Below are 57,671 nucleotides of genomic sequence, written 5' to 3'. Positions count from 1 at the left end.
TAGTAGCAATTCCAATGATTATTCTTTCTTATGTAATACTATCTATAGTAAATAATTCAGACAAAAAGCTTTCTTTAAAATAGAATTAGTTACCCTTTTAAATAAAACAAAAAAGCACGTTATAAATCAACGTGCTTTTTTGTTTTTGAAAGTTGTTTTAGGTGTCTTTTTAAGTTTTAAAAATATTACTTATAAAATGGTAATTGTCTAAAGATATTTTATCTTCAACAAAGACTTTACTTATAAGTTTGTTTTTTGATAACTCTCCTTTTTTATACACATCCCAGCTTTCGTTATTTCTATTGGTTAATATAATTTTATCAGCGTTTATTTCAAAGTTGCACCAATCATTATAATTAGCTATTTTTTTATAGCCATGATCAGAAACTTTAATGTTTCCTTTCACCTCTAAGCCTTTTATATCAATTGAAAGATTACAGAAATCAACAAAGCTCATATTATCGGCAGGTACTACAAGAAATGAATTAACATTTCCTTTTTTTCTATATAGTTTAAAACCTTCTTTTAAATTATGAGTGCGGTATGCTTCTGAGAAAGAAGAGAAGATATCTTCTTCTTTTGCGTTTTCAATTATAAAATGATTTTGTGTTACAGCTTGATTATCAAATTTCTTCTTTTTAAGCTCAAAATCCTTTCCAAGATATACTCTACGAACAGTTTCGTCTTCAGCCAGTTCTTCAGGAGTTCCTTCTTTTAAAATACCTCCATTATACATTAAGTAAGTTCTATCTGTGATTGCCAATGTTGCTTGTACATCATGATCGGTAATTAAAATACCAATATTTTTATTTTTCAGCTGTGCTACAATTCCTTGAATATCTTCCACCGCAATAGGATCTACACCAGCAAAAGGCTCATCTAATAAAATGAATTTAGGGTCAGAAGCTAAACAACGTGCTATTTCTGTTCTACGACGCTCGCCACCAGATAACAAATCACCACGGTTTTTACGTACATGTCCTAAACTAAATTCATCAATTAGCTCTTCTAAACGTTGTTTTCTTTCAGCTTTAGTTCTGTCAGTAAATTCAAGAACTGACATAATATTATCTTCCACTGAAAGTTTTCTAAAAACAGAAGCTTCTTGTGCTAAATAACCAATTCCTTTTTGAGAACGTTTGTACATAGCATCGGTAGTAATTTCTTCATCATCTAAAAAAATATGACCATCATTAGGTTTAATCATTCCTACTATCATATAAAAAGAGGTTGTTTTACCAGCTCCGTTAGGACCTAATAATCCAATAATTTCACCTTGCTCAACCTCTAAAGAAATTCCTTTAACTACTTTTCTACTACCGTATACCTTTTGTATGTTGTCTGCTCTTAACTTCATTTATTTTTGTTGAAAATAGAATTGATTAAAGAATAAAAGTAACAAAACTGTTTCTTAAAAACTTCTTAAATCAATTTATACATAAATTAAGCTTCGTTTTCTAAAGCTTCCCAAAACTCTACAGCTCTTCTTAAATGAGGAATAACAATAGTACCGCCTACTAATGTAGCAATGCTCATGGTTTCCATCATTTCCTCTCTTGTTACACCATTTTTATATGCTGTTTCTAAATGGTAAGCAATACAGTCATCACAACGTAATACAGCAGAAGCTACTAAGCCTAAAAGTTCTTTTGTTTTTACGGGAAGATGTCCTTCTGTGTATGCGTTAGTATCTAAATTAAAAATACGTTTGATTACTTTATTGTCTGAAGCTAAAATCTTTTCGTTCATTTTAGCACGATAGTCGTTAAACTCTTGGATTTTTTGTGACATTTTTTTGTTGTTTTTTTATGGCAAATTTTGATACATATATACTCATCTCATATAAGATCATAATAGGAACTGATACTATTATTTGGCTAGCCACATCTGGAGGTGTAATAATTGCAGATAATACCAACACCACTACTAAGGCGTGCTTACGATATTTTCTTAAAAAATCTGGTGTAATCAATCCTATCTTAGAAAGAAAGAAAATAACTACAGGAAGTTCAAAAAATATAGCTACGCCTAATAATGTGTTAGTAATAAGACCAATATAGGCTTCTAATTTAAAATTATTTTGTATGGCGTCTGATATTTCAAAATTATAAAAGAAGTATACAGACATAGGTAAAATAACATAATAGCTAAACAAAATACCTAGAAAGAATAGAAAAGAAGAAGTAAAAATAAATCCTTTTGATTTTTTCTTTTCACTTTCGTGTAAACCAGGAGCTATAAATCGCCAAAATTCCCATAAAATATAAGGAAAAGCAACTACAAAACCTAAAATTAGAGAAGACCAAATCCCTGTCATTAATTGTTGAGTAGGATTTAAAGCTTGTAGTGTTTGTTTGAATTTTATTGTACAAAAGCTACTGTCAATTCCAATAGAAGAAAATACTTTACAAAAGAATTGATAGGTTGCAAAATCGGGTTTTAGATGAGCTAAAAGTATCTCGTTAAAAACAAAATTAATGTTTGCAAAAATTACAATTGCAACAATAAAAATAGCTACAAAACTTCTTACTAAATGCCATCTTAGCTCTTCAAGATGGTCTAAAAAAGACATTTCTTTTTCTGCCATCTTAAAATATTCCTTCTTTAATTAAATCGTGTAAGTGAACTACACCTACATAATTGTTATTAATGTCAGTAACTAAAATTTGAGTGATATTATTGTTTTCTAACGTGTCTAGAGCTTCAACAGCCATAGCATCTGCATCAATTGTTTTTGGTGATGTACTCATAATATCAGCAGCGGTAAGTTCATCTATCTTTGTCGTTTTACTTAACATTCTACGAATATCTCCATCAGTAATAATTCCTGTAATTTTATTATTAGTATCAACAACAGCAGTCACACCTAGACGTTTTTCAGAAATTTCTACAATTACTTGGGTAACTTTGTCGATACTTTTCACCTTAGGTAATTCGTTATTTTTAATAAGGTCAGAAACTCTTAAGTATAACCGCTTGCCTAAAGCACCTCCAGGATGATATTTTGCAAAATCACTACTTGAAAAACCTCTTAATTCTAATAAGCATACAGCTAAAGCATCTCCTAAAACTAACTGAGCTGTTGTGCTAGTTGTTGGAGCTAAGTTATTAGGACAAGCTTCTTTTTCAACAAAAGAATTTAAAAGGAAGTCAGCATTTTTTCCTAAGAAAGAGTCAGGATTCCCTGTTATAGCGATAATTTTGTTGTTATAGTTTTTAATTAAAGGTACTAAGACTTTTATCTCAGGAGTATTTCCACTTTTAGAAATACAAATAACTACATCGTTATCCTGTACGTTACCTAAATCACCATGTATAGCATCAGCAGCGTGCATAAAAACAGCAGGTGTACCTGTTGAGTTAAAAGTAGCGACCATTTTAGTTGCAATATTGGCACTTTTTCCAATACCAGTTACAATAACACGACCTTTTGAATTAAATATAAAATTAACAGCGTCCGTAAACGAGCTATTTAATAAATTTGCTAAATTAGCAATAGCATTACTTTCTAAAAGGATAGTTTCTTTTGCGGTTGAGAGAATAGCGTTTGCGTCTTTCAAGTTAAAAAAGTTTTAAATATATTTTAAAGTGTAAAAATAGGAATAATTTGAGAAGAAAATCTTTTTTAATAAAAAGAAAGTTTACGTTATGTATTGTTGGGAATTTTTGTAAATTAGTTCTCGTTTTTAATTTTTGATATTAGAAGATGAATAAAGAGCAGACGGATTTATATGGATCATTAAAAAAAATCTTCGGATTTAACCAGTTTAAAGGGCTACAAGAAGATGTAGTTAACAGTGTGTTAGAGAATAAAAACACATTTGTTATTATGCCAACTGGGGGTGGTAAGTCGCTATGTTATCAATTACCTGCCTTAATGAAGGAAGGTACAGCAATTGTGGTATCGCCATTAATTGCTTTAATGAAAAACCAAGTAGATGCCATTAGGGGTATTTCTGAAAATCATGGAATAGCCCATGTGTTAAATTCTTCGTTGAACAAATCGGAGATTGCACAAGTAAAATCAGATATTGAATCGGGAATTACCAAGTTATTGTACGTAGCTCCTGAATCTTTAATTAAAGAAGAGTACGCTGAGTTTTTAAGAAGACAAAAAATATCATTTGTAGCTATTGATGAAGCGCACTGTATATCTGAATGGGGACATGACTTTAGACCTGAGTATAGAAATCTGAGAAATATTATTAAACAGATTGATAATGTACCAATTATTGGTTTAACTGCAACTGCAACAGAGAAAGTACAAGAAGACATTCTTAAAACTCTTGGAATGTCAGATGCAAATGTGTTTAAAGCATCTTTCAACAGATCAAATTTATTCTACGAAGTTAGACCTAAGACTAAAGATGTAGAAAAAGACATTATTCGCTTTATAAAACAACGACTAGGAAAATCAGGTATTATTTACTGTTTGAGTCGTAAAAAAGTGGAAGAAATAGCGCAAATTTTACAAGTTAACGGAATTAATGCTGTTCCTTACCATGCAGGTTTAGACGCAAAAACACGTGTAAAGCATCAAGACATGTTCTTAATGGAAGATTGTGATGTTGTAGTAGCTACGATTGCTTTTGGTATGGGAATTGACAAACCAGATGTTCGTTTTGTAATACACCACGACATTCCTAAAAGTTTAGAGAGTTATTATCAAGAAACTGGTAGAGCAGGACGTGATGGAGGAGAAGGTTATTGTTTAACTTTTTATTCGTACAAGGATATCGAAAAGCTTGAGAAGTTTATGGCGAACAAGCCTGTTGCCGAACAAGAAGTTGGACATGCTCTATTACAAGAAGTTGTAGGGTACGCTGAAACATCAATGAACAGACGTAAGTATTTACTGCATTATTTTGGAGAAGAATTTGATGAAGTAAATGGAGAAGGCGCTGATATGGATGATAATATGCGAAATCCTAAGAAGAAGCACGAAGCTAAAGATGAAGTAGTAACTTTATTATCTGTTATTAGAGATACTAGTGAAATGTATAAACCAAAAGAAATTGTAAACACAATTATTGGTAAAGAAAATGCATTGTTAAAATCTCATAAAACAAACGATCAATCTTTTTTTGGTATTGGTAAAGCTAAAGATAATCATTACTGGATGGCTTTAATTCGTCAAGTTCTAGTTGCAGATTTAATCAAGAAAGAAATAGAACAGTATGGAGTTCTAAAATTAACAAAAGAAGGTAAAGAGTTTATAAAAAATCCATCATCATTTATGATGACAGAAAATCACGTTTATAAAACAGCAGATGATGGGACTATTATAACCAATGAAAAATCAGCAGGAGGAGTAGATGATAAATTGGTAGTAATGCTAAAAGATTTAAGAAAGAAAGTAGGAAAACGTTTAGGAGTTCCTCCTTTTGCGGTTTTTCAAGACCCATCTTTAGATGATATGGCATTAAAATACCCTGTAACATTAGATGAACTTGCAAAGGTTCATGGTGTTGGTGAGGGGAAAGCTAAAAAATATGGTAAAGATTTCGTTGCGCTTATTTCAAAATATGTGGAAGACAACGATATTATGCGTCCTGATGATTTAATAGTTAAAAGTACTGGAGTTAATTCTGGATTAAAGTTATACATCATTCAAAATACAGATAGAAAATTGCCTTTAGAAGATATTGCTAAGTCTAAAGGTTTAGAAATGTCTGAATTAATAAAGGAGATGGAAGCTATTGTGTTTTCGGGAACTAAACTTAATATTGATTATGCAGTAGATGACTTACTTGATGAGGATCAGCAGGAAGAAATTCATGATTATTTTATGGAAGCTGAGACAGATAAAATTCAAGAAGCCTTGGATGAGTTTGATGGAGATTATGATGATGATGAATTACGATTAATGCGTATTAAATTTACCAGTGAAATAGCTAACTAAAAAACTTAACAATATGCAAGCAAGTACTTACTTACATTTTAACGGAAACTGCAAAGAAGCAATGACTTTTTATGCGGATGTTTTAGGTGGTGAAATGACAATGTTGATGCAATTTAAAGATGCTCCAGAAGAAGTTTGTAAAAACATTCCTGAAGAAGCAATGGAATTAACAATGCATTGTACTGTAGAAGCAGGAGGTTTCTCTATTATGGGGTCTGATTTTTTAAATGAAAAAGAAGCGTTTACAAAAGGAAATAACTTTGCAGTAAGTATAAATACTGAAGACGAAGATGAAGCAGTTGCTGTTTTTAATGGACTTTCTTCTGATGGGGCTTTTGTTATGATGCCTTTTGAAGAAGCTTTTTGGGGAGGTAAGTTTGGAATGTTAAAAGATAAGTATGGTGTAAATTGGATGGTGTCTTTAGAAGAACAAATAGCGTAATGAACCCTAAAGTAACACAATATATATTAGATAAAAATAATTGGACGCAAGAGTTAAATCTCTTGCGTTCTGTTTTTATGGATCTTCCTGTTGAAGAAACTATTAAATGGGGAGCACCTGTTTATGTGCATAAAGGAAAAAATATAGTAGGATTATCTGCTTTTAAAAACTATTGTGGATTATGGTTTTTTCAGGGGAGTTTTTTAGTTGATAAAGAAAAAGTATTGGTAAATGTTCAAGAAGGAAAAACACAAGCAATGCGTCAATGGCGATTTAATGAATTGGGTGAGATTGATACCATACTTATTAAAAAATATGTATTAGAAGCTATTAAAAACTCTGAAGAAGGAAGAGAATTAAAAGCTAAAAAGAATACTAAACCCATAATTATCCCTAAAGAATTACAGTTAGAATTGGATAAAAACGATAGGTTAAAGGAAACTTTTAACGAGTTTACTTTGAGTAAGCAAAGAGAGTTTACCAATTATATTTCTGAAGCAAAAAGAGTAGCGACCAAAGAAAAACGGCTTGAAAAAATAATTCCGATGATACTAAAAGGTATAGGACTGTATGATAAGTATAGAAATTGTTAGTTAATTGTAATCTTATCAATTGTAGCAGTTGAATCACAACGTATAACATATAAGTCAATGTGACTTAAGCTATCTTTTCCAGTTATAAAGTACTCTGCACAAGGTTTTAAACGAGGTTTACTTTTTCCAAAATCTACATCTCCATTATTTAAAATAGTAAAAATGGTAGTAGTATCAATCTTTGAAGTAGCTAATATTTGCTGAGCGTTATCAGAAAACAAACGCTTTTTTATTCTAATAGTCTTTAAAGTACGAGCATCCATTCCATAATCGAAAGAAACATCTTTACCTTTCCAAATAAAAAGAACGACTAAACTACCTAAGGCAATCCCTATTAAATAATAACCAACACGTTTTAACCACTGCATAATTTAAAAATTGAAGTGCAAAAGTAAGTAAAATTGAACTATAAAATCAATAAATTAATATCTCTATAAGGAAGGTCAAACCAGTCAGCTACAGTTTTATTAGTTAAGATTCCATGGTAAAAATACATGCCATTACGTAAACTTTTATCAAAGCGAGCCGCATTTTCAAAACCTCCTTCTTCAGCTATTTCTAGGAGGTAAGGAGTGAAAATATTACTAATAGATACAGAAGCTGTTCTAGAATATCTAGAAGGAATATTAGGCACACAATAATGTATTACCCCATGGTTAGAAAAAGTAGGTTTACTATGTGTGGTAACTTGAGAAGTTTCAAAACAGCCACCTCTATCAATGCTAACATCAACAATAACAGCACCATCTTTCATTTGTTCAATCATTTCTTCAGTAACAACCACAGGAGAGCGGTCTTTTCCTCTAATAGCTCCTATAGCTACATCACAGCGCATTAAAGCTTTTTGTAGGGTTTTAGGCTGAATTGTTGACGTATAAATAGGTGCTTGTACACATGATTGTAAATTGCGAAGTTTTGTTATTGAGTTGTCAAAAACTTTAACTCTTGCACCCAGTCCAATTGCTGTTTTGGCTGCAAATTCTCCAACAGTTCCTGCACCTAAAATAACTACATCAGTTGGAGGAACTCCTCCTATATTTCCTAGTAATAAACCATTTCCTCCATTAGAAGCAGTCATAAGCTCAGCTGCAATGTGCATAGAGGCAATTCCGGCAATTTCACTTAGTGATTTTACTATAGGAAATACACCGTGTTCATCTTTAATATAGTCAAAAGCAATTGCTGTTACTCTTTTTTTAGCAAGAGCTTCAAAGTATTTTTTGTTTTGTGTTTTTAATTGTAGAGCAGAAATTAAAACCGTTTGAGGGTTTAACATCTGAATTTCTTCTAAAGACGGTGGTTCTACTTTTAGTACAATATTACAAGCAAAAGCTTCTTTGATATCGTAGGATATTTTTGCACCAGCATCAGAATATTCTTGGTCACTATAATTAGCTCCTTCACCAGCACCAGTTTCAATTACAATTCTATGTCCGTGAGCTACTAATGCAGCAACAGCATCAGGAGATAAACTAATTCTTTTTTCTTCAAAATGAGTTTCTTTTGGTAACCCTATAAATAAATCTCCTTTCTGCTTTTTAATTTCAAGCATTTCGGTTTGTGGCATTAACTGCTCTTTGGTAAAAGGTGAAATAGAACCCATCTAAATTTAGTTAGTTTTTAATTGAATGTTTCGTTGCCCGTTTTCTAGCAAGCTAATTGATATTGAAACAGTATCTAAAGGTAGTAAATTTTTAACATTTTCAGGCCATTCAACTAAACACCAGTTATTGCTGTATAAATAGTCTTCAACCCCCATATCATAAGCTTCTTCTTCGTATTCAATACGGTAAAAATCAAAATGATATACTGTTTCGTTTGAGTTTGTTTTATACTCGTTGACCAAAGAAAAAGTAGGAGAATGGGCAATGTCTTCTACACCCAAAACTTTACATATTTCTTTAATTAATGTCGTTTTACCAACTCCCATTTCTCCATAAAAAAGTAATATTTTATGTTGGGAAGTAGCAATGATTTCTTTAGCTACAGCTGTCAACTCGCTAAGTGAATAATTTCTGTTCATAAGTAGCAAAAATAATGAAGTAATGTTTGTTAATAAAATTTACTTTTTCACTATTTTGGATTATAAACAGCACAAGGAATAATCATTTCTTCGAGTGAAACTCCTCCATGTTGATAAGTATTTTTATAATACTTTACAAAGTGATTATAATTGTTTGGATAAGCAAAAAACAAATCTTCTTTTGTAAATATAAAAGGGCTATTAATAGCTATTGAGGGTAAGAAAATATCTTTTGGGTTTTTAACCGCATATACATCTTTATCTTCATAGCTCAAACTTCTACCAGTTTTATATCGTAAGTTAGAACTGATGTTTTTATCACCAATAACTTTGGTAGGATGTTTACAATTTATAGTACCATGATCGGTTGTAATTATTAACTTTTGTCCTAATTTTTGTGCTTTTTGAATAATCTCATAAAGAGGCGAGTTTTTAAACCAGCTCACTGTTAAAGAACGATACGCTTTATCATCACCAGCAAGTTCTTTAATAACTTCCATTTCAGTTTTGGCATGCGAAAGCATATCAACAAAGTTATAAACTACAGTAGTAAGATCATTTTGTCGTGTTCCATTGTAGCTGTCAGCTAAGTCCTTCCCACTTTTTAAAGAAACTATTTTGTAATATTCATGTGTAATATTTAGACCCAAACGTTTTATTTGTTCATCTAAAAAATTAGCCTCAAATAAATTTTTACCCCCTTCATCAATATCGTTTTTCCAATAGTCTGGATGTCTTTTTTCCATTTCAGAAGGCATGAGCCCAGAAAATATCGCATTACGAGCATACTGTGTGGCAGTAGGTAATATACTATAATAAGAGTATTCTTCTTCTTTCTTGAAATAATTATTAATAAAAGGTTCTAAAACTCTGTATTGGTCATAACGGAGGTTATCAATCACTACCCATAAAACTCCCTGGCTTTTGGATAAATTAGGAACTATATAATCTTTAAATAAAGTGTGCGAAAATGTGGGTTTATCATCTCCTGTTAACCAATGTTGGTAATGCTTTTTAATGAACTTAAAAAATTGTGAGTTAGCTTCAGATTTCTGAGATTCTAAAATCTCTAACATCCCCGTGTCGTTGATGTTTTCTAGCTCAAGTTCCCAATGAACTAATTTTTTATAAAGTTCAGCCCATTCCTCATAAGAATTAACCATAGCTAAATCCATCGAAATTTTTCTAAACTCTTGTTGGTAACTAGATGTTGTTTTTTCTGAAACTAAGCGAGAGTGGTCTAAATTCTTTTTTAAACTCAATAGTATTTGATTTGGGTTTACTGGCTTGATTAAGTAATCAGCAATTTTTGAACCAATAGCTTCTTCCATAAGATACTCTTCTTCACTTTTAGTAATCATAACAATAGGAAGGTTTGTATTCTTCTGTTTGATTTCTGAAAGTGCTTCTAATCCAGTAATACCTGGCATGTTTTCATCTAAAAAAACAATATCAAAATTATTTTCACTAACCAAGTCAATAGCGTCTGTACCATTGGTGCAGGTTGTAACTTTGTAATCTTTTTTTTCTAAAAAAAGTATATGTGGTTTTAATAAATCTATTTCATCATCTACCCAAAGAATATGTATGTTTCTCATCATAATTTTCAATTTATTTACTACCTAAATAACGCCTAAAAGCTGTTTTGTTGTGTTTTTAAAAGCTAAAAATACGTTAATTAAACGCTGGTTAATTTGGTTTTGTAGATAAATTATGATTTTTTTGTTTAAAATTCAAGGATTTATACATTTTGAAGAAATCAAAAACCAACAAACTAAAGATAATTAACGATCCTATTTATGGATTTATCTCCATACCAAATTCTCTAATATTTGATATTATCGAGCACAAATATTTTCAAAGGCTACGTAGAGTTACACAAATGGGCTTGTCAAACTTGGTTTATCCTGGAGCTAACCACACACGTTTTCATCACGCAATAGGCTGTATGCATTTAATGCAAAAAGCGGTACATGTATTGCGAATGAAGAACGTTGAAATTTCAGAAGAAGAAGCAAATGCTTTATATATAGCTATTTTGTTACATGATATAGGTCATGGAGCATACTCACATGCCTTAGAGCATAGCATTGTGAATGGAATAACTCACGAAGAAATTTCATTAAAATTTATGAAAGTCTTGAATGATGAGTTTGATGGGAAGTTAAGTTTAGCTATTCAAGTATTTGAAGGGAAACACCCACGTAAGTTTTTATACCAATTAATATCAAGTCAATTAGATATTGACCGATTGGATTATTTAAAAAGAGATAGTTTTTTTACCGGAGTAGCAGAAGGAAACATTTCATCAGATCGTTTAATAGCAATGATGAATGTGGTGGATAATGAATTGGTTATTGAACAAAAAGGAATTTATTCGGTAGAAAAATTTGTTATTGCGCGACGCCTAATGTATTGGCAAGTTTATTTACATAAAACAGGTTTAGTAGCTGAAAACCTTTTGGTAAGCATATTAAAGAGAGCAAAGGAGTTAGCAACAAAAGGAGTAGAGTTACCTTCTAGTAGAGCACTCAAGTACTTCTTGTATAATCCGATAAATAAAGAAAATTTCTCAAATGCAACATTAGAAATATTTTCAGAGTTAGACGATTATGATGTTTTATCAGCAATAAAAGAATGGAAGAATCATGAAGACTTTATATTATCTACATTAGCAACAAAAATTATAGACAGAAGTTTGTTAAAGATTGAAATTCAGGAAAAACCATTTACTGAGGAGTATATTGAAAAGAGGCGTAGAAAGCTCAGAAAATTTGTAGACTTAAGTGAACAAGAGCTCGAATATTTTGTTTTTTCAAATGAAATAAAACATCAAGCATATAATACAAAGAAACCAATTAAAATTTATACAAAAAAAGGGAAGTTAAAAGACATAGCAAAGGCTTCTGATCAGCTAAATCTTAAAGCATTAACAAAACCTGTAGTAAAATATTACCTGTGCTATCCTAAGAAAATAAAGTAGGTGAATACATAGAAACAAACTCTAATCAAGAAGTATTTGAACAAAAATAATTACTTTTGCAGATAATGAAATTTACAGCAAAACAAATAGCCGATATTTTAGAAGGAGAGATTGATGGAAATCCAGGAGCTGAAGTATCCACACTTTCTAAGATAGAAGAAGGCAAGCAAGGTTCTTTAACCTTTTTATCAAACCCAAAATATAACTCATACATATATACAACCAAAGCATCGGTAGCTATTGTAAATAAAAGTTTTATTCCTGAAAAGGAAATAGAAACTACTTTGATTAAAGTAGAAGATGCGTATAAAGCATTTTCAAAACTTTTGGAGTTTTACAATGAGGTAAAGAATAATAAGCAAGGAAGAGAAAATCCTCATTTTATTGCTGAATCAGCTACTATTGGAGATAACGAGTACATTGGAGCTTATGCTTATGTTGGAGAAAATGTGGTTTTAGGTAATAATGTTAAAATTTATCCTAATTCTTATATAGGCGATAATGTTACTATTGGCGATAATACAGTTGTTTTTGCAGGAGTAAAAATTTACTCTGAAACCGTTGTAGGTGATAATTGTAAGATACATTCAGGAACAGTTATTGGAGCAGATGGTTTTGGATTTGTACCAGATGAAAATGGAGAATATAAAGCAATTCCACAAATAGGAAACGTTATTATAGAAGATAATGTAGACGTGGGGTCCAATTCAACTATTGATAGAGCTACTCTTGGATCTACAATAATTAGAAAAGGAGTAAAATTAGATAACCAAATTCAGATAGCTCATAATGTAGAGATTGGTAAAAATACCGTGATAGCTTCTCAAACAGGGATTGCAGGATCAACTAAAATAGGAGAAAACTGTATGATTGGAGGTCAAGTAGGTATTGTTGGTCATATCACTATTGGAAACAATGTGAAGATCCAAGCCCAATCAGGGATAGGAAAAAGTTTAAAAGATGAAGAAGTAGTACAAGGTTCTCCAGCATTTGGATATTCAGACTACAGTAAGTCATATGTACACTTTAAAAACTTACCAAAATTAGCAACTACAATACATAAAATAGAAAAAGAGTTGAATGCTCAAAAAATAAAAAATGAGTAAGAAACAAAAAACAATACAAAACGAAGTTACGTTATCAGGTGTTGGATTGCACACTGGTAATGAAGTTACAATGGTTTTTAAACCAGCTCCAGAAAATCATGGATTTGCTTTTAAGCGAGTAGATTTAGAAGGGGAACCCGTGATAGAAGCAAAAGCTGATTATGTAACAAATACGCAAAGAGGAACAAACCTTGAAAAAAATGGCGTTCAAATACAAACATCTGAACACGTTTTAGCTGCTGCTGTTGGTTTAGACATCGATAATTTGCTTATTGAAATTAATGCTTCTGAACCTCCAATAATGGACGGATCGTCTAAATTTTTTATAGAAGCTCTAGAAGAAGCTGGAATTGTTGAGCAAGAAGCAGAAATTGAAGAGTATGTGGTAAAAGAAGTTATTTCATATAAAGATGAAGTAACAGGAAGTGAAATTATTTTAATGCCTTCAGATGAATACCAAGTAACTACTATGGTAGATTTTGGAACTAAGATTTTAGGTACTCAAAATGCCACATTAAATACAATTTCAGACTTTAAAGAAGAAATTTCAGCGGCAAGAACATTTAGTTTCTTACACGAAATTGAAATGTTGTTAGAAAATGATTTAATTAAAGGTGGAGATTTGAATAACGCTATTGTCTATGTTGACAAAGAGTTGTCTGACAGTACAATGGAAAAGTTAAAAAAAGCCTTTAATAAAGACAACATAACAGTAAAGCCTAACGGAGTTTTAGACAACTTAACATTACATTGGGCTAATGAAGCTGCACGTCATAAATTGTTAGACGTTATTGGTGATTTAGCTTTAACAGGTACTCGAATTAAAGGTAAAGTAATTGCTAACAAACCAGGACATTCCGTAAACACTGCTTTTGCTAAGAAATTAGCTAAAATCATTAAAAAGGAAAAAAGAAACAATGTTCCTTCTTATGATTTAAACCAACCACCATTAATGGATATCCATAAAATAATGGATATTTTACCTCACAGACCACCATTTTTATTGATTGATAGAATTATTGAATTATCAGACAAGCATGTGGTAGGTATGAAAAATGTAACAATGAATGAAAATTTTTTTGTTGGACATTTCCCTGGAGCACCAGTTATGCCAGGAGTTCTTCAAGTGGAGGCTATGGCACAATGTGGAGGAGTTTTAGTATTAAATACAGTTCCTGACCCAGAAAACTATTTAACATACTTCATGAAAATGGATAATGTTAAATTCAAGCAAAAAGTATTACCAGGAGATACATTAATATTTAAAAGTGAATTAATAACTCCAATAAGAAGAGGTATTGCTCATATGCAAGCTTATGCATACGCTAATGGAAAATTAGTATGTGAAGCAGAGCTTATGGCACAAATTTCAAAAGTAAAATAATATGAATCAACCACTTGCGTACGTTCACCCTCAAGCAAAAATAGCTAGGAATGTAGTTATTGAACCTTTTACAACTATTCATGCAAATGTAGAAATTGGATCAGGAACATGGATAGGTTCTAATGTAACTATCATGGAAGGTGCACGCATCGGTAAAAATTGTCGAATTTTTCCAGGAGCTGTAATTTCAGCAATCCCTCAAGATTTAAAGTATAATGATGAGGATACGACTGTAGAAATAGGAGATAATGTAACCATAAGAGAGTGTGTAACCATTAATAGAGGAACACTTGATAGAATGAGAACAGTTATTGGTGATAACTGTTTAATAATGGCTTACTGTCATATTGCGCACGATTGTAAAGTGGGAGATAATTGTATCTTTTCAAATAATTCAACATTAGCAGGACATGTAACTGTTGGTGATAATGTAGTGTTAGCAGGTATGGTGGCAGTACATCAATTTGCTTCTGTAGGTAATCATGCCTTTGTAACAGGTGGATCCTTGGTACGTAAAGATGTTCCTCCTTATGTAAAAGCAGCAAGAGAACCTTTATCATACGTGGGGATCAATTCTGTAGGATTAAGAAGAAGAGGATTTAGCACTGAAAAAATAAGAGAAATTCAAGACGTTTACCGTATATTGTTTCAAAAAAATTATAATAATACTCAGGCTATAGATATTATAGAGGCTGAAATGGAAGCAACTTCAGAAAGAGATGAGATTATTCAGTTTATCAAAGATTCGCATCGTGGAATCATGAAAGGATATTTTAAAGCAAATTAATTATTAAAATTGCACTTAAAGAGCAATACTATAAAGATCAAAATAAATGGCATCAACATCAGATATTAAAAAAGGTTTATGTATAAAGTATAATCACGACATATTCAAAATTATTGAGTTTTTACATGTAAAGCCAGGAAAAGGACCTGCTTTTGTTCGTACGAAACTTAAAAGCGTTACCTCCGGAAAAGTAATTGATAATACCTTTTCTGCAGGACATAAAATTGATGACGTTCGTGTAGAAACACATAAGTTTCAGTATTTATACCCTGAAGGAGATCTATATCACTTCATGAATACGGAAGATTATAACCAAATTACACTTCAAAAATCAGTATTAGATGCTCCAGATTTAATGAAAGAAGGAGAAGTTGTTACTGTTTTGATTAATACTGAAGATGGAATGCCGTTATCAGTAGAAATGCCTTCTCATGTTATTTTAGAGGTAACTCATACTGAACCAGGTGTAAAAGGTAATACTGCAACAAATGCAACTAAACCAGCAACTGTTGAAACAGGAGCAAGAATTAATGTTCCTTTATTTATAAATGAAGGAGATAAAATAAAAATAGATACAGAAAAAGGAGCTTACACAGAGCGTATCAAAGAATAAATATACTATTATTATTCCCGCTTTGGCGGGAATTTCTTTTTAAAGATGAAATTTAAACAGCCTCAAACCTTAGAGCAGATTGCTACTTTACTAAATGTAAAGTTTGTAGGAAAAAATAGTTTTCCTATAACAGGAATTAATGAAATTCATGTAGTAGAAAAAGGAGATATAGTCTTTGTAGATCATCCAAAATACTACGATAAAGCATTAAATTCAGCTGCTACAACAATACTAATAAATAAAAAAGTAGATTGCCCTGAAGGTAAATCATTATTAATCTCTGAAGATCCTTTTAGAGATTTTAATAAAATAACAAAATATTTCAACCCTTTTATAGCTTCAAAAAGTAGTATTGCTGAATCTGCTATTATAGGAGAAAAAACTGTTATACAACCAAACGTTTTCATAGGAGAAAACGTAAAAATTGGAAAAAATTGTTTAATACATGCAAATGTGTCAATTAACAATAACTGTATAATAGGAGATAATGTAACAATCCATGCCAATACAGTTTTAGGAGCAGATGCATTCTATTATAAAAACAGACCAGAAGGTTTTGATAAACTAATTTCTGGAGGTAGAGTAGTACTTGAAGATAATGTAGATTTAGGAGCTTCTTGTACAATTGATAGAGGTGTAACCGGAGATACTTTAATAGGTGCTGGATCAAAAATAGATAATCAAGTTCATATAGGTCATGATACAGTAATAGGTAAAAAGTGTTTAATAGCAGCTCAAACAGGTATTGCAGGATGTACTGTTATTGAAGATGAAGTAACTATTTGGGGACAAGTAGGAATTGTTAGTGGCTTAACTATAGAAAAAGGAACCGTTTTAATGGCACAAACAGGTGTGATGAAATCTTTAAAAAAGGGAGTCTATTTTGGTACACCTCAAAAAGAATACCGTCAAAAAATGCGTGAAGTAATTTATTTAAAAAACGAAACTAATAAACAAAAAAAGTAACGTAAAATTAATTGTGAAAACACAATTAAAAAGTTATTTTTGTCTGTCTTAAAAAAATAATAAAAAGCAAACCAATGAGTGTTTTAGTAAATAAAGATTCAAAAATTATAGTTCAAGGTTTTACAGGTAGCGAAGGAACTTTCCACGCTGGCCAAATGATCGATTACGGAACAAACGTAGTTGGAGGTGTAACACCAGGTAAAGGAGGTCAAGAGCATTTAGGAAAGCCAGTTTTTAATACAGTTGATGAGGCTGTACAAAAAGCAGGAGCTGATACCTCTATTATTTTTGTACCACCAGCATTTGCTGCTGATGCTATTATGGAAGCTGCTGAAGCAGGAATTAAAGTAATTATTTGTATTACTGAAGGAATTCCTACTGCTGACATGGTAAAAGTAAAAGCTTACATTGATAAGTTAGATTGTACTTTAGTAGGACCTAACTGTCCAGGAGTAATTACTCCAGAAGAAGCTAAAGTAGGAATTATGCCAGGATTTATCTTCAAAAAAGGTAAAGTAGGTATTGTTTCTAAATCAGGAACTTTAACGTATGAAGCTGCTGATCAAGTTGTAAAACAAGGTTACGGAATTACTACAGCTATTGGTATTGGTGGAGATCCAATTATTGGAACTACTACTAAAGAAGCTGTTGAGTTATTAATGAATGATGATGAAACTGAAGCAATCGTAATGATTGGTGAGATTGGAGGTAATTTAGAAGCGGAAGCTGCTAGATGGATTAAGGCTGATGGAAATCGTAAACCAGTTGTTGGTTTCATCGCAGGTCAAACTGCTCCAGCTGGTAGAACAATGGGACATGCAGGTGCTATTGTTGGTGGTGCAGATGATACAGCACAAGCTAAAATGAAGATTTTAGCTGAAAATGGAGTACACGTTGTAGAGTCTCCTGCTAAAATTGGAGAAATGGTAGCTAAGGTTTTAGCTTAATAAACATATACATATTAGAATAGATTCCCGTTTATAACGGGAATTTATTTTTATATTTGACCCTATTAAAACAACTAATAAATGAAACTTTTAGAAAATAAAACAGCAATTATTACAGGAGCTACTAGAGGAATTGGTAGAGGAATTGCATTAGAGTTTGCAAACCAAGGATGTAATGTTGCATTTACTTATAATTCTTCTGTGGAAGCAGCAACTGCTTTAGAAAATGAATTAAAAGAATTAGGGGTAAACGCTAAAGGATATCAATCTAATGCGGCAGAGTTTGATGCAGCTCAAGAGTTGGCAAAAAATGTTTTAGCAGAATTCGGAACTATTGATGTATTAGTAAACAACGCAGGTATTACAAAAGATAATTTATTAATGCGTATTTCTGAAGAAGATTTTGATAAAGTAATCGAAGTAAATTTAAAATCAGTTTTCAATTTAACCAAAGCAGTGATTCGTCCGATGATGAAGCAACGTGCAGGCTCAATTATTAATATGAGTTCTGTAGTTGGATTAAAAGGAAATGCAGGTCAAGCAAATTATGCAGCTTCAAAAGCAGGAATTTTAGGATTCTCAAAATCAGTAGCTTTAGAGTTAGGTTCTCGTAATATTCGTAGTAATGTTGTTGCTCCAGGTTTTATTGAAACTGAAATGACTGCAAAATTAGATGAAAAAGTAGTTGAAGGTTGGAGAAACGAAATTCCTTTAAAAAGAGGAGGAACTCCAGAAGATATTGCAAATGCCTGTGTGTTTTTAGCATCAGATATGAGTTCATATATTACTGGTCAAACATTATCAGTTGACGGAGGAATGTTAACATAAGATTTGACTTAAATATAAAAAGTAAAAAAGCCTGTATTATAAAAATAATACAGGCTTTTTCTATTTTAATGGGTTGATTTGCTTGTAAGCGGGAAAGCACGAGGGATTTGCCTTGGGAGACAATTTCTATAAACTCAACTTAAAGGGGATATAAGTTTTAGGGGGAGTTTATTTTTTAATGACTCATAAAATTCAAACGATTTGTTGTGGGATACAAATACTAAGGGGTTATTTGAATTTTACAATTCATTAAATTCTTAGGGGATTGTTAGGGAATCATTCATACTATTTTTTTTTGTAATCTTCAAAGGTTCCATCATCGTATAGAACTAAAATATTTTTAATTTCTCTAAAAGCGGCTGACTCTTTTGGTTTCATAGTACTCTCTGAGAATTGCGCATTTGATTTTTTTTCGGGTTCTTGGTCAAATACTACATTTTCAGTAAACAGAGAAGGAGCTTCATTTTTCTCTATATTTATCTCTTTCTCTTGATTTTTTACATTTGGAGGAAAACTGCCTTTACCATACACTAACCAATTTAGATCAACTTCATCAAAAGCCGTTTCAACTTTTATAATAAAATCTAAGCTCGGTTTATTTCTTCCTGATAATAGGTGAGAAATGCTAGATCTTGGAACATCAATTTTATCAGCAAAGCTTGACGCTGATAAATTGTAATAGTCTAATATCTGTTTTAATCTTTCAATCATTTGTTTATTAATGTAAACACTAGAGGTTGTTTACGATTGTAAATATATAATATTTCATAACTGTAAACAATAAAAGTTTAACATTTCTTCGAAATAACTCAAAAAAAGGTGATTAAATACTTTAATATACAAAACATAACTCACTGATAAGTAAGTGTTTAAGTTTTTAGTATAGAGAGAATTTATTCTTTTACTAAATGTCTTTATTTACATTTGTAATTAAACTAATTATTTGTTTTATTGAGTTTATAAATGTAAAAACCTCTCTTTTTAATAAATATAATGTGCTTAAATAAACATTTATCCTTATTTAACAGACCTAAACATCAAATAAGCAACTTTAAGGTTAATAATAAAGATTCTGCGGTAGTTTATGACTAAATAAATATGAATCAGACTGTAAACTTTATAATACTTCTATAGCTACTTTAAATTACTTATGGGATTAATCACATCCTTTCAAAGTACTTATATAAATATATTATATATGTAGAATTGAAGTTAAATAAGAAGAATATTACAAATGTTACCATAATTAAATAGTTAACAAATGTAAATTACATATTTTGTTGTTTACTTTTGTAAAAAATAAAGCACCCTGTTTACAGAGTGCTTTTTGTAGTTGAGAATGTAGTATTCTACTTATTTTTTATTCTCTATCCATTTTCTTGCATTAACAAAAGCTTCTAACCAAGGTGAAACTTCATCTTGTCTGTCTTGTGGATAGTTAGCCCAGTTCCATTGGAAAGTAGAACGTTCAATATGTGGCATAGTTACTAAATGACGACCAGTCTTATCACATAGCATTGCTGTGTTATAATCTGAACCGTTTGGATTGTTAGGATATCCTTCATATGCATACTTAGCAACAATATTATAATTATCTTCAGTTTCAGGTAAATTGAACTTTCCTTCTCCGTGAGAAATCCAAACTCCTAATTCAGTTCCTGCTAAACTAGATAACATTACTGAATTATTTTCCTGAACTTTTACAGATGTAAATGAACTTTCGTGCTTTTTAGAATCGTTGTGTAACATCTTACCATGTTCGTTATGTTCTGGATTGATTAATTCTAATTCCATAAATAACTGGCATCCGTTACAAATACCAACAGAAAGTGTATCTTCTCTTTTAAAGAAGTTTTTCAAAGCAGTGTTTGCTTTTTCATTATATAAAAATGCTCCTGCCCATCCTTTTGCTGAACCTAAAACGTCTGAATTAGAAAAACCTCCAACAGCTCCAATAAATTGAATATCTTCTAAAGTTTCACGACCAGAAATTAAATCAGTCATGTGAACATCCTTCACATCAAAACCAGCTAAATACATAGCGTTTGCCATTTCACGTTCAGAGTTTGAACCCTTTTCACGAATGATAGCTGCTTTAGGTCTGTTAGTTATAGTACCCACAGTATCAGCAAGCTTTCCTGTAAAATGCGTTGGGAATGTATATTGTAAAGGTTGATTTTTATAATTATCAAAACGATTTTTAGCTAAACCATTAGCCGTTTGTTTTTGATCTAATAAATAAGAAGTCTTATACCAAGTATCTCTTAATTCAGCAATTGATAAAGCAAAAATATCAGAACCATTTTTAATATTTAATCGATCAGATTCAATTACCGAACCAATTTTAAAGAACTCGATGTTATTATCAGCTAAAGTTTGTTCTATAGAAGCGTCAGTTGCTTGGAAAACAATTCCTGAGTTTTCAGCAAATAACAACTTGATACTGTCAGCTTCATTTAAAGTTGATAAATCTAAGTTCGCACCTATGTTTACATCTGCAAAACACAATTCTAATAAAGTAGTAATCAATCCCCCAGATGCAACATCGTGACCTGCAACAATTTTTCCTTCCTTAATTAAATTCTGTAAAACATTAAATGTTGATTTAAAGAACTCATTATTAGTAATCGTAGGAGCAGAGTTTCCTAATTTGTTTAGTATCTGCGCAAATGAACTTCCTCCTAATTTAAAATCATCTTGCGATAAATTGATGTAATAGATATCTCCTTTGTTTGGTTGTAAAACAGGTTCTACTACTTTAGTAATATCATTACAGTTAGCCGCAGCTGAAATAACAACAGTTCCTGGAGAAATTACTTCTTCATTAGGATATTTTTGTTTCATTGATAAAGAATCTTTTCCTGTTGGAACATTGATTCCTAAATCGATTGAAAAATCCGAAATAGCCTTCACAGCTTTGTATAAGCGAGCATCTTCACCTTCATTTTTACAAGGCCACATCCAGTTTGCTGATAATGAAACCGATTGTAAACCATCTTTTAAAGGTGCCCAAACAATATTCGTTAATGCTTCAGCAATTGAGTTTTTACTTCCAGCTACAGGATCAATCAATCCAGAAATAGGAGAGTGCCCAATCGTAGTAGCAATACCTTCTTTACCTTTATAATCTAGCGCCATTACACCGACATTGTTCAATGGAATTTGTAAAGAACCAACACATTGTTGCTTCGCTACTTTTCCTCCAACACAACGGTCAACCTTATTCGTCAACCAATCTTTACAGGCAACAGCTTCTAATTGTAAAACTTGTTCTAAGTAGTTAGTGAAGTTTTCTTTAGAATAGTCAACATCAGCATAATTACGATCAACTGTATTATCAGTCATAATCGTTTTAGGAGAACTACCAAACATATCTTCTAAAGCTAAATCCATTGGTTTGTTTCCATTGGTTTTAGATTCAAAAGTAAAACGGTGGTCACCAGTAACATCACCAACAGTGTACATTGGTGAACGCTCACGTTCAGCAATCTTATTAAGGGTGTCGATATGCTTCTCAGCAATTACTAATCCCATACGTTCTTGAGATTCGTTACCGATAATCTCTTTATCAGATAGGGTAGGATCCCCAACAGGTAGTTTATCTAAGTCGATTTTTCCACCAGTATCTTCTACTAATTCTGATAAACAGTTTAAGTGTCCACCAGCTCCGTGATCGTGAATAGAAACGATAAAGTTTTCATCACTTTCTACCATACCACGAACCGCATTGGCAGCACGTTTTTGCATTTCAGGATTTGAACGCTGAATTGCGTTTAACTCAATTCCTGTTGAAAACTCTCCAGTATCAGCAGAAGAAACCGCAGCTCCTCCCATACCAATACGGTAATTTTCACCACCTAAAATTACTATTTTATCCCCTTCTTGTGGAGTATCTTTTAATGCTTGTTCTTTTTTACCATATCCGATACCACCTGCTTGCATAATTACTTTATCGAAACCAAGTTTGCGAGCATCTTCTTCATGTTCAAAAGTAAGAACAGAACCACAGATTAATGGCTGACCAAATTTATTACCGAAATCAGAAGCTCCGTTAGAAGCTTTGATTAAAATATCCATAGGAGTTTGGTATAACCACTTACGTTCGTCCATTCCTTTTTCCCAAGGACGATTTTCTTCTAAACGAGAGTAAGAAGTCATATAAACAGCTGTTCCTGCTAATGGCAACGATCCTTTTCCTCCAGCTAATCTATCACGAATTTCACCTCCTGAACCTGTTGCAGCACCATTGAAAGGCTCAACAGTAGTAGGGAAGTTGTGTGTTTCAGCTTTTAATGAAATAACAGATTCAAATTCTTTTGTTTCGTAAAAGTCTGGTTTATCTGCGCTTTTAGGAGCAAATTGCTCTACTTTTGGACCTTTAACAAAAGCAACATTGTCTTTATAAGCAGATACAATATCGTTAGGGTTTTGCTTAGAGGTTTCTTTAATTAACTTGAATAAAGAAGTTGGCATTTCTTCACCATCAATAACAAAAGTACCGTTGAAAATTTTATGACGGCAGTGTTCTGAATTTACTTGAGAAAATCCAAATACTTCAGAATCGGTTAATTTTCTTCCAATTTTGGTAGCTACTTCTTCTAAATACCCAATTTCTTCATCGCTCAACGCCAATCCTTCTTGCTCGTTATAAGTAGCAATATCATCAATTTCTAAAATTGGTTCAGGTTGAATATCAATGGTAAAAGTTTCTTGGTTTAATCCATCAAATTTTTGAGAAATCATTGGGTCGAAGTCAGAAAAATCATTAGCTACTGCATCAAATTCTTCAATTCTGATAATTCCAGAAATTCCCATATTTTGAGTAATTTCAACAGCGTTGGTACTCCAAGGAGTAATCATAGCTGCTCTAGGGCCAACAAAAAAGGCGTCAAGAGACGCCGCGTTTATTTTCGGTTGGTTGCCAAATAACCAAGTTAACTTCGAAATTGTTTCAGATGTTAATTCTTCTGTTGTTTGAACAGCAAAAACCTTGCTGTTTACGTTTCCAAAGAAATGAATCATTGTTAGTTGTGTTTGTGTATGTTTTTGAAAGGTGTAAATTTAATTCTTTTGGATGAAATAAAAGCATAAAAAAAGCAGCAAAATTTTGCTGCTTTTTTCGTTTAAAGATTAAGATGATTAATATTTTTTAAAAAATCACTTTCATAATACATTTCTTGTTCAAAACGATTTTTTTGTAAATTATCTATCACCTGTATATTGGAAGGTTTTTGAGCTTTTGAAGCTATACCTTTTATGTTATCTAAAACAGATTTTAATAAAATTTCGTTTTCATTTCCAAATGGTAAAAAATTATCCCAACTGGCAAATTCATTAATATCTATATCTGCAGCAAAACCGTTAACATAATCACTTTGATTTAACTTGTTAAATATTTGGAAAGTAATAGGTTGCATAGCCATTTTGTGAGTAGTATTAGCTTTGCTTTTATCGGTGTAATCTGTAGTTGGAGAATCATATAACGTAATAGATCCAACATTTTTACCATAGGTAGTTTTACCAACAGTAACCACATCAATATAAGGTCTTAAGCCATTTATTATCATTTCACTAGCAGAAGCTGTATTACTTGAAGTTATAACATAAATTTTAGAAAGCCCTGTGAGTCTATTTAAAGGAATATCTTGACCTTCTAAGTAATTTCCATCAGAGTCATACTGAAAAATACCATTTAAAAAAGGTAATAAAAAGCTTCTGTCAGTATGTTTTTTGTTATAAATAGTTTTAGCAAAAACATCTTGCTCTGCAGCTCCTTCACCGTAAATCATACTGGCTAAGTATCCACAAGTTAATACAGAGCCACCTCCATTGTATCTAAAGTCTAATATTAACTCTTGTATTCCTTCTGCTTTAAAATTAGCAAAGGCATTATTAAGTTCTTTATCGTAAGATGACCTAAACCCATTGTAAACTAAGTAACCTACTTTTTTACCATTTATATTATTAAAAATTTTAGCTAGCTGTATAGCATTATCATTAACTTCTCTTTTAGTTAAAGTTATTTTTGATTTTTCAGTAACTCCATCATTTTCACCTAAAATAAATTCGGCAGTTTCATTATAGTAATTTTTTATAAGTGCATCGAAGTTGGTTGTAGTAAATTTTTGACCATCTATACCAATTATAATATCACCTCTTTTTAATCCTTTTTCTGAAGCTGGTGAATTCTCAGATACTTTAGTTACTAATAAGATAATATTGGTATCATTAATTTTTATGGACGTAGGTCTAAAGCCAAAACTAGTACTAGTACCTTGAAAAGCCTTTTCTTGTTCAATATAGTCTTCAATAAACCAAGAGAACTTATCTACTTCTTGATATTTATACAGTAAGCTTTTAAATAAATCGTTTGGAGTACCGTATGAGTTTAAGTAAGTATAATACTCATTTATATTATCATCTTTACTATCTGCTAAATTAGGAATATCTTCTTGCCAATTGTACCATGAGTTCATGGCTTTCCATACAAAATTATTTACTTTATTGTTTAGTTTAACTTCATCTACTGGTTCAGCTAGTTTATCATCTTTACTACAACTTAAAAGAATTGTAAACATAAAGGATAGTAATATGATTTTTTTCATTATTTAAAGTAATTATATATTAATTTATAAACAATATAACATATAAAATATCACTTACCCTATTTTTTTTACAAAAAAATTAATTTTTATCAGGTATTCTGTTTCTTTCTATTTTACCTTTTTTTACTGTTTTATAGTTTTCGTAACAATTTAAAACAGCTTCAATTAATTGTAGATCACTGGCTTTTTTTATAAAGTATTCAGAATAGTTACAGTCAGATAATAGCTTATTTAACTCAGCCCTATCCATTTCAAGATATTCCATCATAACTTCACGATCAAATTTACCAGCTAACATTTTACGCAAATCATCTTCTTTTTTAAGCTTCTTTAATTTTTTAAGCTGTTTAGGTTTGCTTCCGAATAGGTTATATACCAAATCAACCGGATTCAAGAGTTTAGCAATAGGAGAGGAAATTTTTTGAGGCCTTCCAACTTCATACGTTTGTGGCAATCCATTGATATGTATTCTAGTAAAACGATCTTTTGGAACTTGTTTTATATCTACCTCTAAAACACCAATTAGTTCAGTTGACTTAATTACAACTTCTTTTACCTCTTCTGGCTTTTCCTCTAAAGATATAACAACTTCATTTCCTTTTAAAAGATCATTAGTAACTTTTAGTTTAATAGAAGCATAACCTAAATAAGAAACTAGAACGGTATCGTTTGCTTGAGCAACAAGGTCAAAGAGCCCATTTTCATTAGTAATAGTACCTACTACGCTATTAAGATTTAAAATATGAGCCGCACTTAAAGGTTTTTTAGATTCTGAATCTATTATTTGCCCTTTTAATTTATCTTGTGATTGAATAGATAGACTAAATACTATTGCTATTAAGAATAATAATTGTTTTTGCATAGGGCGAAAATAAGAATAATAGACTTTGTTCTCGTTAATAATATGTGAAATTAATCCCTCTACATATAATCATTTCAAGCTATGATAATAGATTATATTAAATAGGAGAGGAGGGTGACTCTTTTTCGTTAGAATAAAGTAGTGACAAAAATATGTATGGAATGGAAACAATTAGTTAAAATCTAATTCAAAGAAGAATACTTTTTTATGTATTCTTTTGGGCTCATTCCTACCTTTTTTTTAAAAACTCTAGTGAAATATTGAGGATATTCAAACCCCAGTTTATATGCCGTTTCAGATATTGAAAAATTTGGATTCAACAATAAACTTTTAGCTTCATCAACTAAAAATAAATTGATTTGATCTACAGCTGTCTTTCCTGTCTCAGCTTTTATAGTGTCACTCATATAACGATGACTTACATTTAATTGTGTAGCCATCCAATCTAAAGTAGGGATTCCCTCTTCAGCAAATAAGTTTTGTTCAAAATAGGTGTTTAATATATCTTTAAATTTGGTAATTAAAATCTTGTTATCATCAGTTCTATTTAAAAACTGTCTTTTGTAAAATCTATCAGCATACTTTAATAAAGTTTCTAATTGAGAAATAATGATTTCTTTGCTAAACTCATCATGATTATTATAATATTCGGCTTTAATACTCTTGAAAATATTTTTTACTATCTCTTCTTCTTTAGGTGATAGATGAAGTGCTTCGTTTACATTGTAATTAAAGAAATTATAGGTCTTGATTTTTTCATAAATATCAAGGCTTTGTATATAATTTTTATGAAATGCTATATGATAACTCTCTGAACTAAACACCAAATCTTTAAATATTAAAGTTTGGTTTGGCGCTGTAAACAACATTGTTCCTTTAGTACAATCATATTTAGTACGTCCATAAGAGAGTTCCCCTGAAATAATGTTCTTTAGGCTGATACCATAAAACTGGCAATTTATTTCTACAGGTTCGTCAAAAGCATAAGCTTCACAACTCTCATATTCATCTTCTTCTAATTCAGTATGGATAATACTAAATAAAGGATTTTCAGGAACTTTTAAACTAAAATGGTCGTGGAATTCTGTTATGGAATTGAAGTTAAGACTTGACATTTTCATGATTTCTGTACTTTGTAAATCTACGATTTATTATTAATATTCATTCCACCAGCTGGAATCACTGTTTTCGATATTATTTATGGTAAATGTTTGGCCAATTCTTGGTGCTACCAAAGGTATGTTTAGTTCATTTGCTTTTTTAGTAACACGTTCAATTGGGTCTGTCCAAGAGTGTAATGCCAGTTTAAAACCTGCCCAATGAATTGGCATTATTTTTTTTGCTTGTAAATCTACGCCTGCTTGCGCAGTTTGCTCTGGAAGCATATGTATGTCTTGCCATTGCTCATCGTACTGTCCGCATTCTAGCATTGCAAAATCGAATGGTCCATATTTGTTGCCGATTTCTGTAAAGTGTTCACCATAACCACTATCTCCACTAAAAAAGATGTTATCAGTTGGTGTTTTGATTATCCATGAACTCCATAAAGTACTCTGATGATTATTCATTTTTCTACCAGAGAAATGTTGAGATGGTGTACAGATAAACTGCAAACCTTTATATGTTGTTTCTCCCCACCAATCAAGTTCCGTAATTTTTTCTTCGGAAATTCCCCAAGCTTTTAAATGCACTCCAACGGCTAGTGGAACAAAATAGTGTTCTACTTTTGATTTTAGCTTTTCAATACTTTCATAATCTAAATGATCGTAATGGTCGTGGGAAATGACTACAGCATCTATTTTAGGTAATTTCTCAATTTCTAAAGGTATCTCTTTATTAAAACGATTTTCACCTAAAAAGTTCATTGGTGCAGCTACTTTACCAAACATTGGGTCAATTAGAATGTTTTTTCCTTGTGTTTGCATTAAGAAAGCCGAATGCCCATACCAAATGAAGCGTGTGTCACCTTTATAATCAGCAACATTTATCGAATCTATTTTTTGAACGTGTAAGTCTTGCTTTGGTCTTCCGTTTTTAACTTTGGTAGTAAAGAATTTCCAAGATAATTTTACCATATCATTAAACCCTAAATTTTGCGGAACGTTTGCATCCTTATTACGGAATTTGCCATTTTCGTATTGTTTAGAACTAGTATAAGATTGATAATCTTTTTTTGTGACGTCGCCACCGAAAGAAGGATAAAATTTGACAATCAAAACGTAAGCAACTATCAAAATACCAATAAGTGATAAGAGGGTAATCAACATTTTTTTTATAATTTTTTGTATACTATTTTTCATAGACTTTTGGGAATAAGCTCTAAAGTAGACGTTTCATGTTTTTTTGTGTCAAATGTCAATCGCATTACTGGATAAATCAATCCTAATAATTTTAGATATGCTTTATTTACTTTAGGGTTTATTTCTTCTAAATCCGTGGGAATAACACCATCAATATCTACAACTGTGTTACCAGTTTTCATAGCACCTTCAGGATGCTCTAAAAAAGCATGATACCAGCTTCGTTTTTCGAACTTATACTGACGTACAAAAAAACGTCCTTCAATTGCGACGATAGTGATATCAATAAAACGATGATTACCACATTTAATTTGATGTACTTTCTGTCCTTTCACTAATGTTTCTAGTTCTTGTATTTTCATATTGAAAAGCTTAAGACGTTATTAATCGATTAGGAGTTTAATACTTGTAAAAATTCTATCTAAATTATTTATTAAAAAATTCTGCTACAGCATCTGTTGATGCTTTTACAGCTTCAGGCTTATAATAAAAATCTACATGAGTAAACTCATCAAATGCTAATGTTGTGTTATCATTAGTAAGTTTTGCTATAAATTGGGTAGAGCAGGGGGCAGTAGATGCATTGGTACTGTATATTACTAAACTTGGTTGTACAATTTTATCTGCATAAGCCTCTCCAATAGAAATTAAAGACTGCATGGCTTGGTCTGCAATATGTATGTTTGAAGCATTTTTAACAGTTCCAGGGCCTTTTTCACCGTTTTTTCCATAGTAATTATACGTTTCTTCTGCCATTACTGGGTAAGTGGCAGTAGTAACAAACTCTTCTTTAGTCATTTCATCATCTAATCCAAATGGAGCATAATAATCAGGTTCTCCAGTTTCGTACTGTTTTTGCATAGAGTCATTAGCAGCTGCAATCATAGGGTCTGTAACTTCTCTACCTAACCATTGAAAACCATCTGCTGCCATCATACCAGAAACCATTGCTATTTTCTTAATTATATGGTCTGTAACTGCTGCTGATGCAATGATAGAACCACCCTGACAAACACCTAGTCCTTCAATCTCTTCTATAAAAGGAAGTGTACCGAGATAAGATACTGCATCCCAAGTATTTTCTATTAATCTAAACATGTATCTAGATTTTTTATGTTCTCCTGGTAATGCTGGTGAATCTCCCATTCCTAAATAATCAAATCCCAAAAAAACAAACCCTCTTTTTGCCATTTCTGGTCCATAGGTTGCCATAATCTGTCCTTTAACTTGTGGAAACGGACTAGCACTTACTATGGCTTTGTACTTCTTGTTTGAATCAAATCCTTTAGGTAGGTAAAGATCTCCTACTAATTCTACTCCAAATGAAGTGAATGTCACACTATTTTTTCCTGCTTTTAAATTGTTCATCGTTTTTATTTTTTAGTCGATATTGTGTTATCTGTTATACTTTTTTGCTCTTGATTCTGCTTATAGCAACTGTACAGCTATAGAATTAATTACAATGCAAATTTAAAGCCGTATTATCCTACAATACTTATACATTTTGGTATCAGACTTACACATTTTGGTTAAAACAATTTATTGCAAGAAGAAATTTCTCAAAGTATTAATGGTTAAATAATTTAGTCTTTATTTTACATAATATTAATTATAATACAAAATACTTTGTAAGCTATAATTCCATATTATGTAAAATATCCCAGAAAGTCTTGAACACACAATAAACTTTGGTACTTGGGTCATTAAAATTTCAAATACGAGATTCTTACGGGTTAAGATTTTAGATTTATAAGGAAAACCATTTGTAACTATAATTTGCCATTATGTAAAATTGCCGCTACCAAACGCTCGATTGCTTTTATAAAATCAAATTGCTTAATGCAATTTATTTATAACACAATTATCCATCGCTTGCCAACGCCAAAAAAAGCAAATGCTTTTGGCTTCGTATTCATAATTTGTCTGTAATTGAAATTTTCGTTGTAAAAAGTTTTCAGAAGCTTTTCGTTTAATATTTCGCAACAGTACAAAATTTTCCCTTGCTCAATTCCTCACTTAAAAATTTCTGTACACTTGCTTTATTCTCACTTTCATTATAGTATTTTTTTTATTGTAACTTCTAATATTATGTAAAATAAAAATTGAAACTGAAGAACTCATTAAGGTTTATTTATCTTTTTTTCTTGATAAAAAAAGAAACAAAAAAATCAAGACTGCATAAAACTTTGGAAACAATTAACGGCTCGTTACGCTATATTTTAGGAAACATTGTGACTAACCAAGATTGCTAAAGAAAATGGCTTTAAATACATAAATACCAATAAAAATAATACTAAACCCCTAAAATATAGTCGCTCCACTCTCCTATTGTTTTGACCAAAGTTTTATGAGGTCTACCTTAAAAAAGGAGTTTAGTATTGAATCAAAATTTAGTTAGAGAAAATAGGTATTTTGATATAACTATTATTATACCATTTAACTTCTAAAGGTATTTTAGCATCATTTATAGTTTCATTGCTCACATCCTTTCCTGTTCCATAATTTAATTGTTCAAAAGGATGCTTATTTATATTTAAAACCATTACTAACCTACTTCCTTTTTTTATTTTCTTACTAGTCATTCTTACATTGTTAAAAGGAATTTTAGTGATTCTGTTTGGAGCTAATAATTCTCTTTTTTCTCGATTTCTTACAAGGCTTGAACGACCAATATATTGAAGTGTTAGCTTAAAATATTTTCCTTCTGCTGTTTCCTCATATAACACAATGGAACAATCCATATCTTTTTTATTAATTGAAACACTTAATTCTCCAAAATATGAACCATTTAATTCAAAATCTTTTGTAAAAACATCTGTTACAAATGAGAAGCCATTTCCTATAGATAGTGAATCATTTACTATTGAAGGTGCATAGTAGTTATTTTGCCCCTCTAATGATCTGTCTTTAAAATCAACACTTTGAGAAATAAAACCTTTTTCTTTGGATTTTTCTGAAGCTAAAGTATAATGGAAATCATATCCATTATTTCCTGGTGTAAAGACTTTTGTAGTTTTAATATTTGATAATTTGTCACTTAAATAAAATGTTAGTGTATCATTGGCTATTTCCTTCAAAGTGGCAACGTGTTTCCATTGATTTGATCCCATAACTTGGAAGTTAATTTTATCTTTCAATATAGCTGGCTTTTTAGCTCCTTTGAAAATATAATCGAACCAATCCCAAATTAAATCTGTAATACTTATTTGTGCTACTTTATCTATCTCATATCTATTAAAATTGTGTTCAGGTACTCTTTGAGCTCCAAAATGACCATAAGGACCAATCACTAAATAATGCTCTGCCTTTTTATTGTATTTATAGTGTTGTTTTAGGTAATACATTGCTCCTATTTGTCCTCCATCATAGTAACCAGTTGTACTTAATACTGGAATATTTATTTTAGAAAATTCCTCCTTGTAAGGAATCATTTTTTGCCAATAAGCATCATAGGTTGGATGGTTTAGTTTTTTTTGAAATTCAGGGTTTGGTAATCCATCTAAACTATCCAAAAAACGATAAGATGTTCCTTTTTCATACCAAGTATTATTAAGTTTTCCCCATCTATGATATTGGTTGTATAATGTAGTATCTAAATATTTGTTATTCATCACATAATGAAACCAAGAATATTGAAAGTTCATATACACGCCATTTTCCATTGGTTCTGCAATTCCTGGTGCAGATGAAACAGACGGAATAATTGTTTTTAAAGCAGGATGCATTTTTTTTGTAGCTGCCCATTGTGTAAATCCATTGTAACTACCACCATACATCCCAACTTTTCCATTACTCCAGGGTTGTTTACTTATCCAATCAATAACAGCATATGTATCGTTCGGTTCAAATTCTCGATGGATCATTTTATCTGGACTCCAAGCTTTTCCTCTGGAGTAGCTTACAATTCCGATATATCCTTTTTTAGCGGCTGTTTTAACTTTTTCTAAATCAGCTTTAGGTCGGGCGTAAATGGTATGAATTAATATGCTAGTATTTGGTTTTGTTATTTTTGAATTTCTTACAACAATTGCTGCTATTTTTGCTCCATCTAGGGTTTCTATTAACAGACTATCTTGTACTAAATATTGCTCACCTTGTTCATTGATTTTTTTGACTTTTGACAGCGTGCCTTTGGTACTACAAGAAGTAATACCTATAAAGACTAATAGAACTATTATTCTGAAATTATTTAATATTTTTTTCATTTTTCTTGATTATGTTTAGGCATAGCTATGCCATATAGTTGTTTTGAAAACAGCTATTATTAAAATTATTATATTGTTTGTATTATTGGGGTTCTATAAACTATTCCAGTTTTTAAAACGTACTGATTGTCGACTTGAAACATCAAATGTTTCACCAGTAGTAAAAACTATTTTCAGCCTATTTTTTAAATGTGGAAATACGTCTTTTATATATTGTGTATTGATAATTTGACTTCTATTAATTCTAAAAAACACCGTTGCATCTAATTTTTTTTCAATTGTATTTAGTGATTGTTTTAGCATTGCTCTATTACCATTAAAATGAAACCTAGCATAATTTTCTAATGATTCAATATATCTGATATCTCTCAAAGGAATGAAATGACATTTTATTCCATCTTTGATAAAAATTTTATGCTGTATAGAAAAGGTTGTTCTTTTTGGTTGTGTTTTAGATAATTCCTCCTTAACTTTTTTTATACTCTTTAAAAATCGTTCTTCTCTAATTGGCTTTACCAAATAATCTAAAGCGTTTACATCAAATGCTTTTGTAGCATATTCGCTATACGCAGTGGTAAATACAATTTCAGGGACTATAGTTAATTCATTTAATAAATCAAAGCCTGTTTTTTCTGGCATTTGAATATCTAGAAAAATAAGATGTGGTCTTTTTGCTTCTATCAACGCTTTCCCGTTATCTGCATTATCTGCTTCCCCGACAATTTCAAATTCAGGTAGAAGATTTAGATATCGCTTTACTTCTTCGCGTGCTAATCTTTCATCATCTATAATGATAACTTTGTATTTTCCCATATTGTTCACCTTTTTGCTGGTATTGTTATAGTTGCCACTACTTCATTTTCATTAAAAGATTCAACTAAAGTGAACTTTGCTTTTTCTTTAAAATGCAATTGAAGTCTTTTTTTTAAGTTATTCAACCCAAAACGCCCATCGTTATTCCCTTTGACAATTAATTGACCTGGATTTTTTACTTGAATTAATATATTACTCGATTGTTTTGATATATTGACTTTGATTGTTCCTCCTTTTACTGAATTTTGAATTCCATATTTTACGGCGTTTTCAACTAAAGATTGAATAGATAAAGATGGAATTTTATAGTTTAATACTATTTTGTCAGTTGTTGTTTTTAATTGTAAACGTTCTTCAAAACGAAGTTTTTCCAATTCTATATAATCGTAAACTAATTGCAATTCATTTTCTATTGTTATTAAATTTTCTTTGGTATAGATGGATGAACGCAATAAATCAGATAATAAATCAATTGATCTTCTAGCTTTCGTCGGGTTTTCTGAAATTAAAGATTTTACACTATTTAATGAATTAAATAAAAAATGAGGTTTTAATTGTTTTGACAAATGATTTAATTGTTCTTGTTTAGCTAGAATAGATAATTCTGCGCTCTGCTTTGTTACTTTTAGTTTTTCTTTATGATAATGATATAAATGATACGCGAGTACCCATATAGACATTAATCGCAAGCCTGTCACTAATGGAGGATCCCAAAAAAATAATGAACTTATGAAACCAAAGTCTCTTTGCTGAATAAGAACCCAATATACAAACCATTTGAGATTGTTAAGAAGCATAAATAAAATAGCCAAAATTGTGATGGATATACCTATTTGAATGAAACTAAATTTATTAACAGGTTTATAAGTTCCTTTTTTTACTATTAATTTATAGGTGTGTGTTAAAAGCACACCAATTATGACATCTAAAATAAAGTTAACAACTGTATAAAATATTGAATAATCCTGTTTAAAATAAGCAATATATGCCCAATATAAAGAAGCAAAGCTCCATCCCAAGAATTGGTATTTCCAATATTGTGAGTTTGTATCTTTCATTTTTATATTTCCTCTTTGTGTCATATTCAATTGCAAAATAACTAAATATAGATAGGTTAGAAAAGATAAAATACATAAGCGTTGCAATAAGTTGATAAGCGTAATTTCTATTGCATTCCACACACATTCCACTACTCTCCTATCGTCGTTTCGTATAAAGAGTGTTCCAATAACTGTAGTGAAAGAAGCTTTGGAGAAGAAAACTTTTAAAAGAAAAATCAGCAAATGAAACTATTGCTTTTACCAAAGCAAAGTTACATAACGCGGTACATTATAATACATTTTAAATTGTGTAAATAGAATGACGAAGTGTTTTTTATTTAATTGTAGATATGTTTTATGGTATCTACAAATTTGTTACAGTCATTTTACGACACTGTAATTTTATTCATATCCACATGTAGATAACCTGTAACAATCTTTTTTATAAGTGTTTAATATTCGTTGAAGTTTCTGAATTATATTTTTAAATATTATGTTAAATATAATTCTTATATCTCCGTCTGAAAACTATTTAAAAGTAAAAGAATTTAGAAGTTAGGTTTTAGATATAAACAAATTATATATTTTTTATACCTAACTTCTAAACTTCTAAACTTCTAAACTTCTAAACTTCTAAAATTCTAATTTTGCCAATGTAATTATTTATTAGCTACAAATATTTCTTTTAACTGTTTAATTACATTTCCGTTTCCAGTAACTGTAATTTCTCCAATCTTATCAGCAATTTTTTCTACATACTCCATTTCTTTTAACTTAAACAACATTTCGTTGTCTTCCATTAATTTAGCAGTATTTAATAAGCTTCTCGTTGAGGCTGTTTCTTCTCTTCTGGTAATAATATTAGCTTGGGCTTTCTTTTGTGCTACCAATACCTGATTCATGATTTCTTTCATTTCTCCTGGTAAAATAACATCTCTAATTCCGCAACCTTGAATTACTACACCTAATTTTTCAGCATTCGCTTTTGTTTCTTCAAAAACTGCTTTTGACACATCTTCTTTGTTAGCTAATAATTCATCTAATGTGTAGTGCCCTACATATTTTCTCAATGCTAACTGCATGTTTACATATAATTGTTTTTCATAGTCTTTGTTAGCCAATAACGCTTTTTCAATATCAGTTACTTTGTACTGCGTATAAAAGTTAATTCTAACATTTGCTTTGTCTTTAGTTAACAATTCCTGACCTGCAATTTCTAATTGTAATTGTCTGGTGTCTACTTTCGCTATTTTAATAGTTGTTTCATTTTTCCAAAACCTATACGTCCCTCCTACCAATGTTTTTTGGTAGGTATCATTCACTAACAACACCGCTTTTTCGTAGGCAGCAACTTCAAAAGTTCTAACATATTTGTTTACCTCATAATTATCGAATAAAGAGGCATCAACTTTTTCAGTAATCTCAATCTTGCTTATATCTATTCTTTGAAAGGTTCTAGTAATAAACCCTTTCCAGAAAACATGTCTTCCAGCATTTAAAACTCTTTTAAAGTTATTATTTTCGTACATGAAAACTAACTCATTGTCTTGTACTTCAACAATCTCTAACATTGCTGCTAAAGTTGCGTCTTGTAACAACACTTCTAAAGCTACTGATGTATAAAAATCTTTTGTTAAATCGTATACTGCCATTGTTTGATTAAACCCTAACCAATGTGTACCCGCTTTAATTACCTTTATGTAATCTCCTTTTTTAAATACTAATCCTACTTTTCCTTGATTAATTGTTATTCTTTTCATAATCTTTTTGTTTTTAATTGTTTATACGTTGTTTTTCTCACCATAGAGAAATTTGTTTGTTTTTGTAAAAAGTACTGAATGTTAATGCTTATAAGCCCACGGAAATAATAAGATTACATAGCTTTTGTATTGTTGTTTACTACATGGGTTATACTAATTGATACTATAACTGACATACTAAATTTCAATACATTGTTTATGTAATGGTTATTATTTCAAAGTACGTTTATAAGTGTTTATTTAAAAACTCATTAAACATTCAACACTTTAGGTTCATCAGTTTTACAAGATGATGAGCTTCCTGATGACTTTTCTCAAGTCGTGAGGTCGGACTCGAACCGACATGCCGTAAGGCTTACCATAATTACTAGAACCGAAATCCAGTGCGTTTGACCACTCCGCCATATCCTTTCGGATAGTGGGATTCGAACCCACGAATTTTAAATGTCTATTGTTCTATCCAGCTGAACTACATAACTTTCGTTATGGCAGGATTCGAACCTGCGTACATAGAGTGAGATTATTTTTTGGTAAATAATCAAAACCTTCAAGACCAGTTGCATATACAATTCTAATACAAATACTGTAAGAATGTATACAATGGTGCTATACAGAAACACGCAACAAGACTTGCTTGATATTTTTATTATACGATGTAAATGAACTTTTATAACTACCTCATTATACCTTTTGTTATAATGAGCTTTTCATAGCAATTTTTATCTCACAGCAAACATCTTTTTCATAAGTACACTGCAAATATTACACTGTATTACGCAATGTTTTTGCGTACTAAAAATTATTTTTGATTTTTCTTACTTTTTTTCATCTTTTTCTTAGGAAGTTTATCCTCTACACGTTCTATATGTTCTCTTACAGTTCGCATATAGTCACTATTATACGTGTGTTTCTTAGCAAGTTTTAAAGTTTGTAATGATTTTTTATACGCTTTTTTCTGTTCATATAATTGGGCTTTTCCTATATATAAAATTGCTTTATCTGAACCTTTTATGGTTAGTGCGAAATCGATAAATCGTTCAGCTTCTTCATAGTCTTCATTCCATAATAACACATTAATATAATGCGGATATACGTTAAAAGCATACATGTTTTCTGCTAAAGCCTCTTTGTAATACAGTTTTGCTTTTTCAAAATCACCTAAGTGCTCAGCGTAAATGCGTCCCATTAAGCACAACGCTACTACATTTTTTTCTTCATACGCCAAAGCATATGTTAATGCCTCCATGGTTTCTTCTAATTCATATGGAAAAGCATCTAATGCTTTAAATATGTAATTGTTTGCTAATGTTTTCATCTTATTCTAATTGTTTACGCAAATCGCTTTTTAATTGATTACGCGTTGTTTTAAATCTTTTTTTGTTGTTTTTAACTTTAAAGTCAGTTCCTACAAATACTTTTACTGGATTTCCTCTTTCTAAATCTAAATGGTTCTCCCATTCTTGTTTTATGGTGTTTTGTAATTGATGCACATTATGATTTGCTATCAAGGTTTTTAAGCGTTGTATAGCTATCTTTTTATTTTGATGCTGTGAACGACTTTCTGAAACCAATACTTGAATTCCTGTTGTGCTATGTTTAGCTCTAACAGCCGAACTTACTTTATTTACATGTTGTCCACCAGGTCCAGAACTTCTAATTGCCTGAAACTCGATGTCTTTTTCTTGTATAGTTAACTCATTATTATATTCCAATTCAAAACAACCTATAAACCAGTTTTTGCGTTTATGGTATTTTCTAAAGGTTGATTTTCCTATCCATTGAATAGTGCCCAACCAATCTTTTAAAAATAAAGACAGGTTATTTCCTTTGAGTTGAACACTTACTGATTGTATGGTGCCATTCTCTATTCCATTTTCTTTATGAAGAATGTCATACGTTATCTTATGTTCTACTACAGTTTTTATAAATGCTTTTAGCACTTTTGCTACTACCCAGCAACATTCCGAAGGTCCACGACCCGCTGTAAATTGTATTATTTTTATGTTCATTTTAATTTCCTATTCCTGTCATTACGAGTGAAACAAAGCAATCTGTTAATCGGTAAGCAGATTGCTTCAGTTGTTATCTCTTTCAGAATGACGATTCTTTTTACTTATCCATTCGTACGATTTTCGGTGTAAAAGTGCCTAATACTTCAACTAACTCTTGTTGATTAGCCATTACCTTTTTGATATTTTTATACGCCATAGGAGCTTCATCTACTCCACCTCCAATGAGCGTAACTTCATTCATTTTTAACTGATGCTTAATATCACTTTTGGTAAATTTCTCTTTACACTTCCTTCTTGAATGTTTTCTTCCTGCTCCGTGTGATGCCGATTGTAAACTCTCCTGGTTTCCTAAACCTCTAACAATGTATCCTGGTGCGGTCATAGACCCCGGAATTATACCCAATATTCCTTTATTGGCCGGTGTTGCTCCTTTTCTATGTACAATACATTCAACTCCATTTAGCTGTTCTTTCCAAGCAAAATTGTGATGATTCTCAATCATTGCTAAAGGTTTAATTCCTAATAACTTTGCAATTCGTTTATGAATATTATCATGACATGCCTTGGCATAATCACCTGCTAAATTCATTGCTAGCCAATATTCTTGTCCGTCATGCGTATCTAAATCTAACCATGCTAAATGTTGTACGTTTTTAGGTAACGGACATTGTTTACTCGCTAAGTAGGTATAGTGTTTTGCTATGTTTGCTCCCAATCCACGTGATCCGCTATGCGTTAACAATCCCACATACTCTCCTACAGGCACATTAAGTTCATTGTGTTCATCTGTTATAGTTACCATTCCGAACTCCACAAAGTGATTTCCACCTCCAGAAGTTCCTAATTGATTATATGCTTTTACTTTTAACCGTTTTAGTAAGGGGATGTCTTGGAACTCATTCCGTTCAAAAATTTCATGGTCTTGTTTTTTATCATGTGTTTCATACATTCCAAACTTGGTATGTTCCTTCAAGACATTTTCTAATTGATGTTGCTTCCCTTTTAAATAAGAAGCTTTCATCGGAAAAATACTCAATGCCATTCTACAGCCAATATCTACTCCTACCCCATATGGAATTACTGCATTTTCAGTAGCAAGCACGCCACCTATGGGTAATCCGTACCCTGAATGTGCATCAGGCATTAAAGCTCCTTGTACCGCAATTGGTAATTTTAAAGCATCGTACAACTGAAACTTAGCTTGCTCATCAATTTCATTTTCTCCATAAATAGAAAACGGAGCTCTTGTATTTCGTAATTCATGCATTTTAATTTCAACAGGCTTGGTTAAACCTTCAGCAACTTTACCCCAAATAGCATTTCCTTGATATTTTTCTGGATAAAGCAATACATTTTTTGCTTCTTCTAAAATGCGTTCTTTCTTTTCTTTTTTTCTATATCGGTTAATTTGCCCTAAGGCAATATTTATACTATTGTTTTTTGGAAAGCCTAATTTGATTAGATCTTTTCCTTTTAGTTTATTTCCCATGTTGAGACATTATAATGTTGGGCACCAATTTTCTAATTAGTGCTTTGTATCAATATTTTTCTCTTTGCTTCGGAAATTGAAAACTATGCGGAAATGTGTAGCATAAAAAAATCCGAAACGTTATTGAGGCTTCGGATTTTTCATATATAGGTTATTATTATTTCTATGTATGAAGAAAATCGCGAAGCATGTGTACAAAAGAACCTGGTTCTTTTACTGTACTTATGTTTAATTGATATTTGAACATGCTTACTTCGTTTTTAAAAATTATTATTTTGTTGTTGAGTATGTTTATACTTGAACTGCGCTCTGTATAAAAATTACTGGTGCAAAGATGTGAGCCTTTTTTGAATTACACAAGTTTAAAACGGTTTTATTTCACTTAAAATCAAACACTTACACTAAAATAAAGATATAAGTATCTTATCCGAATTTCTTCAGACTAGTAACCTGTTGGTTGTAAGCTATGTAGCATTTTACATGTAACTTTCAAAGACTTGAAGTTTTTTATAAAAAAAAGCGTCCAAATTATATAATTTGGACGCTTTTAGTGATTTTATACTACAATAACCTTATTGATAACTCCATAAAAATCGCTTTTGAGCGTCCGATATGTGTATGAATGCATTAGCATAGGTTAAAATTTCGTTTAATTAATTTATAAAATATGGAGAACCTTCATTCTCTTTTTTTCTTTATTAAAATGCCTATGGCATTGGTAATATCTCTACTACTATTCCATATACATTCTTAGTCCACCCGTTTATTCTTCCATGATTGTTTCCTATTTGCAAACCTCTTTTATTGTTTTTTCCTTTTACAAGGTGCGTAAAACAGTTTCCACGAACTTTGCAATACACAATATCGCCAACCTTACAATTTTCCCAGTTTATTGGTTTTAGTTTTACAGGCTGTTTAGATTTTAAAATAGGCAACATAGAGTTACCTGGCTCTTTTGAAATAATGGTTTCTCCATTATTTAATTTTTGAATTTTCCAATTCATTAGTATCATATTTTATAAATTATGTAAAACACTATTGCCTTACATATCTCATAAAATTACCAAGCCATTTCAATGAACTGCTGCAAATATGATATTTTTAGTTGGTTTTACCTATTAGATTGATTTTAAATTAAGTATTACTAGTTTAATCTACTCCTAAAGCTTGTTTAAATAAATCGATACTCTTTCTTATTAAACTTTTGTTTTCATCTAGTTTTACTTCTTTTATAACATTATTTTGTTTTAATACCCTATCTTTTTACTTCTATTTCGCAATTTAAAAATCCATACCAATCTTCATTTTCTTTGAATGAATTAAATTTTGAAATGACTTTTTCTGAAAATAATTTTGCTCTATCTATTACCTGCTCATTTGTTAATGAATAATAATAGAAACCATCCCCTAAAATATTGTCATTTAACATATAAAATTCAAATAATATATCGTATTGATATTCAGTTTGTGAATTTAAACCTGATAATGAATTAATTGCACTTAAAACAACCTCATTTTCATTAGACCTTGATAGTGTCAAACATAAAGAATACACTTCTAAACTTAATAGTTCTTTCTCAGAGCTGTTATCTTTTATAAGGTTTAATAACCTTCTTCTATAATCATTAGATTTATAATTAATATTTATAAAGTCAAATAGTAAATCTTTACTATTGAATTCGTTATTTTCTACCAGTTTGTATAAAAAGCTTTCAAAAACTTCTATGTCAATTTTATCTACCAAAAGCTGATATGCCTTTTGTTTTAACTTTTGAGTTATTTTTCTTTCCATTATTTTTAATCAATTGTTGTTGATTCTTAAAAATCACCATAAAATACTTGTAAACAAGGGAGTTTTAATTCTTTTCTCCATAAATCAACCACCTGATTCCTATCATCTAAAACAAACTCAATAAAGTACTTATGCTCTATTTTTCTTTTAAATACCTCTTCTTTAATAATCGCATCTTTCCTATTATCTTTTGATTTACGCATCCATAGTGCGTCATAAGCTATTTCATGCTTTTTTAACCAAGATACTGTTTCTGATTGATATTTAGCTTCTCTACCTGATAAAAGAAGTATTTTATATCCTAATTGTTGGTAATTCTTTACTAAATTAACGATAGGCATATTAGGTAAATCTTGTTCACACCTACTACCATCAAAAGGACTTCTGTTATGTATCAAAGATAAAGTTCCGTCTAAATCACAAATAATAGCTTTTGTTAAAGCTTCATCTTGATTTCTATATTCATTTTTTAGTTTTTTCATTTTCTGTATTTTAAATATTTTTTATGTTCATGGCAACTTCCCCACTTAAACGACCTCTTTTTCTTAATCACACTACAAATATTTAGCTGTATTACGCAATCTTTTTGCGTACTAAAAAAGAATTTATCATTTTTACTAAAAAATTATAAAATGGCTTCTAACAAAAATGCACTAATTCGATATAAAACAATTGATCAATGCCTCCGAAACACCATGCGTACTTGGACTTTGAATGATTTAATTGATGCTTGTTCGGATGCTTTGTATGAATACGAAGGAAAAGATATTTATGTAAGTAAAAGAACGATTCAGTTAGATATTCAAATGATGCGTAGTGATAAATTAGGGTATAATGCTCCAATTGAAGTCTATCAACGAAAATATTACCGTTATGCTGAAGAAGGGTATTCCATTATGAATATTCCTGTGACTGAAAACGATGTAAAGGTGATGAATGATGCCATTCAAGTATTACGTCAGTTTAAAGACTTTTCTTTATTCAAAGAAATGGACGGAGTGCTACAACGTTTAGAAGATTCGGTATATTCTTCTCAAAAACACAATAGAGCTATTATTCATTTAGATAAAAACGAACAGCTAAAAGGCTTGTCATTTATAGATCCTTTATACAATGCCATACAGCAAAAAAAAGTATTAAAAGTAAATTATCAGTCGTTTAAAGCAGAAAAAGCCAGTACAATAACCTTGCACCCACAATTATTAAAGGAGTTTAATAATAGATGGTTTTTATTAGCACTCGTAAAGGGTAAAGAAACAACCTTAGCTTTGGATCGTATAAATTCTGTAATGGAAGTTGAAAACACAACATATATAGATAAAGCAATTAATGGTGATGTTTATTATAAAGATGTTGTTGGTGTCACAGTTTCAAATACGAGACCACAACGTATTGCTTTTTGGGTAGATAAAGCAAATACTCCTTATGTACTCACGAAACCTTTTCATAAATCTCAACGATTGATAAAATATACAGATGACGGGGCTATCTTTAATATTTTAGTTATTCCTAATTATGAATTAGAGCGTTTAATTTTGGGCTTTGGTGATAGTATAGAAGTGTTAAAACCTGAAAAACTTAGAAAAAGAATGATTCAGAAACTAGAAAACTCTCTAAACAGATACGCTATTAAAAAGCAGACACAACTGTAGCTTTATTCTTTAGTACAAAAAAGTGAACTTTTAATCCGAATATATTATTTAGTGTTTTTAATTGTCAGAAGTACAACCATTTGGCAAATGGAAGTGCCAATCGGTAATAGGGTCTGTATTAAATTTAGATTTGGTAAATACATATATTGCCGCAGAGAAAAACTTAACAATTTTATTCCCTTTTCCTGAGGAATTATTACCAACTAAAAAAGTCTAAGTAATACTACGGTTAATTAATAAAAAAACTTAAGTGTTAGACCCTATTAAATTAGAGATAAGAACTTATATTTGTGAGAAACAAAATTAATTGCTTATCTATTTTATTCAAATACTTGTTTTTTCTTCATTAATACTACTTTCTTTTATCATGCTTTCAAACCCATTGAGAGTAAATAAAAAAGCTAATATTTGGTTTGGGATAACTTTATTTTTATGGTCAAGTTTTTGGTTAGAAGAAATTGTTTTGCTAACAAAGGCAGAACCTTTTGGTCTTTTTTTTAACTTAGTAATTTCATTTATACAATTTTTCACCCCTATACTACTATATATCAGTGTTTTGTTTTTTTCTAATCCTAATTATAGTTTTACGTTTAAAGACAGCACGGTATTTATTATACCAATAGTTTATTTAATTGCAATTATTTATGATTACATCTCGATTATTAATTATCAGTTTTTATTAGTAACATTAATACTTGTTAATGCGATTATATTTACTACAAAATCGTTTTTAAGACTTCGTATTCATCAACGAAAAATAACTTTGTTTTCATCTAATACTGATGAAATTAATTTGAAATGGTTAGAAAATATTATTCTTGTAATTATGGTTCTAGTTTTAATTATAAGTGTTTTTAACCTTGTTTATATTGGACTACCCTTAAACCTATACCTAAACATTATTACGTTAGGTGTTGTCTTGTTTATGACTTACAACTCCTTAAAACAAAAAGAAATTTTTCCGACCAACCAAAAACACCGTGAAGATATTATTGCTATTGAGAATGATGATGATGATGAAATTGATACTAATAAACGAAAAATTATTAAAGACAAAGAGCTTGTTATATTAAAAGCTAAATTAAATGCTTTGATGAAAACTAAACATTTGTATTTAGATAACAACATTAATTTGGCTTCTTTAGCGGAAGAAATGCAAATAACATCGCACCAATTATCATATGTTATAAATAATGGATTTAATCAAAATTTCTATCAGTTTATCAATAGTTATCGTATAGAAAAAGCTAAAAAATTATTAATGGATAAATCTTCTGAAAAACTATCTATATTAGGTATTGCATTTGAGTCTGGTTTTAGTTCTAAAACTGCTTTTAATACTACATTTAAAAAGCTTACAAATCAAACACCTTCGGAATTTAAAAAACAAAGTTCTAGTTTATAACACAGAACAATACTAGTGTTTAAATCATTGATTACCAATAGTTTGAATTCTTGTTCTCATTTATAAACAAGGGCATTTTAAATCATCTCTTGTTCTAATTTTGTTTACATATTTTAAAAAAGACAAATGAAAGAATATACAGATAATACGTTTGCAGTTATTACAGGAGCAAGTCAAGGGTTAGGAAAAGCTTTTGCATTAGAATTGGCCAAAAGAAAACACAATCTCATTTTAATTAGTCTTCCTAAACAAAATTTAAATAAACTGGCTAACCTAATTGAAACATACTACAATGTTAAAGTAGCCTATTATGAAACTGATTTTTCTTCAGATGCTAACCTTAAATCATTAACTAGTTATTTAAAGGAAAAATACGCTATTAATATTCTAATTAATAATGCTGGTACTGGTGGAACAAAAAAAATAGAAGATGTTTCTCTTAATTATATTAATAATATAATTCAAGTCAATATAAAAGCAATAACAATACTTACACATCAATTACTTCCTAATTTAAAAGAGCAAAAAAAATCATATATTTTAAATGTATCAAGCATTGCTGCTTTTTCCCCTCTAGGTTATAAAACAGTTTATCCTGCTTCAAAAGCTTTTGTTCACTCATTTTCATTAGGTCTTTCAGAAGAGCTAAAAAACACTAATGTTTCTGTTAGTGTTATAAACCCTGGAGCTATGAAAACAAATCCAGAAATTACTGCAAGAATAAAAAAACAAGGCTTTTTAGGTAAATTAACCTTGTTAGATCCAAAAAAGGTTGCTAAGTATTCAATAAAAAAAATGTTTAAACGAAAAGCTTTTATAGTTATAAACCCAATGAGTTGGTTTATTTCTATTCTTTTACCTAATTGGATAAAAATACCTATGATGACAAGTATAATAAAAAGAGAAGCTTAAAAATGAAACGAATTTTTATTACTGGAGTTAATGGTTTATTAGGTACTAATTTATGTCATGAACTTTTACAACAAGGTTATTTTGTTATTGGTCTTACCAGAAAAAAACAAAACTATAAAGGAAAAGAACATAAACACTTAAAATTAATTGAAGGTGATTTATTTATAGACTTTACTTCTTTATTAAATAGAGTTGACGTAGTAATACATGTTGCTGCAACAACTAGTCAAAATTTATTGAGGTATTCTGATTATAAGAAAATAAACTGTAATACTACTATACAACTATACAATGCTGCTATAATATGTAATGTTAAACGTTTTATTTTTGTTAGTACTGCCAATACTTTAGGGTATGGTTCTTTTCAAAAACCGGGAGCTGAAAATAATAAAATGAGTAAACTTTTTAAACAATCATATTATGCGAAAAGTAAATTTGAAGCTGAGAGGTACTTGTTAAAAAATAACCATAAGATAAAAACAGCTATCGTAAATCCTACTTTTATGTTAGGAGCTTACGATACTAAACCTAGTTCGGGGAAAATAATATACATGGGATGGAAAAAGAAAGTAATATTTTATCCTCCAGGAGGAAAAAACTTTGTACATGTAAAAGATGTTGCTAATGGCATTATAAAAGTACTAACTACAAATTCTTTTGGAGAGAAGTATTTACTAGCAAACGAGAACCTTAGTTATAAAGATTTTTTTAATAAACTTAACAAAGTAACTAATCAATTACCTTTGATGGTTCAAATCCCTAAGTTTATACTTATTATGATAGGTTATTTTGGAGATGTTCTCCGAAGTATGGGTATAAAAACTTCTTTAAGTTTAACGAATATGCGTACTTTATGTATAAACAACTTTTTTTCTAATACTAAGTCAGTAAGAGATTTAAAGATTGAATATCTACCTATTAATAAGGCTATAGATGATGCTATTCTCTATTTTTCCAAAATCAAAAACAATTAACAAAAAAGGCTTTAGTTTATAAACTAAAGCCTTTTTCTTATATCCTATATTAAACAATTTTTAACAAATATAGTCCATAGTGGTAGGTCTGTAACAACATACCTTTACTCCATCTTGATAAATAAAAGAACCATCTCCTCCACATTCTTTAGGAAAAGGAAAAGGTCCTCCTCCTTTAATATTTTTTAATGTTGTTTTTGTTAATTCTTGAGATCCTTCTACGTTTAAAATCACTTTTTTCATTATAAAGTTTTTTTGGGGGTTAAATATTTATTTCACTTTCCTAAATTAACTTTAAAAAAAATGTTTAACAGTTAAAAAGCCATAATTTTAGTATGGTTAAACCTTACTTTTAAGTATTCGTTATTATCCTCCAAAAGGTCGCTGTTCTGGTAAAGGAATTCGCTCTGTCTCATTTGGTACAGAAGGAAATTTATTATTCTTCCAGTCTTCCTTCGCTTGTTCTATCAATTCTTTATTAGAAGCTACAAAATTCCACTCAATTAAACGTTCTTCATTAAAAGGTTCTCCTCCAAAAATATATATGGTTGAATTGGCAGAAATTTCAAAACTACACAACGTACTATCTTTTGCTACTAATAATTGTTTAGACTCATATGTATGTCCGTCACTAGTAATACTTCCTTCTAGAATATACAAAGCACTCTCACCAAACAAATGTTCTCCTATAGTAACCGTTTTCGTTATTTCAGATTTAATTTCTATAAAAAACAACGGACTATACACCGGAACAGGAGATTGTTTACCAAACGCTTTTCCTGCGATGAGCTTAAACTGTACTCCATCGTCTTCCCAACTAGGAATCTCATTCGCAGAAACATGTGCAAAAGAAGGTTCACATTGCTCCTCTTCTATCGGTAAAGCTACCCATATTTGCAAACCATGAAGCCTTTTAGTTGAATTTCTTAATCGTTCAGGAGTTCTTTCAGTATGTACTACGCCTTTTCCTGCTGTCATCCAATTTACAGCTCCTGGAGTTATTTCTATTTCGGTTTCTATACTATCACGGTGTACTATAGCTCCTTCAAACAAAAAAGTAAGAGTTGATATACCTATGTGAGGATGCATATCAACATCTAAATTATCATTTTCGGTAAGTTTTACTGGTCCCATATGGTCGATAAAAATAAAAGGACCTACCATTCGTTTTTGCCGAAATGGCAACAAGCGACCTACTAGAAAATTACCAATATTTGCTGCTCGCTCTTCAATTATTAGTTTCGTGTTAGACATTTTATATACCTAAGGGTTTAATAAAAAGAGCAACTCTAAATCAAAGAGTTGCCTTTTAAAGTTATTGTTAATCTTCTAAATAACCAAACTTTCCAGTATTGAAGTCTTGAAATGCTTCTATTAACTCTTGTTTAGTATTCATTACAAACGGACCGTGTGCCGCAATAGGTTCGTTTAAAGGCTCTCCGCTTAATACTAAAATTATAGCATCTTCTAAAGCCTCTAAAGTAAAAGTATCTCCGTCATTTTTGAATAATGCAAAGTAATCCTCTAAAATATTGTTTGATTCATTCACTTTAACACTACCTTCAACTGATAAAATAGCAGTAGTGTAGTTTTTAGGGAAGGTTAACTGTGTTTTTACTCCTTTCTTCAACTTTACATTAAACATATTAACTGGCGAAAATGTAAATGCAGGTCCTTTATTTCCTTTATACTCTCCTGCAATTACCTCTATTTCTCCTCCTCCATCTGCTAAAGGTATTTTAGCCATTTCTGCATTAGCAATTGCTTGATATTTTGGCGAACTCATTTTATCCTTAGCCGGTAAATTTACCCATAATTGTACCATTTGAAACTCTCCTCCTGTTTTACTCCATTCGGTTTCATGAAACTCTTTGTGTAAAACTCCTGAAGCCGCTGTCATCCATTGTACATCTCCTTCACCTATAATTCCACCTCCACCTGCACTATCACCATGCTCAACACGTCCTTTATAGGCAATCGTTACGGTTTCAAAACCTCTGTGCGGATGTACTCCCACTCCTTTTGGTTTATCTGTTGGAGGAAAATTATATTTTGAATTATAATCTAACATAATAAATGGATCCATACGTTCCATCGTTGAGCTTCCTGGAATAAAATTATGAACTCTAAATCCATCTCCAACAAAATGTGGAGTTCCAGGTTTTACTATCTTTTCTATACTTCTTGTTTTCATTTTAACTTCCTTTCTTTAATTAATTTAAACTAGCGGCTAATTCCATTTCAAATGAATTATCAAAATAATTACGTTGTATTTCTGGTTTATTTTTAGACCAATACCCTTGTTTAACTCTTTCTGAAAGCGCTGTTTCATCTTTGTATTCAACAATAATTGCTTCAGGAAATAATACTGTAATAATCTTTTGTAATTTGTTTTTTTCTACCTCTTTAGTGTCTTTAGAAATAGCTAAAACCTTATATATTTGTTGATGTAATTTTTCAATGGCTGTTTCGAAATCAGGAACAGTTGAAACTTGCCAATTCAAAATTTTGGGTTTTGTTGTATTTTTTGTTACAACTAATGTTTTTAAATGTCTCATGATAAATCCTTTTTTACCCATTAAATGGGATTAATTATTCGATGCTTAACATCGAAATTAATTGAGTTTACTTTTTCTGAAATATTAAGTGAGTTAATCTCCACTTTTTATTTCACTGTAAAATTATGGCAACAAAAAAAGGTATGCATTGACCTATGATAAGAACGAATTACGATTATCTAACAACCGTAAATCAACAATCATAACTCGTATCTTAATTATTTGGTTTGAAGTTTTCTTCAGCAAGTGATTTACGAACACGACTCAAGCTTTCTGGAGTTATTCCTAAGTAAGAAGCTATCATCCATTGCGGAACTCGTAACATAATATCTGGATACATCTTTACAAAATCTAAATAACGTCTTTTTGCTGAAGCTCCAAGTAGTTGACTAATACGTTTGTATAATTGACGAATATGTTTTTGTAATAAATGCTCATTTTTCCTTCTAAAATCAGTATTTATTTCTGATACTTTATTAATAAAGCCTTCATCTAACATTACAACGTGTGTATCTTCAACAGCATCAATATAATAAGTAGACGGTTCTTGAAAATATACACTACCTCTATCACTTACAATCCAATTTTCAGTAGCAAACTGTAAAATATTTTCTTTTCCCTCTTCATTTAGGGCATATAAACGTAACAAACCTTTTTCTACAAAAAAGAAATGTGAACACACATCTCCTTCTTTTAATAAAAAATCACTTTTAGAAACGTTTTTTAAAGAAATAAACGATTGCATTTGAAGGTAATCATCTTCTGATAATCCTCCTTTTTCAATAAGATACTTTTTAAAGTTTGGTAGCTCCATACATTGATGTAATGAGCTACTAAAAATACAGTATTATATACAATATTTTACTTTTCTTCTGAAATTTTAAGTACTTTACCTCTATATCTAATTGAGTTTTTCTGCGTACTATTTACATAGATAGTACTCGATAAGCTAGGATATACTCTAACTATAACATTATAGTTTTCAGTTGATGTGTTTTTATCCTTTATTTTAAAACTAATTTTGTAACTATTCTCTTTATCTTCAGATATAACTAAATTTTCAGGAATGCCTTCAAACTCAATTCCAATATCTGTACCTCCATAAGAACCTCCCATTTGTCGCTCTCCAAAATATGGTAAATAGGCTGCAACAGTATCTTTTTTCATTCTGAAAAAATTACTATTCCCTACTAAATTAATGTTTCCTGCGTTACTTCCTATAGGTAACAAACCTGCATTAGCTATTTGTGCCATTGCATATGTAACCATTGGTTCAGCCCATTCTGCTTCTATTTCAAAAGTTTTACTTTCTATAAGAGCGTTTATGTTATCTATTTCTGCTTGAGTTATATTTTTGGAAGAGGCACAACTAAGCAGTATAAAAATCATACTAATTAAAAAAACAAACCTTTTCATATCTTACTGTTTTTAAACTTTCTACAAGATACTTAAATATTATAAATTTTTCAAGCTAATAAGAGTATTTAACGTTTGTTTTACTCTTTATCAGGTACTGAGAACAGCTCTGGTTTTGCTCCTTTAATATCTCTATAAAAATCATAAAAATGATTCATATCAGCGTTCATATCATCTGTTAAGTAATAAGGAGGCGCTATAATAATTTGCTTGTTTTCAAAATCGAAAGCAAACATTACCACAGGTACATTGGCTCCTTTTGCAATGTAATAAAATCCAGTTTTCCATGAAGCTACTTTAGCACGAGTCCCCTCAGGAGACAGCGCCAACCGGAATTCATCATGCTGATTAAAAACCGATACTATTACATCCACCTTATTCGTACTTTTACTTCTATCAACAGGAGCCCCTCCTAATGCTCTAAAAATAAAACCAAAAGGGGGTTTAAATAACGAAGCCTTACCTATAAAGTTAATTTTTACGCCAATAGTGTTTCTAGCCAAAATAGCAATCGGAAAGTCTTTCCAACTGGTATGTGGAGCTCCAATAACAACGTATTTTTTTAAGTTTCTTGGAAAATCTCCAACTACCTTCCAGCCTAAAACTTTGTGAAATATAAATTTAGATATCATTTACTGGGTATAAAGTTCAATGATACGGTTTTCCCTACAAAAATCAAATAATTTTAACCTATCTTGTCCTATATTTGTTCACTTAATAACCTTTTATTTATTCTAATGAATACCACTCTCTTACTTATTTTAATTGCTGTTAGTACCTTACTAATTGGGTTTGTTATTGGAAACTTACTTTCTAAATTAAAGTTTAAACAACAAACTTCTGATTTAGAAAAAGAGATTGTAACCCTACAAAACCATCAAGCTAATTTTGATATTCAGAAAAAAGAAAAGGAAGAGTCATTTTCTCAGCAAAAGGAAGACTTTTTAAATAGATTAGACGAAAAAACTAAAGAAAATAGTGAATTACGTCGTGAAAAAGAGTTTACTGCTCTTGAATTGGCTAGAAAAAATGAGGAGTTGAAAAATTTACAATTAAAACTTCAAGAAAATAAAGAAGAAGTAGAAAAGCTACAGGATAAGTTTACCAAAGAGTTTGAAAATTTAGCGAACAAAATTCTAGATGAGAAATCGAATAAATTTACTGAGCAGAACAAGAAAAATATTAAGGATATTTTAAATCCACTTCAAGAAAAAATCCAAACTTTTGAAAAAAAGGTTGAAGACACTCAAAAAGAAAGTATTTCGATGCATTCTGCTTTAAAAGAGCAATTATTAGGATTGAAAGAGTTAAATGCTCAAATGAGCAAGGAAACATTAAACTTAACTAAAGCTTTAAAAGGTGATAGCAAAACCCAAGGAAATTGGGGAGAATTAGTCTTAGAACGCGTCTTAGAGAAATCTGGCTTAGAAAAAGACAGAGAATACTTTGTGCAACAATCTTTTACCAATGATGAGGGTAAACGTATCATGCCCGATGTCGTAATTCACTTACCTGATAACAAAAAAATGGTGGTCGATTCTAAAGTGTCTTTAACTGCTTATGAACAGTATGTAAATAGTGAAGACGATATTGTAAAAGAGCGTTTTGCAAAAGAACATGTTAACTCATTAAAGCGACATGTTGAGCAGCTTTCAGAAAAAAAGTATGAGGATATTTATAAAATAGAGTCTCCTGATTTTGTACTACTATTTGTACCAATAGAACCAGCTTTTGCTGTAGCTTTAAATGAAGACAATACTTTATATAATAAAGCTTTTGAAAGAAATATTGTTATTGTTACTCCAACTACTTTATTAGCTACCTTACGTACTATTGATACCATGTGGAATAATGAAAAGCAACAACGTAATGCTTTAGAAATTGCACGACAAGCAGGTGCTTTATACGATAAATTTCATGGGCTGTTAGCTGATTTGGTCAATATTGGGAAGAAAATAGACGGTACTAAAGCCGATTATGCCGCAGCTATGAATAAGTTGGTAGAAGGTCGTGGAAACTTAATTACAAGTGTAGAAAAATTAAAGAAAATGGGAGCGAAAGCTAAAAAAGCACTTCCTGAAAAAATTCTCGAACGAGCTCAAGATAATGACGAATAAAAATAGATACTCTGGTAAGAGTACCTATTTTTTTTACCTTTAATTTTCTACTGTTTTTATTGATTTTTCAAAACACTTATTTCTTGAGGTGTAAGAGCTTTCTTTAATAAGATTAATTCGTCTATTGAGCCTATAAAGTTGTTAAGACCAGAAATAACACATGGTGAGTGTCCTACTTTAAACTTAGCAGTATTATCTATGCTCACAATTCCATCAGGAAGACTCCATGGAGTACTTACTTTTTCTTTTCCATTTATATAAATAGTCGTTTTTCTAGTAGAATTATCTTTCACGATAACTACATGAGTCCATTTAGTTGGGCTCACATTTTCTAAATCAGTTGTTGCAGAACCATTTAAATCTGTCATAACATTGTCTGATCTCATTTCAACAGTTAATTCATTCGAACCTTTTTTATATGCTACTTGAATAAAGTCTCCTTTTCTACAGGCTTCTCTTTTAGATAAAATAGTAAAAGTAGCATCATGTAAGTTTGTAGGAACCTTGAACCAAAAACTCATAGAAAAGGATTCATTTTTAAAAGGAATAGCAGCAGGAAAACTAATTTCTGCTGAAGTTGTTGTGCTTTTATAAGCACTAGAGTTGTTTCCTTTTCTGTCTTGAGTAGCATCAAAGTCTTTTACAATACCATCATAAGAGTTTTTGTTATCATTTGCTGAACCATTGAAAGGGTAATAAGCTATTAGATTGTTGTCTTTTAATAAATTTTCAAAAGGAGTAACTTCTTTTACAGGTAAATTTTCTTCATCTTTTGAACAAGCCCCAATAAGTAAGCTTACACACACTAAAACTGTGTAAATTTTTTTCATTTTTTTATTGTTTAAAATTAACTATATCGAATATAGTTTTACGACCTATAAAAAAACGAAATGGCTTTATGAGTAGTATAAAAAACTTTATAAAGAGTAAAAACAAAACCTGGGTTAGGTATATAAAAAAAGGTTGTCTTTCAAGACAACCTTCTTTTTATAAGGATATTGTTATATTACATAATAAACAAGCGTCTGTTATGCATTAAATCATATACCTTCTCTCCTACTGTTTCTAGTACTTCTTCGTTCTCAGCATTCATTAATGCTTCGTCTATTAAATCAACAATTACCTGCATATCTTCTTCTTTCAAACCACGTGTAGTAACTGCAGCAGTACCAACACGAATACCAGAAGTAACAAATGGTGATTCTGTATCAAAAGGAACCATATTTTTGTTTACAGTTATTTCTGCTTTTCCTAAAGCTTCTTCAGCAGCTTTACCTGTAATCTTTTTGTTACGTAAATCAATTAACATACAATGGTTGTCTGTACCTCCAGAAATAATTTCATATCCTTTCTCTACAAAAGCTTTGGCCATTGCTTGTGCGTTTTCTTTTACTTGAATTTGATATTCCAAGAACTCATCTGTTAAAGCTTCACCAAAAGCAACTGCTTTTGCTGCAATAACATGTTCTAATGGTCCACCTTGGTTTCCTGGGAATACCGCAGAGTTAATCAATGTAGACATTTTCTTTAATTTTCCTGATTTTAATTTTAATCCGAACGGATTTTCAAAATCTTTTCCAATCATAATCATTCCTCCACGAGGTCCACGTAATGTTTTATGAGTTGTTGTAGTAACTATATGACAGTGTGGTAGTGGATCAGATAAAATACCCTTTGCTATTAATCCTGCTGGATGTGAAATATCAGCCATTAAAATAGCTCCAACACTATCAGCAACTTCTCTAAACTTTTTAAAATCAATATCACGAGAATACGCTGAAGCTCCAGCAATGATTAACTTAGGTTTGTGCTCTTTTGCTTGTTGTTCTAAATGATCATAATCGATATATCCAGTTTCTTTTACCACTCCGTAGAATACAGGATTGTATAATTTTCCTGAAAAATTAACTGGTGAACCGTGTGTTAAATGACCTCCATGAGATAAGTCAAAACCTAAAATAGTATCTCCTGGTTGTAAACAAGCTGCAAAGACCGCAGTATTTGCCTGACTTCCAGAGTGTGGCTGTACATTTACATACTCAGCTCCAAATAATTCTTTAGCTCTATCAATCGCAATTTGCTCAACGATATCTACTACTTCACACCCTCCGTAATAACGTTTACCTGGGTATCCTTCAGCATATTTATTTGTTAAAACTGATCCTTGAGCTTCCATTACTTGGTCACTCACAAAATTTTCAGAAGCAATCAATTCTAAACCATTTAATTGTCGTTCTTTTTCCTCTTGAATTAAATCAAATATTTGATGATCTTTTTGCATGTTGTTTGTTTTGTTGCGTAAAGTAGCCAAATGTACTAAAATTTATGTATCCTTTTTTAAGGATTTTTAAAGAAGTTTACGCTAAAATACTTTCACATTTTTTTTACTCATCTTTTTGGGGTAAATTGAAAAAAATATGTAGGTTTGATGAAAATATAACAAAAACGATAAATGGAAATAACTGCTAATAACCCGAATAGAAAATCTTGGTTAACTGTAGCTGAAAACTCAGATTTTCCTATTCAAAATATACCTTTTGGGGTTTTTTTAACTAAAGATGATATCATAACAATTGGTACAAGAATTGGTGATTATGCGATTGATTTAGGTGCTTTACATCAATTAGGATATTTTGATGGAATTCCTTTAACAGATGATATCTTCTTACAAGACACCTTAAATGATTTTATTGCAGACGGACGTAAAACATGGCGTTTAGTTCGTAATAGGATTGCTGATATTTTTGATGTAAAAAACAGTAAGCTAAGAGATAATGCTGAGCACAAAGACAAAATAATCTTTAGAATGGATGAAGTAGAAATGCAACTTCCTGTCGCTGTAGGAGATTATACCGATTTTTATGCTAGTAAAGAACATGCAACGAATGTAGGGAGCTTATTTAGAGATCCTGAAAATGCCTTACTTCCAAACTGGTTACAAATTCCTATTGGCTATCACGGAAGAAGTTCTTCTATCGTGCCATCTGGTACTCCAATTCGTCGTCCTATAGGGCAACAGCGTCCTAATGAAGGAGAAACTACACCTAATTTTGGACCTTCGAAATTATTAGATTTTGAATTAGAAATGGCTTTTATTACTACAGTTGCTAACGACTTAGGAGATAGAATACCTATTGAAGAAGCAGAAGATTATATCTTCGGACTGGTATTGTTTAACGACTGGTCTGCTCGTGACATTCAAGCTTGGGAATATGTTCCATTAGGACCTTTCTTAGGAAAGAATTTTGCTTCAACAATTTCTCCTTGGATTGTAACCTTAGATGCACTAGAGCCTTTTAGAGTAGATAATCCTAAACAAGTATATGAACCTTTACCTTATTTAAAGAAAGAAGGAAAAGATAGTTACGATATTAATTTACAAATGGCTATTCAACCAGAAGGTAAAGAAGAAACTGTAGTGTGTAATTCTAACTTTAAATACATGTATTGGACTATGGTACAACAATTAACACATCATACAGTAAATGGGTGTCCTGTAAATGCAGGTGATATGATGGGTAGTGGTACTATTTCTGGTCCTACTCAAGATAGCTTTGGTTCAATGTTAGAATTAACTTGGAGAGGTAAGAACCCTGTTAAATTAAACGACGGTAGCGAACGTAAATTTATAAATGATAACGATACTGTTATTATGCGTGGTTATTGTAAAAATGAAAAAATTCGTATTGGTTTTGGTGAATGCTCAGGTAAAATTTTACCAGCTAAGTAAATACTTATCATTACTAATAATATAAGCATAAAAAAATCCAGTTCTTTTGAACTGGATTTTTTATTTTTATTCATCTTCAGGTGGTGGATGTCCATGAATTTGCTCATATACTTCATCAAAATTATTTCGTAAATAACTATTTAATTTTTTACGATAGTCATCTTGTAACCAATCAATGAAATTATGAGTACTCTTTGAGATACATTTTGAGTATCTAAAAATTCTATCATCAATATCTCCTCCCAACATTTTTGCTAATATCAATGCATCAAAAACATCTTCACTATTTTCAACACACATTTTTGCATGATGTTCTATTGATTTTTCCAGTACTCTTTTTGAAGACTCTCCTCCTTGAATAGTGTCTCTGTATACTTTTTTAACATCAAAATAAAGGTCTTCAGAATTAGCAAACTCTGCTTTAACATCTGCTGGTAACTCATATTTAAAGTCACTTTCTATTTCTTCATCAGATAATAAATTGTCTAGATAGAAATTAGGTGCCCTAAACATTTTTTGCCAATCTAAATCGGCACCCCAAGGTCCAAAACGATGGAAGTTGTTTCCTAAATCAATTACATTAAATTCTGATTTCCCAGGTAAAATACGAGAACCACGACCAATCATTTGGTAATATAATGTTAACGATTTCGTTGCTCTATTAAGAATAATTGATTGTACAGAAGGTTCATCAAACCCTGTTGTTAAGATACTTACCGAAGTAATTATAGCATTAGGTGTTTTATGAAACCATTTTAAGATAAAATCACGTTCCTTCTTAGTGTTAGTGTTATCTAAATGTGCAATTGGGTACCCAGCTCTTTTAAACGTATCATATACATGCAACGATGTATTAATACCATTGTTAAAAATTAAGGTTTTTGTTCCTTTAGCCCGTTCTTCATAAGCTTGTAAAAGCTTTGAAAGCATATCTGTATTTGTATATAAATCTTCAGATGATTTTACAGTATAATCACCATTAGCCCCTACTTCTAACGAAGTTAAACCTACATTATAAGAATAAATATTGGCTTTTGCCAAATATTCATTTTGAATTAAAGCCCCAATACTCTCCCCATCAATAAGCTCATCATAATTATCCTTCATAGGAAGCTTAATGTTTGAACTTAAAGGAGTTGCAGTTACACCCAGTATAAAAGACTTATCAAAGAACTTAAATAGTTTAGTAAAAGAATTGTAATGTGCCTCATCAATAATTACTAAACCTACATCTGAAATATCTAACATATCGTCATTCAAACGATTGTTTAACGTTTCAACCATAGCTACAAAGCAATCAAACTCATTTTGATCGTCTAAACTTGCTTTACTATCTATAATTTTATTTACAACACCAAACTCTTTAAGCATTTTTGCTGTCTGTTTACACAGCTCTATTCGGTGTGTCATAATCAATACTTTCTTTTGATAATGTTTTAAGTATTGACGTGTAAT

The 57,671-nt window shown here is 30.8% G+C and carries 53 protein-coding genes and 1 pseudogene (2 of these 54 running past the window's edge); 18 read left to right on the top strand and 36 right to left on the bottom strand.

The features are described from left to right. A protein-coding gene (locus ABHQ57_RS09865) for a phosphatidylcholine/phosphatidylserine synthase (protein WP_172644834.1) crosses the window boundary here: on the top strand, positions 1-83 show its 3' end. It extends 670 nt beyond the left edge of the window; the window shows 83 of its 753 coding nt (coding positions 671-753); the start codon falls outside the window, past its left edge; its stop codon occupies positions 81-83. 539 nt (positions 84-622) lie between these two features. On the opposite strand, the pseudogene lptB reads toward ABHQ57_RS09865, so the two are convergent. From lptB to ABHQ57_RS09845, 4 genes and pseudogenes are all read right to left on the bottom strand, one after another. After that, a pseudogene (gene lptB, locus ABHQ57_RS09860) lies at positions 623-1,357 on the bottom strand (LPS export ABC transporter ATP-binding protein); the annotation flags it as partial. 86 nt (positions 1,358-1,443) lie between these two features. Continuing rightward, positions 1,444-1,791 carry a carboxymuconolactone decarboxylase family protein gene (locus ABHQ57_RS09855; protein WP_047788746.1) on the bottom strand — a complete coding sequence of 116 codons (348 nt, stop codon included), beginning with the start codon at positions 1,789-1,791 and terminating at the stop codon, positions 1,444-1,446. After that, positions 1,766-2,587, bottom strand: a complete 822-nt coding sequence (gene tatC, locus ABHQ57_RS09850; protein ID WP_167713796.1) for a twin-arginine translocase subunit TatC — start codon at positions 2,585-2,587, stop codon at positions 1,766-1,768. The genes ABHQ57_RS09855 and tatC overlap by 26 nt, the downstream gene beginning before the upstream one ends. 1 nt (position 2,588) lies before the next feature. Then, on the bottom strand, positions 2,589-3,560 hold the full coding sequence (locus tag ABHQ57_RS09845) for an SIS domain-containing protein (RefSeq protein WP_047788748.1): 972 nt from the start codon (positions 3,558-3,560) through the stop codon (positions 2,589-2,591). A gap of 146 nt (positions 3,561-3,706) precedes the next feature. Between ABHQ57_RS09845 and ABHQ57_RS09840 the strand changes: the two genes are divergently transcribed. The 3 genes from ABHQ57_RS09840 to ABHQ57_RS09830 are packed head-to-tail and all read left to right on the top strand — an operon-like array spanning position 3,707 to position 6,937. After that, a complete protein-coding gene (locus ABHQ57_RS09840; protein WP_159491039.1) occupies positions 3,707-5,902 on the top strand; it encodes an ATP-dependent DNA helicase RecQ in 2,196 nt (731 codons plus the stop codon). Positions 5,903-5,915: 13 nt separating this feature from the next. Next, on the top strand, positions 5,916-6,344 hold the full coding sequence (locus tag ABHQ57_RS09835) for a VOC family protein (RefSeq protein ID WP_073183967.1): 429 nt from the start codon (positions 5,916-5,918) through the stop codon (positions 6,342-6,344). Further along, positions 6,344-6,937, top strand: a complete 594-nt coding sequence (locus tag ABHQ57_RS09830; protein ID WP_167713797.1) for a YdeI family protein — start codon at positions 6,344-6,346, stop codon at positions 6,935-6,937. The genes ABHQ57_RS09835 and ABHQ57_RS09830 overlap by 1 nt, the downstream gene beginning before the upstream one ends. Here ABHQ57_RS09830 and ABHQ57_RS09825 read toward each other — a convergent pair. From ABHQ57_RS09825 to ABHQ57_RS09810, 4 genes are read right to left on the bottom strand one after another with little or no spacing between them, the layout of a single operon-like run. Beyond that, entirely contained in the window at positions 6,934-7,305 is a 372-nt protein-coding gene (locus ABHQ57_RS09825) for a DUF4258 domain-containing protein (RefSeq protein WP_167713798.1), read from the bottom strand. The two genes, ABHQ57_RS09830 and ABHQ57_RS09825, sit on opposite strands and share 4 nt — an antisense overlap. Before the next feature lie 38 nt (positions 7,306-7,343). Beyond that, positions 7,344-8,540 (bottom strand): alanine dehydrogenase, encoded by a 1,197-nt coding sequence (locus ABHQ57_RS09820; RefSeq protein WP_047788753.1) that lies wholly within the window; start codon positions 8,538-8,540, stop codon positions 7,344-7,346. A gap of 6 nt (positions 8,541-8,546) precedes the next feature. Continuing rightward, positions 8,547-8,960 carry a tRNA (adenosine(37)-N6)-threonylcarbamoyltransferase complex ATPase subunit type 1 TsaE gene (gene tsaE, locus ABHQ57_RS09815; RefSeq protein ID WP_047788754.1) on the bottom strand — a complete coding sequence of 138 codons (414 nt, stop codon included), beginning with the start codon at positions 8,958-8,960 and terminating at the stop codon, positions 8,547-8,549. Positions 8,961-9,010: 50 nt separating this feature from the next. Continuing rightward, the gene (locus ABHQ57_RS09810) at positions 9,011-10,558 is read right to left on the bottom strand and encodes a bifunctional response regulator/alkaline phosphatase family protein (protein WP_167714284.1); all 1,548 of its coding nucleotides are present in this window, start codon (positions 10,556-10,558) and stop codon (positions 9,011-9,013) included. Positions 10,559-10,710: 152 nt separating this feature from the next. On the opposite strand from ABHQ57_RS09810, the gene ABHQ57_RS09805 reads away from it, so the two are divergent. The 8 genes from ABHQ57_RS09805 to fabG all read left to right on the top strand — a co-directional run bounded on the left by ABHQ57_RS09805 (position 10,711) and on the right by fabG (position 18,574). Continuing rightward, positions 10,711-11,943, top strand: coding sequence for an HD domain-containing protein (locus ABHQ57_RS09805; RefSeq protein WP_167713799.1), 1,233 nt, complete (start codon positions 10,711-10,713; stop codon positions 11,941-11,943). 65 nt (positions 11,944-12,008) lie between these two features. Beyond that, positions 12,009-13,049 carry a UDP-3-O-(3-hydroxymyristoyl)glucosamine N-acyltransferase gene (gene lpxD / locus ABHQ57_RS09800; RefSeq protein ID WP_047788756.1) on the top strand — a complete coding sequence of 347 codons (1,041 nt, stop codon included), beginning with the start codon at positions 12,009-12,011 and terminating at the stop codon, positions 13,047-13,049. Then, positions 13,042-14,433 carry a bifunctional UDP-3-O-[3-hydroxymyristoyl] N-acetylglucosamine deacetylase/3-hydroxyacyl-ACP dehydratase gene (locus tag ABHQ57_RS09795; protein WP_167713800.1) on the top strand — a complete coding sequence of 464 codons (1,392 nt, stop codon included), beginning with the start codon at positions 13,042-13,044 and terminating at the stop codon, positions 14,431-14,433. Before lpxD ends, ABHQ57_RS09795 begins: the two co-directional genes overlap by 8 nt. 1 nt (position 14,434) lies before the next feature. After that, the gene (gene lpxA / locus ABHQ57_RS09790) at positions 14,435-15,220 is read left to right on the top strand and encodes an acyl-ACP--UDP-N-acetylglucosamine O-acyltransferase (RefSeq protein WP_047788758.1); all 786 of its coding nucleotides are present in this window, start codon (positions 14,435-14,437) and stop codon (positions 15,218-15,220) included. A gap of 46 nt (positions 15,221-15,266) precedes the next feature. Further along, positions 15,267-15,833, top strand: coding sequence for an elongation factor P (efp, locus tag ABHQ57_RS09785; protein WP_047788759.1), 567 nt, complete (start codon positions 15,267-15,269; stop codon positions 15,831-15,833). A 45-nt stretch (positions 15,834-15,878) separates the two neighbouring features. Then, positions 15,879-16,799 (top strand): UDP-3-O-(3-hydroxymyristoyl)glucosamine N-acyltransferase, encoded by a 921-nt coding sequence (locus ABHQ57_RS09780; RefSeq protein WP_073183978.1) that lies wholly within the window; start codon positions 15,879-15,881, stop codon positions 16,797-16,799. Positions 16,800-16,873: 74 nt separating this feature from the next. Next, positions 16,874-17,746: a succinate--CoA ligase subunit alpha gene (gene sucD / locus ABHQ57_RS09775; RefSeq protein ID WP_047788761.1), complete on the top strand. Its 873-nt coding sequence runs from the start codon at positions 16,874-16,876 to the stop codon at positions 17,744-17,746. A gap of 81 nt (positions 17,747-17,827) precedes the next feature. Continuing rightward, complete coding sequence (fabG, locus tag ABHQ57_RS09770) at positions 17,828-18,574, top strand: 3-oxoacyl-[acyl-carrier-protein] reductase (RefSeq protein WP_167713801.1); 747 nt, start codon at positions 17,828-17,830, stop codon at positions 18,572-18,574. Positions 18,575-18,859: 285 nt separating this feature from the next. Here the strand turns inward: fabG and ABHQ57_RS09765 are convergent, their stop codons facing one another. The 18 genes from ABHQ57_RS09765 to ABHQ57_RS09680 all read right to left on the bottom strand — a co-directional run bounded on the left by ABHQ57_RS09765 (position 18,860) and on the right by ABHQ57_RS09680 (position 41,934). Then, positions 18,860-19,285, bottom strand: a complete 426-nt coding sequence (locus ABHQ57_RS09765; protein ID WP_047788763.1) for a helix-turn-helix transcriptional regulator — start codon at positions 19,283-19,285, stop codon at positions 18,860-18,862. Positions 19,286-19,927: 642 nt separating this feature from the next. Next, complete coding sequence (gene purL / locus ABHQ57_RS09760; RefSeq protein ID WP_167713802.1) at positions 19,928-23,596, bottom strand: phosphoribosylformylglycinamidine synthase; 3,669 nt, start codon at positions 23,594-23,596, stop codon at positions 19,928-19,930. 101 nt (positions 23,597-23,697) lie between these two features. Next, the gene (locus ABHQ57_RS09755) at positions 23,698-25,179 is read right to left on the bottom strand and encodes a S41 family peptidase (protein WP_167713803.1); all 1,482 of its coding nucleotides are present in this window, start codon (positions 25,177-25,179) and stop codon (positions 23,698-23,700) included. A gap of 79 nt (positions 25,180-25,258) precedes the next feature. Beyond that, the gene (locus ABHQ57_RS09750; protein WP_047788766.1) at positions 25,259-26,041 is read right to left on the bottom strand and encodes a carboxypeptidase-like regulatory domain-containing protein; all 783 of its coding nucleotides are present in this window, start codon (positions 26,039-26,041) and stop codon (positions 25,259-25,261) included. Between the two features lie 182 nt (positions 26,042-26,223). Further along, positions 26,224-27,156 (bottom strand): AraC family transcriptional regulator, encoded by a 933-nt coding sequence (locus tag ABHQ57_RS09745; RefSeq protein ID WP_047788767.1) that lies wholly within the window; start codon positions 27,154-27,156, stop codon positions 26,224-26,226. A 39-nt stretch (positions 27,157-27,195) separates the two neighbouring features. Then, entirely contained in the window at positions 27,196-28,308 is a 1,113-nt protein-coding gene (locus tag ABHQ57_RS09740; protein ID WP_073184181.1) for an MBL fold metallo-hydrolase, read from the bottom strand. A gap of 29 nt (positions 28,309-28,337) precedes the next feature. Next, on the bottom strand, positions 28,338-28,703 hold the full coding sequence (locus ABHQ57_RS09735) for a hypothetical protein (protein ID WP_167713804.1): 366 nt from the start codon (positions 28,701-28,703) through the stop codon (positions 28,338-28,340). 64 nt (positions 28,704-28,767) lie between these two features. Continuing rightward, positions 28,768-29,709, bottom strand: a complete 942-nt coding sequence (locus tag ABHQ57_RS09730; RefSeq protein ID WP_389863506.1) for an alpha/beta hydrolase — start codon at positions 29,707-29,709, stop codon at positions 28,768-28,770. Positions 29,710-30,731: 1,022 nt separating this feature from the next. Next, entirely contained in the window at positions 30,732-32,546 is a 1,815-nt protein-coding gene (locus ABHQ57_RS09725; RefSeq protein ID WP_389863504.1) for a CocE/NonD family hydrolase, read from the bottom strand. 93 nt (positions 32,547-32,639) lie between these two features. Beyond that, positions 32,640-33,359 (bottom strand): LytR/AlgR family response regulator transcription factor, encoded by a 720-nt coding sequence (locus ABHQ57_RS09720; protein ID WP_389863501.1) that lies wholly within the window; start codon positions 33,357-33,359, stop codon positions 32,640-32,642. Positions 33,360-33,364: 5 nt separating this feature from the next. Continuing rightward, on the bottom strand, positions 33,365-34,417 hold the full coding sequence (locus tag ABHQ57_RS09715) for a sensor histidine kinase (RefSeq protein WP_053056666.1): 1,053 nt from the start codon (positions 34,415-34,417) through the stop codon (positions 33,365-33,367). A 641-nt stretch (positions 34,418-35,058) separates the two neighbouring features. Continuing rightward, positions 35,059-36,159, bottom strand: a complete 1,101-nt coding sequence (locus tag ABHQ57_RS09710) for a slipin family protein (RefSeq protein WP_389863498.1) — start codon at positions 36,157-36,159, stop codon at positions 35,059-35,061. Positions 36,160-36,958: 799 nt separating this feature from the next. Next, positions 36,959-37,474 carry a tetratricopeptide repeat protein gene (locus tag ABHQ57_RS09705; RefSeq protein WP_389863495.1) on the bottom strand — a complete coding sequence of 172 codons (516 nt, stop codon included), beginning with the start codon at positions 37,472-37,474 and terminating at the stop codon, positions 36,959-36,961. Position 37,475: 1 nt separating this feature from the next. Beyond that, positions 37,476-38,168: a peptide chain release factor H gene (gene prfH, locus ABHQ57_RS09700; protein WP_073183998.1), complete on the bottom strand. Its 693-nt coding sequence runs from the start codon at positions 38,166-38,168 to the stop codon at positions 37,476-37,478. A gap of 100 nt (positions 38,169-38,268) precedes the next feature. Continuing rightward, a complete protein-coding gene (locus ABHQ57_RS09695; protein ID WP_389863492.1) occupies positions 38,269-39,660 on the bottom strand; it encodes an RtcB family protein in 1,392 nt (463 codons plus the stop codon). Between the two features lie 707 nt (positions 39,661-40,367). Beyond that, the gene (locus ABHQ57_RS09690) at positions 40,368-40,664 is read right to left on the bottom strand and encodes a S26 family signal peptidase (RefSeq protein WP_231128412.1); all 297 of its coding nucleotides are present in this window, start codon (positions 40,662-40,664) and stop codon (positions 40,368-40,370) included. A gap of 251 nt (positions 40,665-40,915) precedes the next feature. Continuing rightward, on the bottom strand, positions 40,916-41,452 hold the full coding sequence (locus tag ABHQ57_RS09685; RefSeq protein WP_389863489.1) for a hypothetical protein: 537 nt from the start codon (positions 41,450-41,452) through the stop codon (positions 40,916-40,918). Between the two features lie 26 nt (positions 41,453-41,478). Further along, positions 41,479-41,934 carry an HAD family acid phosphatase gene (locus tag ABHQ57_RS09680; protein WP_281979261.1) on the bottom strand — a complete coding sequence of 152 codons (456 nt, stop codon included), beginning with the start codon at positions 41,932-41,934 and terminating at the stop codon, positions 41,479-41,481. A 150-nt stretch (positions 41,935-42,084) separates the two neighbouring features. On the opposite strand from ABHQ57_RS09680, the gene ABHQ57_RS09675 reads away from it, so the two are divergent. From ABHQ57_RS09675 to ABHQ57_RS09660, 4 genes are all read left to right on the top strand, one after another. Next, positions 42,085-43,104, top strand: coding sequence for a YafY family protein (locus ABHQ57_RS09675; RefSeq protein ID WP_159616988.1), 1,020 nt, complete (start codon positions 42,085-42,087; stop codon positions 43,102-43,104). Positions 43,105-43,486: 382 nt separating this feature from the next. Continuing rightward, a complete protein-coding gene (locus ABHQ57_RS09670) occupies positions 43,487-44,509 on the top strand; it encodes a helix-turn-helix domain-containing protein (protein WP_389863485.1) in 1,023 nt (340 codons plus the stop codon). A gap of 126 nt (positions 44,510-44,635) precedes the next feature. After that, positions 44,636-45,421 (top strand): SDR family oxidoreductase, encoded by a 786-nt coding sequence (locus tag ABHQ57_RS09665; RefSeq protein WP_047788792.1) that lies wholly within the window; start codon positions 44,636-44,638, stop codon positions 45,419-45,421. Between the two features lie 2 nt (positions 45,422-45,423). Then, positions 45,424-46,395: an NAD-dependent epimerase/dehydratase family protein gene (locus ABHQ57_RS09660; RefSeq protein ID WP_389863483.1), complete on the top strand. Its 972-nt coding sequence runs from the start codon at positions 45,424-45,426 to the stop codon at positions 46,393-46,395. 60 nt (positions 46,396-46,455) lie between these two features. On the opposite strand, the gene ABHQ57_RS09655 is transcribed toward ABHQ57_RS09660, so the two are convergent. The 7 genes from ABHQ57_RS09655 to ABHQ57_RS09625 all read right to left on the bottom strand — a co-directional run bounded on the left by ABHQ57_RS09655 (position 46,456) and on the right by ABHQ57_RS09625 (position 51,001). After that, positions 46,456-46,638: a hypothetical protein gene (locus tag ABHQ57_RS09655; protein ID WP_159491077.1), complete on the bottom strand. Its 183-nt coding sequence runs from the start codon at positions 46,636-46,638 to the stop codon at positions 46,456-46,458. A 123-nt stretch (positions 46,639-46,761) separates the two neighbouring features. Continuing rightward, complete coding sequence (locus ABHQ57_RS09650) at positions 46,762-47,649, bottom strand: pirin family protein (protein ID WP_159491079.1); 888 nt, start codon at positions 47,647-47,649, stop codon at positions 46,762-46,764. A 67-nt stretch (positions 47,650-47,716) separates the two neighbouring features. Continuing rightward, a complete protein-coding gene (locus ABHQ57_RS09645; protein WP_389863479.1) occupies positions 47,717-48,589 on the bottom strand; it encodes a pirin family protein in 873 nt (290 codons plus the stop codon). 19 nt (positions 48,590-48,608) lie between these two features. Beyond that, positions 48,609-48,953 (bottom strand): hypothetical protein, encoded by a 345-nt coding sequence (locus ABHQ57_RS09640; protein ID WP_389863476.1) that lies wholly within the window; start codon positions 48,951-48,953, stop codon positions 48,609-48,611. Between the two features lie 214 nt (positions 48,954-49,167). After that, entirely contained in the window at positions 49,168-49,767 is a 600-nt protein-coding gene (locus ABHQ57_RS09635; protein WP_389863473.1) for a Crp/Fnr family transcriptional regulator, read from the bottom strand. A 47-nt stretch (positions 49,768-49,814) separates the two neighbouring features. Continuing rightward, a complete protein-coding gene (locus ABHQ57_RS09630; protein ID WP_389863470.1) occupies positions 49,815-50,369 on the bottom strand; it encodes a DUF4251 domain-containing protein in 555 nt (184 codons plus the stop codon). Between the two features lie 80 nt (positions 50,370-50,449). Next, positions 50,450-51,001, bottom strand: a complete 552-nt coding sequence (locus ABHQ57_RS09625) for a 1-acyl-sn-glycerol-3-phosphate acyltransferase (protein ID WP_389863467.1) — start codon at positions 50,999-51,001, stop codon at positions 50,450-50,452. Between the two features lie 105 nt (positions 51,002-51,106). Here ABHQ57_RS09625 and rmuC point away from each other — a divergent pair, with 105 nt between their 5' ends. After that, positions 51,107-52,486, top strand: coding sequence for a DNA recombination protein RmuC (rmuC, locus tag ABHQ57_RS09620; protein WP_173360233.1), 1,380 nt, complete (start codon positions 51,107-51,109; stop codon positions 52,484-52,486). 56 nt (positions 52,487-52,542) lie between these two features. Here rmuC and ABHQ57_RS09615 read toward each other — a convergent pair whose 3' ends face one another. Both ABHQ57_RS09615 and glyA read right to left on the bottom strand, forming a co-directional pair. Next, on the bottom strand, positions 52,543-53,316 hold the full coding sequence (locus tag ABHQ57_RS09615) for a LamG domain-containing protein (protein WP_389863464.1): 774 nt from the start codon (positions 53,314-53,316) through the stop codon (positions 52,543-52,545). Between the two features lie 176 nt (positions 53,317-53,492). Continuing rightward, positions 53,493-54,767 (bottom strand): serine hydroxymethyltransferase, encoded by a 1,275-nt coding sequence (gene glyA / locus ABHQ57_RS09610; RefSeq protein WP_047788803.1) that lies wholly within the window; start codon positions 54,765-54,767, stop codon positions 53,493-53,495. Between the two features lie 171 nt (positions 54,768-54,938). Here glyA and fahA point away from each other — a divergent pair, with 171 nt between their 5' ends. Further along, a complete protein-coding gene (gene fahA / locus ABHQ57_RS09605) occupies positions 54,939-56,216 on the top strand; it encodes a fumarylacetoacetase (protein WP_047788804.1) in 1,278 nt (425 codons plus the stop codon). Between the two features lie 66 nt (positions 56,217-56,282). On the opposite strand, the gene ABHQ57_RS09600 is transcribed toward fahA, so the two are convergent. Further along, positions 56,283-57,671, bottom strand: partial view of a DEAD/DEAH box helicase gene (locus tag ABHQ57_RS09600; RefSeq protein ID WP_047788805.1) — the 3' portion only. Its footprint extends 168 nt past the window's final position; the window shows 1,389 of its 1,557 coding nt (coding positions 169-1,557); the start codon falls outside the window, past its right edge; the stop codon is at positions 56,283-56,285.

This window comes from Tenacibaculum sp. ZH5_bin.1 (assembly GCF_042865525.1).
GTDB classification, from domain to species: domain Bacteria; phylum Bacteroidota; class Bacteroidia; order Flavobacteriales; family Flavobacteriaceae; genus Polaribacter; species Polaribacter mesophilus.
The sequence above is the reverse complement of the archived record's forward strand: the minus strand, read 5'-3'. Positions and strand labels throughout refer to the sequence as shown.

Excerpts from the sequence above, each read along its gene's own strand:
- ABHQ57_RS09795 (WP_167713800.1), top strand. The coding sequence starts at position 13,042 with ATGAGTAAGAAACAAAAAACAATACAAAACGAAGTTACGTTATCAGGT.
- ABHQ57_RS09755 (WP_167713803.1), bottom strand. The coding sequence starts at position 25,179 with ATGAAAAAAATCATATTACTATCCTTTATGTTTACAATTCTTTTAAGT.
- ABHQ57_RS09820 (WP_047788753.1), bottom strand. The coding sequence starts at position 8,540 with ATGGGTTCTATTTCACCTTTTACCAAAGAGCAGTTAATGCCACAAACC.
- ABHQ57_RS09825 (WP_167713798.1), bottom strand. The coding sequence starts at position 7,305 with ATGCAGTGGTTAAAACGTGTTGGTTATTATTTAATAGGGATTGCCTTA.
- ABHQ57_RS09640 (WP_389863476.1), bottom strand. The coding sequence starts at position 48,953 with ATGAGACATTTAAAAACATTAGTTGTAACAAAAAATACAACAAAACCC.
- lpxD (WP_047788756.1), top strand. The coding sequence starts at position 12,009 with ATGAAATTTACAGCAAAACAAATAGCCGATATTTTAGAAGGAGAGATT.
- ABHQ57_RS09810 (WP_167714284.1), bottom strand. The coding sequence starts at position 10,558 with ATGAGAAACATACATATTCTTTGGGTAGATGATGAAATAGATTTATTA.
- ABHQ57_RS09840 (WP_159491039.1), top strand. The coding sequence starts at position 3,707 with ATGAATAAAGAGCAGACGGATTTATATGGATCATTAAAAAAAATCTTC.
- ABHQ57_RS09685 (WP_389863489.1), bottom strand. The coding sequence starts at position 41,452 with ATGGAAAGAAAAATAACTCAAAAGTTAAAACAAAAGGCATATCAGCTT.
- tsaE (WP_047788754.1), bottom strand. The coding sequence starts at position 8,960 with ATGAACAGAAATTATTCACTTAGCGAGTTGACAGCTGTAGCTAAAGAA.
- sucD (WP_047788761.1), top strand. The coding sequence starts at position 16,874 with ATGAGTGTTTTAGTAAATAAAGATTCAAAAATTATAGTTCAAGGTTTT.
- ABHQ57_RS09625 (WP_389863467.1), bottom strand. The coding sequence starts at position 51,001 with ATGATATCTAAATTTATATTTCACAAAGTTTTAGGCTGGAAGGTAGTT.
- ABHQ57_RS09750 (WP_047788766.1), bottom strand. The coding sequence starts at position 26,041 with ATGCAAAAACAATTATTATTCTTAATAGCAATAGTATTTAGTCTATCT.
- ABHQ57_RS09730 (WP_389863506.1), bottom strand. The coding sequence starts at position 29,709 with ATGAACAATTTAAAAGCAGGAAAAAATAGTGTGACATTCACTTCATTT.
- ABHQ57_RS09765 (WP_047788763.1), bottom strand. The coding sequence starts at position 19,285 with ATGATTGAAAGATTAAAACAGATATTAGACTATTACAATTTATCAGCG.
- ABHQ57_RS09715 (WP_053056666.1), bottom strand. The coding sequence starts at position 34,417 with ATGAAAGATACAAACTCACAATATTGGAAATACCAATTCTTGGGATGG.
- ABHQ57_RS09705 (WP_389863495.1), bottom strand. The coding sequence starts at position 37,474 with ATGAAAACATTAGCAAACAATTACATATTTAAAGCATTAGATGCTTTT.
- ABHQ57_RS09725 (WP_389863504.1), bottom strand. The coding sequence starts at position 32,546 with ATGAAAAAAATATTAAATAATTTCAGAATAATAGTTCTATTAGTCTTT.
- rmuC (WP_173360233.1), top strand. The coding sequence starts at position 51,107 with ATGAATACCACTCTCTTACTTATTTTAATTGCTGTTAGTACCTTACTA.
- ABHQ57_RS09630 (WP_389863470.1), bottom strand. The coding sequence starts at position 50,369 with ATGAAAAGGTTTGTTTTTTTAATTAGTATGATTTTTATACTGCTTAGT.
- ABHQ57_RS09660 (WP_389863483.1), top strand. The coding sequence starts at position 45,424 with ATGAAACGAATTTTTATTACTGGAGTTAATGGTTTATTAGGTACTAAT.
- ABHQ57_RS09830 (WP_167713797.1), top strand. The coding sequence starts at position 6,344 with ATGAACCCTAAAGTAACACAATATATATTAGATAAAAATAATTGGACG.
- fabG (WP_167713801.1), top strand. The coding sequence starts at position 17,828 with ATGAAACTTTTAGAAAATAAAACAGCAATTATTACAGGAGCTACTAGA.
- ABHQ57_RS09675 (WP_159616988.1), top strand. The coding sequence starts at position 42,085 with ATGGCTTCTAACAAAAATGCACTAATTCGATATAAAACAATTGATCAA.
- purL (WP_167713802.1), bottom strand. The coding sequence starts at position 23,596 with ATGATTCATTTCTTTGGAAACGTAAACAGCAAGGTTTTTGCTGTTCAA.
- ABHQ57_RS09690 (WP_231128412.1), bottom strand. The coding sequence starts at position 40,664 with ATGAATTGGAAAATTCAAAAATTAAATAATGGAGAAACCATTATTTCA.
- ABHQ57_RS09855 (WP_047788746.1), bottom strand. The coding sequence starts at position 1,791 with ATGTCACAAAAAATCCAAGAGTTTAACGACTATCGTGCTAAAATGAAC.
- ABHQ57_RS09650 (WP_159491079.1), bottom strand. The coding sequence starts at position 47,649 with ATGTCTAACACGAAACTAATAATTGAAGAGCGAGCAGCAAATATTGGT.
- ABHQ57_RS09710 (WP_389863498.1), bottom strand. The coding sequence starts at position 36,159 with ATGAAAAGAATAACAATTAATCAAGGAAAAGTAGGATTAGTATTTAAA.
- ABHQ57_RS09695 (WP_389863492.1), bottom strand. The coding sequence starts at position 39,660 with ATGGGAAATAAACTAAAAGGAAAAGATCTAATCAAATTAGGCTTTCCA.
- glyA (WP_047788803.1), bottom strand. The coding sequence starts at position 54,767 with ATGCAAAAAGATCATCAAATATTTGATTTAATTCAAGAGGAAAAAGAA.
- ABHQ57_RS09735 (WP_167713804.1), bottom strand. The coding sequence starts at position 28,703 with ATGAAAATACAAGAACTAGAAACATTAGTGAAAGGACAGAAAGTACAT.
- ABHQ57_RS09740 (WP_073184181.1), bottom strand. The coding sequence starts at position 28,308 with ATGTTGATTACCCTCTTATCACTTATTGGTATTTTGATAGTTGCTTAC.
- ABHQ57_RS09655 (WP_159491077.1), bottom strand. The coding sequence starts at position 46,638 with ATGAAAAAAGTGATTTTAAACGTAGAAGGATCTCAAGAATTAACAAAA.
- tatC (WP_167713796.1), bottom strand. The coding sequence starts at position 2,587 with ATGGCAGAAAAAGAAATGTCTTTTTTAGACCATCTTGAAGAGCTAAGA.
- ABHQ57_RS09665 (WP_047788792.1), top strand. The coding sequence starts at position 44,636 with ATGAAAGAATATACAGATAATACGTTTGCAGTTATTACAGGAGCAAGT.
- lpxA (WP_047788758.1), top strand. The coding sequence starts at position 14,435 with ATGAATCAACCACTTGCGTACGTTCACCCTCAAGCAAAAATAGCTAGG.
- ABHQ57_RS09680 (WP_281979261.1), bottom strand. The coding sequence starts at position 41,934 with ATGAAAAAACTAAAAAATGAATATAGAAATCAAGATGAAGCTTTAACA.
- ABHQ57_RS09645 (WP_389863479.1), bottom strand. The coding sequence starts at position 48,589 with ATGAAAACAAGAAGTATAGAAAAGATAGTAAAACCTGGAACTCCACAT.
- ABHQ57_RS09720 (WP_389863501.1), bottom strand. The coding sequence starts at position 33,359 with ATGGGAAAATACAAAGTTATCATTATAGATGATGAAAGATTAGCACGC.
- fahA (WP_047788804.1), top strand. The coding sequence starts at position 54,939 with ATGGAAATAACTGCTAATAACCCGAATAGAAAATCTTGGTTAACTGTA.
- ABHQ57_RS09615 (WP_389863464.1), bottom strand. The coding sequence starts at position 53,316 with ATGAAAAAAATTTACACAGTTTTAGTGTGTGTAAGCTTACTTATTGGG.
- ABHQ57_RS09835 (WP_073183967.1), top strand. The coding sequence starts at position 5,916 with ATGCAAGCAAGTACTTACTTACATTTTAACGGAAACTGCAAAGAAGCA.
- ABHQ57_RS09635 (WP_389863473.1), bottom strand. The coding sequence starts at position 49,767 with ATGGAGCTACCAAACTTTAAAAAGTATCTTATTGAAAAAGGAGGATTA.
- efp (WP_047788759.1), top strand. The coding sequence starts at position 15,267 with ATGGCATCAACATCAGATATTAAAAAAGGTTTATGTATAAAGTATAAT.
- ABHQ57_RS09745 (WP_047788767.1), bottom strand. The coding sequence starts at position 27,156 with ATGTCAAGTCTTAACTTCAATTCCATAACAGAATTCCACGACCATTTT.
- prfH (WP_073183998.1), bottom strand. The coding sequence starts at position 38,168 with ATGAACATAAAAATAATACAATTTACAGCGGGTCGTGGACCTTCGGAA.
- ABHQ57_RS09780 (WP_073183978.1), top strand. The coding sequence starts at position 15,879 with ATGAAATTTAAACAGCCTCAAACCTTAGAGCAGATTGCTACTTTACTA.